55 protein-coding genes and 3 tRNA genes (2 of these 58 cut by a window edge) are annotated in these 55,012 nt (G+C 72.7%); 35 read left to right on the top strand and 23 right to left on the bottom strand.

Annotation, left to right across the window (positions count from 1 at the left end):
- The 4 genes in view from ABFX46_RS31840 to ABFX46_RS31825 are tightly spaced (at most 8 nt apart) and all read right to left on the bottom strand, a layout consistent with a single transcriptional unit that may run on beyond the window.
- On the bottom strand, positions 1-1,478 hold the 5' portion of the coding sequence (locus ABFX46_RS31840) for a VWA domain-containing protein (protein ID WP_346047615.1). Its footprint begins 736 nt before the window's first position; 1,478 of the gene's 2,214 nt are visible here — the first part of the coding sequence; the start codon lies at positions 1,476-1,478; the stop codon falls past the left edge of the window.
- Entirely contained in the window at positions 1,475-2,134 is a 660-nt protein-coding gene (locus ABFX46_RS31835; RefSeq protein ID WP_346047614.1) for a histidine phosphatase family protein, read from the bottom strand. The genes ABFX46_RS31840 and ABFX46_RS31835 overlap by 4 nt, the downstream gene beginning before the upstream one ends.
- Positions 2,020-2,748, bottom strand: a complete 729-nt coding sequence (locus ABFX46_RS31830) for a CbtA family protein (RefSeq protein WP_346047613.1) — start codon at positions 2,746-2,748, stop codon at positions 2,020-2,022. Before ABFX46_RS31830 ends, ABFX46_RS31835 begins: the two co-directional genes overlap by 115 nt.
- Positions 2,749-2,756: 8 nt before the next feature.
- Positions 2,757-2,942 carry a CbtB domain-containing protein gene (locus ABFX46_RS31825; RefSeq protein WP_346047612.1) on the bottom strand — a complete coding sequence of 62 codons (186 nt, stop codon included), beginning with the start codon at positions 2,940-2,942 and terminating at the stop codon, positions 2,757-2,759.
- 266 nt (positions 2,943-3,208) lie between these two features.
- Here ABFX46_RS31825 and ABFX46_RS31820 point away from each other — a divergent pair, with 266 nt between their 5' ends.
- Positions 3,209-4,054, top strand: coding sequence for an LLM class F420-dependent oxidoreductase (locus tag ABFX46_RS31820; RefSeq protein ID WP_346047611.1), 846 nt, complete (start codon positions 3,209-3,211; stop codon positions 4,052-4,054).
- 72 nt (positions 4,055-4,126) lie between these two features.
- Here ABFX46_RS31820 and ABFX46_RS31815 read toward each other — a convergent pair whose 3' ends face one another.
- Positions 4,127-5,377: an extracellular catalytic domain type 1 short-chain-length polyhydroxyalkanoate depolymerase gene (locus tag ABFX46_RS31815; protein WP_346047610.1), complete on the bottom strand. Its 1,251-nt coding sequence runs from the start codon at positions 5,375-5,377 to the stop codon at positions 4,127-4,129.
- 255 nt (positions 5,378-5,632) lie between these two features.
- Between ABFX46_RS31815 and ABFX46_RS31810 the strand changes: the two genes are divergently transcribed.
- From ABFX46_RS31810 to ABFX46_RS31785, 6 genes are all read left to right on the top strand, one after another.
- On the top strand, positions 5,633-6,202 hold the full coding sequence (locus tag ABFX46_RS31810; RefSeq protein WP_131938894.1) for a TerD family protein: 570 nt from the start codon (positions 5,633-5,635) through the stop codon (positions 6,200-6,202).
- Between the two features lie 7 nt (positions 6,203-6,209).
- Positions 6,210-7,838 (top strand): TerD family protein, encoded by a 1,629-nt coding sequence (locus tag ABFX46_RS31805; protein ID WP_346047609.1) that lies wholly within the window; start codon positions 6,210-6,212, stop codon positions 7,836-7,838.
- A 120-nt stretch (positions 7,839-7,958) separates the two neighbouring features.
- Positions 7,959-8,441, top strand: a complete 483-nt coding sequence (locus tag ABFX46_RS31800) for a (2Fe-2S)-binding protein (protein WP_428831330.1) — start codon at positions 7,959-7,961, stop codon at positions 8,439-8,441.
- Positions 8,442-8,443: 2 nt separating this feature from the next.
- Entirely contained in the window at positions 8,444-9,436 is a 993-nt protein-coding gene (locus tag ABFX46_RS31795; protein WP_346047657.1) for an FAD binding domain-containing protein, read from the top strand.
- Entirely contained in the window at positions 9,433-11,655 is a 2,223-nt protein-coding gene (locus ABFX46_RS31790) for a xanthine dehydrogenase family protein molybdopterin-binding subunit (RefSeq protein ID WP_346047608.1), read from the top strand. The genes ABFX46_RS31795 and ABFX46_RS31790 overlap by 4 nt, the downstream gene beginning before the upstream one ends.
- A gap of 102 nt (positions 11,656-11,757) precedes the next feature.
- Positions 11,758-12,387, top strand: coding sequence for a TetR/AcrR family transcriptional regulator (locus ABFX46_RS31785; RefSeq protein WP_346047607.1), 630 nt, complete (start codon positions 11,758-11,760; stop codon positions 12,385-12,387).
- Between the two features lie 175 nt (positions 12,388-12,562).
- Here the strand turns inward: ABFX46_RS31785 and ABFX46_RS31780 are convergent.
- From ABFX46_RS31780 to ABFX46_RS31760, 5 genes are all read right to left on the bottom strand, one after another.
- Positions 12,563-12,634 (bottom strand) — tRNA-Val (locus ABFX46_RS31780).
- A 14-nt stretch (positions 12,635-12,648) separates the two neighbouring features.
- Positions 12,649-12,719, bottom strand: a tRNA-Cys gene (locus ABFX46_RS31775).
- Between the two features lie 27 nt (positions 12,720-12,746).
- Positions 12,747-12,819 (bottom strand) — tRNA-Gly (locus ABFX46_RS31770).
- 44 nt (positions 12,820-12,863) lie between these two features.
- Positions 12,864-13,832 (bottom strand): CHAP domain-containing protein, encoded by a 969-nt coding sequence (locus ABFX46_RS31765; protein ID WP_346047606.1) that lies wholly within the window; start codon positions 13,830-13,832, stop codon positions 12,864-12,866.
- 154 nt (positions 13,833-13,986) lie between these two features.
- Entirely contained in the window at positions 13,987-14,790 is an 804-nt protein-coding gene (locus ABFX46_RS31760) for a universal stress protein (protein ID WP_346047605.1), read from the bottom strand.
- 89 nt (positions 14,791-14,879) lie between these two features.
- Here ABFX46_RS31760 and ABFX46_RS31755 point away from each other — a divergent pair, with 89 nt between their 5' ends.
- Entirely contained in the window at positions 14,880-15,461 is a 582-nt protein-coding gene (locus tag ABFX46_RS31755) for a YceI family protein (RefSeq protein WP_346047604.1), read from the top strand.
- Between the two features lie 4 nt (positions 15,462-15,465).
- On the opposite strand, the gene ABFX46_RS31750 is transcribed toward ABFX46_RS31755, so the two are convergent.
- A complete protein-coding gene (locus ABFX46_RS31750) occupies positions 15,466-16,251 on the bottom strand; it encodes a maleylpyruvate isomerase family mycothiol-dependent enzyme (RefSeq protein ID WP_346047603.1) in 786 nt (261 codons plus the stop codon).
- A gap of 50 nt (positions 16,252-16,301) precedes the next feature.
- Between ABFX46_RS31750 and ABFX46_RS31745 the strand changes: the two genes are divergently transcribed.
- The 7 genes from ABFX46_RS31745 (at position 16,302) to ABFX46_RS31715 (ending at position 21,880) form a co-directional block, all read left to right on the top strand.
- Positions 16,302-17,234, top strand: coding sequence for a MerR family transcriptional regulator (locus ABFX46_RS31745; protein WP_346047602.1), 933 nt, complete (start codon positions 16,302-16,304; stop codon positions 17,232-17,234).
- A 74-nt stretch (positions 17,235-17,308) separates the two neighbouring features.
- A complete protein-coding gene (locus ABFX46_RS31740; protein WP_346047601.1) occupies positions 17,309-18,403 on the top strand; it encodes an LLM class flavin-dependent oxidoreductase in 1,095 nt (364 codons plus the stop codon).
- Positions 18,400-18,993, top strand: coding sequence for a CE1759 family FMN reductase (locus tag ABFX46_RS31735; RefSeq protein WP_346047600.1), 594 nt, complete (start codon positions 18,400-18,402; stop codon positions 18,991-18,993). The genes ABFX46_RS31740 and ABFX46_RS31735 overlap by 4 nt, the downstream gene beginning before the upstream one ends.
- Before the next feature lie 49 nt (positions 18,994-19,042).
- The gene (locus tag ABFX46_RS31730; RefSeq protein ID WP_346047599.1) at positions 19,043-19,390 is read left to right on the top strand and encodes an ArsR/SmtB family transcription factor; all 348 of its coding nucleotides are present in this window, start codon (positions 19,043-19,045) and stop codon (positions 19,388-19,390) included.
- Positions 19,387-20,022 (top strand): SRPBCC family protein, encoded by a 636-nt coding sequence (locus ABFX46_RS31725; protein ID WP_346047598.1) that lies wholly within the window; start codon positions 19,387-19,389, stop codon positions 20,020-20,022. The genes ABFX46_RS31730 and ABFX46_RS31725 overlap by 4 nt, the downstream gene beginning before the upstream one ends.
- Positions 20,023-20,232: 210 nt before the next feature.
- Entirely contained in the window at positions 20,233-21,078 is an 846-nt protein-coding gene (locus ABFX46_RS31720; protein WP_346047597.1) for a HEAT repeat domain-containing protein, read from the top strand.
- Positions 21,079-21,109: 31 nt separating this feature from the next.
- Entirely contained in the window at positions 21,110-21,880 is a 771-nt protein-coding gene (locus tag ABFX46_RS31715) for a hypothetical protein (RefSeq protein WP_346047596.1), read from the top strand.
- A 12-nt stretch (positions 21,881-21,892) separates the two neighbouring features.
- Here ABFX46_RS31715 and ABFX46_RS31710 read toward each other — a convergent pair whose 3' ends face one another.
- Entirely contained in the window at positions 21,893-22,159 is a 267-nt protein-coding gene (locus ABFX46_RS31710) for a hypothetical protein (RefSeq protein ID WP_346047595.1), read from the bottom strand.
- A gap of 116 nt (positions 22,160-22,275) precedes the next feature.
- Between ABFX46_RS31710 and ABFX46_RS31705 the strand changes: the two genes are divergently transcribed.
- The 4 genes from ABFX46_RS31705 to ABFX46_RS31690 all read left to right on the top strand — a co-directional run bounded on the left by ABFX46_RS31705 (position 22,276) and on the right by ABFX46_RS31690 (position 27,033).
- Positions 22,276-23,103, top strand: coding sequence for a helix-turn-helix domain-containing protein (locus tag ABFX46_RS31705; protein ID WP_346047594.1), 828 nt, complete (start codon positions 22,276-22,278; stop codon positions 23,101-23,103).
- Positions 23,100-23,390 (top strand): DUF397 domain-containing protein, encoded by a 291-nt coding sequence (locus ABFX46_RS31700; protein ID WP_346047593.1) that lies wholly within the window; start codon positions 23,100-23,102, stop codon positions 23,388-23,390. The genes ABFX46_RS31705 and ABFX46_RS31700 overlap by 4 nt, the downstream gene beginning before the upstream one ends.
- 445 nt (positions 23,391-23,835) lie before the next feature.
- Positions 23,836-25,155, top strand: a complete 1,320-nt coding sequence (locus tag ABFX46_RS31695; RefSeq protein ID WP_346047592.1) for an HNH endonuclease signature motif containing protein — start codon at positions 23,836-23,838, stop codon at positions 25,153-25,155.
- A gap of 1,305 nt (positions 25,156-26,460) precedes the next feature.
- Positions 26,461-27,033 carry a nitrilase-related carbon-nitrogen hydrolase gene (locus ABFX46_RS31690; RefSeq protein WP_346047591.1) on the top strand — a complete coding sequence of 191 codons (573 nt, stop codon included), beginning with the start codon at positions 26,461-26,463 and terminating at the stop codon, positions 27,031-27,033.
- Here ABFX46_RS31690 and ABFX46_RS31685 read toward each other — a convergent pair.
- A complete protein-coding gene (locus ABFX46_RS31685; RefSeq protein ID WP_346047590.1) occupies positions 27,002-27,403 on the bottom strand; it encodes a PPOX class F420-dependent oxidoreductase in 402 nt (133 codons plus the stop codon). The two genes, ABFX46_RS31690 and ABFX46_RS31685, sit on opposite strands and share 32 nt — an antisense overlap.
- Before the next feature lie 177 nt (positions 27,404-27,580).
- On the opposite strand from ABFX46_RS31685, the gene ABFX46_RS31680 reads away from it, so the two are divergent.
- The 7 genes from ABFX46_RS31680 to ABFX46_RS31650 all read left to right on the top strand — a co-directional run bounded on the left by ABFX46_RS31680 (position 27,581) and on the right by ABFX46_RS31650 (position 35,435).
- Positions 27,581-29,290, top strand: a complete 1,710-nt coding sequence (locus ABFX46_RS31680) for an MFS transporter (protein ID WP_346047589.1) — start codon at positions 27,581-27,583, stop codon at positions 29,288-29,290.
- A 116-nt stretch (positions 29,291-29,406) separates the two neighbouring features.
- Positions 29,407-30,411 (top strand): LacI family DNA-binding transcriptional regulator, encoded by a 1,005-nt coding sequence (locus ABFX46_RS31675; RefSeq protein WP_131937808.1) that lies wholly within the window; start codon positions 29,407-29,409, stop codon positions 30,409-30,411.
- Positions 30,412-30,461: 50 nt separating this feature from the next.
- Positions 30,462-31,682 carry an extracellular solute-binding protein gene (locus ABFX46_RS31670; RefSeq protein ID WP_346047588.1) on the top strand — a complete coding sequence of 407 codons (1,221 nt, stop codon included), beginning with the start codon at positions 30,462-30,464 and terminating at the stop codon, positions 31,680-31,682.
- Entirely contained in the window at positions 31,679-32,839 is a 1,161-nt protein-coding gene (locus ABFX46_RS31665; RefSeq protein WP_346047587.1) for an ABC transporter ATP-binding protein, read from the top strand. Before ABFX46_RS31670 ends, ABFX46_RS31665 begins: the two co-directional genes overlap by 4 nt.
- A complete protein-coding gene (locus ABFX46_RS31660; RefSeq protein ID WP_346047586.1) occupies positions 32,829-33,755 on the top strand; it encodes an ABC transporter permease in 927 nt (308 codons plus the stop codon). Before ABFX46_RS31665 ends, ABFX46_RS31660 begins: the two co-directional genes overlap by 11 nt.
- Complete coding sequence (locus ABFX46_RS31655) at positions 33,752-34,624, top strand: ABC transporter permease (RefSeq protein ID WP_346047585.1); 873 nt, start codon at positions 33,752-33,754, stop codon at positions 34,622-34,624. Before ABFX46_RS31660 ends, ABFX46_RS31655 begins: the two co-directional genes overlap by 4 nt.
- A 55-nt stretch (positions 34,625-34,679) precedes the next feature.
- Positions 34,680-35,435, top strand: coding sequence for an SDR family NAD(P)-dependent oxidoreductase (locus ABFX46_RS31650; protein ID WP_346047584.1), 756 nt, complete (start codon positions 34,680-34,682; stop codon positions 35,433-35,435).
- Here the strand turns inward: ABFX46_RS31650 and ABFX46_RS31645 are convergent.
- The 3 genes from ABFX46_RS31645 to ABFX46_RS31635 all read right to left on the bottom strand — a co-directional run bounded on the left by ABFX46_RS31645 (position 35,432) and on the right by ABFX46_RS31635 (position 38,553).
- Complete coding sequence (locus ABFX46_RS31645; RefSeq protein ID WP_346047583.1) at positions 35,432-36,406, bottom strand: hypothetical protein; 975 nt, start codon at positions 36,404-36,406, stop codon at positions 35,432-35,434. The genes ABFX46_RS31650 and ABFX46_RS31645 overlap by 4 nt on opposite strands.
- Positions 36,407-36,556: 150 nt before the next feature.
- The gene (locus tag ABFX46_RS31640; protein WP_346047582.1) at positions 36,557-37,666 is read right to left on the bottom strand and encodes a DUF2637 domain-containing protein; all 1,110 of its coding nucleotides are present in this window, start codon (positions 37,664-37,666) and stop codon (positions 36,557-36,559) included.
- Positions 37,667-37,899: 233 nt separating this feature from the next.
- On the bottom strand, positions 37,900-38,553 hold the full coding sequence (locus ABFX46_RS31635; protein ID WP_346047581.1) for a dioxygenase family protein: 654 nt from the start codon (positions 38,551-38,553) through the stop codon (positions 37,900-37,902).
- 302 nt (positions 38,554-38,855) lie between these two features.
- On the opposite strand from ABFX46_RS31635, the gene ABFX46_RS31630 reads away from it, so the two are divergent.
- The 6 genes from ABFX46_RS31630 (at position 38,856) to ABFX46_RS31605 (ending at position 43,836) form a co-directional block, all read left to right on the top strand.
- Positions 38,856-39,848, top strand: coding sequence for an AraC-like ligand-binding domain-containing protein (locus ABFX46_RS31630; RefSeq protein WP_346047580.1), 993 nt, complete (start codon positions 38,856-38,858; stop codon positions 39,846-39,848).
- Positions 39,849-39,938: 90 nt separating this feature from the next.
- A complete protein-coding gene (locus ABFX46_RS31625; protein ID WP_346047579.1) occupies positions 39,939-40,136 on the top strand; it encodes a hypothetical protein in 198 nt (65 codons plus the stop codon).
- Positions 40,133-41,461, top strand: a complete 1,329-nt coding sequence (locus ABFX46_RS31620) for an erythromycin esterase family protein (RefSeq protein ID WP_346047578.1) — start codon at positions 40,133-40,135, stop codon at positions 41,459-41,461. The genes ABFX46_RS31625 and ABFX46_RS31620 overlap by 4 nt, the downstream gene beginning before the upstream one ends.
- 38 nt (positions 41,462-41,499) lie before the next feature.
- On the top strand, positions 41,500-42,282 hold the full coding sequence (locus ABFX46_RS31615; protein WP_346047577.1) for a DUF427 domain-containing protein: 783 nt from the start codon (positions 41,500-41,502) through the stop codon (positions 42,280-42,282).
- Positions 42,283-42,532: 250 nt separating this feature from the next.
- On the top strand, positions 42,533-43,237 hold the full coding sequence (locus ABFX46_RS31610) for a Crp/Fnr family transcriptional regulator (protein ID WP_346047576.1): 705 nt from the start codon (positions 42,533-42,535) through the stop codon (positions 43,235-43,237).
- Positions 43,238-43,263: 26 nt separating this feature from the next.
- Entirely contained in the window at positions 43,264-43,836 is a 573-nt protein-coding gene (locus tag ABFX46_RS31605) for a TetR/AcrR family transcriptional regulator (protein ID WP_346047575.1), read from the top strand.
- A gap of 18 nt (positions 43,837-43,854) precedes the next feature.
- Here ABFX46_RS31605 and qcrB read toward each other — a convergent pair whose 3' ends face one another.
- The 3 genes from qcrB to ABFX46_RS31590 all read right to left on the bottom strand — a co-directional run bounded on the left by qcrB (position 43,855) and on the right by ABFX46_RS31590 (position 47,744).
- A complete protein-coding gene (gene qcrB / locus ABFX46_RS31600; protein ID WP_346047574.1) occupies positions 43,855-45,540 on the bottom strand; it encodes a cytochrome bc1 complex cytochrome b subunit in 1,686 nt (561 codons plus the stop codon).
- Between the two features lie 125 nt (positions 45,541-45,665).
- Positions 45,666-46,307 (bottom strand): hypothetical protein, encoded by a 642-nt coding sequence (locus ABFX46_RS31595; protein ID WP_346047573.1) that lies wholly within the window; start codon positions 46,305-46,307, stop codon positions 45,666-45,668.
- A gap of 171 nt (positions 46,308-46,478) precedes the next feature.
- Complete coding sequence (locus tag ABFX46_RS31590; protein WP_346047572.1) at positions 46,479-47,744, bottom strand: hypothetical protein; 1,266 nt, start codon at positions 47,742-47,744, stop codon at positions 46,479-46,481.
- Between the two features lie 193 nt (positions 47,745-47,937).
- On the opposite strand from ABFX46_RS31590, the gene ABFX46_RS31585 reads away from it, so the two are divergent.
- The gene (locus tag ABFX46_RS31585) at positions 47,938-48,468 is read left to right on the top strand and encodes a DoxX family protein (protein WP_346047571.1); all 531 of its coding nucleotides are present in this window, start codon (positions 47,938-47,940) and stop codon (positions 48,466-48,468) included.
- Positions 48,469-48,557: 89 nt separating this feature from the next.
- On the opposite strand, the gene ABFX46_RS31580 is transcribed toward ABFX46_RS31585, so the two are convergent.
- The 3 genes from ABFX46_RS31580 to ABFX46_RS31570 form a co-directional block, all read right to left on the bottom strand.
- Positions 48,558-50,417 (bottom strand): carbohydrate-binding module family 20 domain-containing protein, encoded by a 1,860-nt coding sequence (locus tag ABFX46_RS31580; protein ID WP_346047570.1) that lies wholly within the window; start codon positions 50,415-50,417, stop codon positions 48,558-48,560.
- A 149-nt stretch (positions 50,418-50,566) separates the two neighbouring features.
- On the bottom strand, positions 50,567-51,613 hold the full coding sequence (gene nrfD / locus ABFX46_RS31575; RefSeq protein WP_346047569.1) for an NrfD/PsrC family molybdoenzyme membrane anchor subunit: 1,047 nt from the start codon (positions 51,611-51,613) through the stop codon (positions 50,567-50,569).
- A complete protein-coding gene (locus ABFX46_RS31570) occupies positions 51,610-52,449 on the bottom strand; it encodes a 4Fe-4S dicluster domain-containing protein (RefSeq protein ID WP_346047656.1) in 840 nt (279 codons plus the stop codon). The genes nrfD and ABFX46_RS31570 overlap by 4 nt, the downstream gene beginning before the upstream one ends.
- Positions 52,450-52,678: 229 nt before the next feature.
- Between ABFX46_RS31570 and ABFX46_RS31565 the strand changes: the two genes are divergently transcribed.
- A complete protein-coding gene (locus tag ABFX46_RS31565) occupies positions 52,679-53,077 on the top strand; it encodes a PaaI family thioesterase (protein WP_346047568.1) in 399 nt (132 codons plus the stop codon).
- On the opposite strand, the gene ABFX46_RS31560 is transcribed toward ABFX46_RS31565, so the two are convergent.
- Entirely contained in the window at positions 53,074-53,934 is an 861-nt protein-coding gene (locus ABFX46_RS31560; RefSeq protein ID WP_346047567.1) for a PaaX family transcriptional regulator, read from the bottom strand. The genes ABFX46_RS31565 and ABFX46_RS31560 overlap by 4 nt on opposite strands.
- A gap of 205 nt (positions 53,935-54,139) precedes the next feature.
- On the opposite strand from ABFX46_RS31560, the gene ABFX46_RS31555 reads away from it, so the two are divergent.
- Positions 54,140-55,012: the 5' portion of a benzoate-CoA ligase family protein gene (locus tag ABFX46_RS31555; RefSeq protein ID WP_346047566.1), read on the top strand. The gene runs 768 nt beyond the window's last position; the window shows 873 of its 1,641 coding nt (coding positions 1-873); it begins with the start codon at positions 54,140-54,142; its stop codon lies off the right edge, out of view.

Raw genomic sequence — 55,012 nt, 5'->3', positions numbered from 1 at the left:
CCCGGCACCTCCCAGAACGGCACCGCATGCGGCGCCGCCACCGCCGCGACCCGCTCACCCCCGCCCAGCCGCCCCTCCGCACCCTGCGGAGCACCGCCACCGCGCGAACCGTCCGCACCCGGCGATCGCGCATCCCCCAACGGCCCCGGATCACCCGACGGCCCGCCATCCCCTGAAGACCAGGCATCTCCCGAGGGCCAGGCATCTCCCGGCGGCCAGGCACCTCCCGACGGCCGGGCACCTCCTGGCGGCCAGGCATCTCCCGGCGGTCTCGTATGTCCCGACGGTTCCGTATCACCCGGTGACCTCGTGTCACCCGGCGGACTCGATTCACCTTGTGGGCGGTCAACGCCGGGCGAGTCGCCGTCACCCGGCGCCTTGTCGTCGCTTGCCGCGCCTCCGGCCCCGCGTGGAGTGTCGCCGTCCGAGGGGGCGCCGCCTCCTTCCGGGGGCGGGTCGTCGTCGGGGGCGGTGCTGGCGAGGAGGTCGTCGAGGAGCGACTCGTCCAGGCCCGGGGCGTCGAACGGGTCGCGGCGGCGGCGGTGCGGGAGCGACAGGCGGGCGGCGGCGCGCACGTCCGCCTGCGTCACCTCGTCCCGGCCCTGCCAGGCCGCGTGCGCGAGGGCGGCGTTCGCCGTGACGAGGTCGGCGCGCAGGCCGTCCACCTCGAAGCCGGCGCAGACGGCCGCGATCTGCTCCAGCCGCTCGTCCGGCAGCCGGACGCCGCCGAGGCGCTCGCGCGCGGCCGAGATGCGCTCCGCGAGGCCGGCCTCGGCGCCGGCCCAGCGCACGGCGAACGCCTCCGGGTCCGCCTCGAACGCGAGCCGCCGCCGGACGACCTCCGCCCGCTCCCGCGGCTCCCGCGACGCCCGCACCTCGACCGTCAGCCCGAACCGGTCGAGGAGCTGGGGACGCAGCTCGCCCTCCTCGGGGTTCATCGTCCCGACCAGCAGGAACCGGGCCGCGTGCCGGATCGACAGCGACTCGCGCTCCACGTAGCAGGTGCCGAGCGCGGCGGCGTCGAGCAGCAGGTCCACCAGGTGGTCGTGCAGCAGGTTCACCTCGTCCACGTAGAGGACGCCCCGGTGCGCCGCAGCCAGCAGCCCCGGCTCGAACGCCTTCACGCCCTCGGTCAGGGCCCGCTCGACGTCGAGCGACCCGGCGAGCCGGTCCTCCGACGCGCCGACCGGCAGCTCCACCAGCGCGGACGGCCGCCGCTCCGCCGGGCCGCCCGGGTCGTGCGGCCCGTCCGGGCAGGACGGGTCGGGCGCCGCCGGGTCGCAGGCGAACCGGCAGCCGGGCACGACGTCCACGGCCGGGAGCTGCGCGGCCAGCGCCCGCACGATCGTCGACTTCGCGGTGCCCTTCTCGCCCCGTACCAGCACCCCGCCGACCCGCGGCGAGACGGCGTTGAGGAGCAGCGCCAGCTTCAGATCGTCCAGGCCGACGACGGCGCTGAACGGGTAGAGGGCGTTCAAGGGACCACCTTCCGGTTGATGTGGGCGACCCGCCAGCCGTCCCGGGCGGCGGCCAGTCGCGTGGTGGACAGCGGAGCGAGATCGATGCGGTCGGCCGCCGGGACGCCCAGGCCGAGGGCGTGGCAGAGGACGGCCCGGATGACGCCCGCGTCGCACACCGCGATCCCGGACGGCCGACCGCCGAGCCACTCCGCGACCCGCGCCACGACCTGGTTCCGGGACTCGCCACCGTGGGGCGCGGCGTCCGGATCCGACAGCCACCCGGCCAGCGCATCAGGCTCGACGTCCGCGTACCGGACGCCCGCCCACCGGCCGTAGTCGGCTTCGGCCAGCGCCGCGAGCGGCCGGGCGTCGAGACCGAGCGCGGCGCAGGTCTCCCGGGCGGCACGGGACGGGGACGTCCACGCCGCACCGCCCGGGAACGTTCCGGCCAGGGCCCTCGCCCTCGCCAGACCGCCCGCGTCCGCGGCGGCGCCGGCGGCGGGGAAGCGGGCCTCCCGCATCCCCGCCGACGTCGCGTGCCGGACGAGCAGCAGCCCGTTCAGGCCGGCACTGCCGCGGAGCGCGCCGCCCGGTCGCAGAACCAGCCGAACAGCGTGCCGAACGACGCCCAGAACACCAGCTGCGTCCCGAGCGAGGTCATGCGGAACTGCCACAGCAGCGTGGCGGGGAACCCGTCGGGCACCTCGTCCACCCCCGGCAGCAGCAGCGACGCGACCGCGACGGGGACGACGAAGGCCAGCACGGCGGCGGGCCAGCGGGCCCACGGCCCGCCGGGCACGCTCCGCGCCGTCGTCACCGCGATCGCCGTCGCGAGCAGCCCGACCCCGATCATCGCCAGGTACAGCAGGGTCCGGCTGTTGATCGTCTCGGGATCGCCCACGGCGGGCGGGTTCGCCGGGTACTTCAGGAACGGGACGATGATGACGGCGGCGAAGCCGGTCCCGGCGGCGGCGAGCGCGAGCCCGCCGTCCGACCGGGGGCCGACCCGGCCCCGCAGCCCCGCGTAGACGAGTGCGAACACGCCGCCGACGGCGAGCCCGTAGAGGCCGGTGGCGAGGAACAGCCCGGCCTTCTGCGTGCCGCGGCCCACCTCGCCGCCGTGCTCGTGGGCGGGTGCGCCGGCGCCGTGCTCGTGCGCGGCGGCGGCGTTCTCCAGTGCGATCGCCTCGTCGATGCGCGGCTCTCCGGCCGCGAAGGCGAAGACGCCCGCGACGAGGCCGGCCAGCAGGCCCAGGAGAAGGCCCCTGACCAGCAGGGTGCGTACCATGCGGCGGCCTAGTGGCAGGGCACGCCGAGCAGGTGCCGCCCGTCGTGCATCAGCTCGTGGAGGTGGCCGCCGGTCTGCGACACGGCGCCGTTGTCCATCAGGACGAGGTAGCCGATCAGCAGCAGCGCGGGCACCGCGAGCAGCCAGGGGACCAGGCGGGGAAGGGGGATGGTGCGAGCCGACAGCGTGCTCACGGAGCCTCCGTAGGGAATCGTGCGCGTCCCGGACAATGAGGTCGCGGCCACCCGAGCGACCTGGCTCCCGGGATCGTCGTCCCGGATACAGTGGCGCGTCCGCACCGGCATCTCACCGGATTTCCCTCGGGCAACCGTGAATCACGCGAACCGTACGGGTCTGCCGACAAGAGTGTCAATATCGCCCAGGTGTGCCGCGCCGCCGCCCGCACCTGCCGGCACCCGCCGGCCCCCGCGTTGGTAGAACACGTTCTACTATCGGACGCATGCGCCATGGCATCGTGCTCTTCACCAGTGACCGGGGCATCGCGCCCGCCACCGCCGCGAAGGCCGCCGAGGAGAACGGGTTCCACTCCTTCTACGTCCCCGAGCACACCCACATCCCCGTCAAGCGTGAGGCCGCCCACCCCGGCACGGGCGACGAGACCCTCCCGGACGACCGCTACATGCGCACGCTGGACCCGTGGGTCTCGCTCGCGTCCGCCGTCACCGTCACGTCCGCCATCCGGCTCGGGACGTCGGTGGCCCTGCCGGTCGAGTCCGACCCGATCACCCTGGCCAAGACGATCGCCTCGCTCGACCACCTGTCCGGCGGCCGCGTCACGCTCGGCGCCGGGTTCGGCTGGAACACCGACGAGCTCGCCGACCACCATGTCCCCGCCGGCAAGCGCCGGACCGTGCTGCGCGAGTACGTGGAGGCGATGCGGGCCCTGTGGACGGAGGAGCAGGCGTCCTACGCCGGGGAGTTCGTCTCGTTCGGGCCATCATGGGCGTGGCCGAAGCCCGTCCAGTCCCGCGTCCCGCTGATGATCGGCGCGGGCGGCGGCCCGAAGACCCTCGCCTGGATCGCCGCCCACGCCGACGGCTGGATCACCACCCCGACCGAGCGGGACATCCTCGCCAAGGTCGCGGCCCTGCACGCCGCCTGGTCGGACGCGGGCCGCGCCGGCCGCCCGGAGATCTCCGTCCTGGCGTCCATGCGCCCCTCGGCCGAGGACATCGCGGCCTGGGAGGAGGCCGGCGTCACCGAGATCATGTGGGGCCTGCCCGACAAGCCCGAGGACGAGGTGCTCGCCTTCCTCTCCCGCCACGCCGGGCGCCTCGGCCTGTGAGCCGCCCGGAACCGCCGGAAGGGCCGTTCCCGTGCGGGGCACGCGCCGGGTGCCCCGCACGGGAGCGGGCGATCACCCGGCCGTGCAGGCGGCGCCGTTCAGGGTGAACCCGCCGGGCGCGCCGCTGTTCCCGGTGTGCGTGGCCTGCAGCCCGATGCCGACGGAGCCGCCGGCCGGGATCGCGGCGTTGTAGGACACGTTCGTCGCGCTCACCGCGCCGCTCGTCGGCCGGTAGTCGGCGCCCCACCCGGACGTGATCGTCTGCCCGGCGGGCAGCGTGAAGCCGAGCGTCCAGCCGTTGACCGCGGTGGACCCGGTGTTGGTGATCGTGATGCTCGCGACCAGGCCCGTGTTCCAGGCGTTGACCGCGTAGGCGACGCGGCACGCCGCGGAGCCGTCACCGCCGTCGCCGGGCGGCTCCGTCGTCCCGCCCTGGTCGAGCCCGAAGAACTCGATCGCCCGCCGCGCCATGCCGGACGCCATCAGGTTGTGCCCGACGCCCTGCAGGGAGTACGCCTCGACCTTGTCGCCGTAGCGGGTGCGCGTCCAGCCCTGCTGCGGCTGGTCGGTGGACGTCGGCGCGGCCGGCAGGCCGTGGACGTTCGTCCACTGGTCGATCTCCTCGCCGAAGTTGGGGTAGCGCAGCGTGTCGTCCGCCGTGCCGTGCCACAGCTGCACGCGCGGCCTCGGCCCGGAGTAGCCGGGGTCGGCGGAACGGGCGATGTCGCCCCACTGCTGCGGCGTCTTGAGGACGGTCCCGTTGGCGCACGCGCTGTTCCACCCCGAGCCGTCGGTCGTGGCGAAGCACCCGTCCGGCACCCCGGCGAACGCCGCGCCCGCCGCGAACACGTCCGGATAGTTCGCGAGCATCACGTTCGTCATCATCGCGCCGGACGAGACGCCGGTGACGAACACCCTGGACGCGTCCCCGCCGTACCGCTGCAGCGTGTACCGGACCATCGACATGAGCCCGACCGGGTCGCTGCCGCCGTCGCGCCTCAGCGCCTGCGGCGACGACACGTCGAAGCAGCTGCCGCTACGCGTCGCCGACGGATACACCACGATGAACCCGTACTGGTCGGCGAGCCGCGCGAACTCCGTCCCCGAGTACATCGCCGGCCCCGACCCCGTGCACCAGTGGACCGCCAGCAGCACCGGCGGCCTCTCCTGGACGCGGTCCGGAACGTACAGGTGCATCCGGAGCCCGGTCGGGTTCGTCCCGAAGTCCGTGACCTCCGCCAGCGCCGCCGCCGAGGCGGGCGGCCCGGCCAGGACGGTCATCGCGGCGACCAGCGCCGCCACCAGCACACCCAAGGCCCTCACAAGACCACCTTTTCCCGTTCGCGAGTCGCCCGGCGAAGGTCACTATCCGGCGGCCCGCGCACGGCGGGCAAGGAGCCTTCCATCCGTTTCACGTGCGGCCCGGTCTCGCGCGGAACGGCCGAACGAGATGACAACAGGGTGGACGGCCTGCAAGGCTTTGCTCGCACCTGACCGTTCCGTGGTGACCGGGTGCGTTTGGGGCCGGCGCGCTCTCGGGGTCAGCGCGGCATGGGGACAGCAGGGAGGGCGACGGCTGTGACCGTCTCGATGGTGAAGGGCCAGCGGATCTCGCTGGAGAAGCCCGGCGGTGCGCTGAGCATGGTCCGGATGGGCCTGGGCTGGGACGCGGTGAAGAAGAAGGGCTTCTTCGGCTCCCGCGAACGGGACATCGACCTCGACGCGTCCTGCGTCCTCTTCGCCGACGCGAACCTCGCGGACGTGGTCTACTTCGGCAAGCTCGTCAGCGACGACGGCTCCGTCCGGCACACCGGCGACAACCTGACCGGTGCGGGCGACGGCGACGACGAGTCGGTCATCGTCGACCTGAACCGCCTCCCGGTCCACGTCACCTCGCTGGTGTTCACCGTCAGCTCGTTCAACGGCCAGACCTTCAACGAGGTGGAGAACGCCTTCTGCCGGCTCGTCAACGAGATGGACGGCGGCGAGCTCGCCCGGTACACGCTGACCGGCGGCGGCGCCCACACCGCCATGATCATGGCGCGGCTCTACCGGCACGGCGGCGGCTGGAAGATGAACGCCATCGGGGAGCCCTGCCACGGCCGCACCTTCCAGGACATGCTTCCGGCGATCGCCGCGCACGCCTGACCCGCCGATGACCGAGCTCACCCGGGGCGCCAACGCGGCGCTGCCCGCGCGGCGGGTGACCGCGACCGCGGACTGCGCCGCGCCGGTGGACGTCAGCGCGCTGCTCGTCGGCGCGGACCTGCGCGTCCGCTCCGACGCGGACCTGGTGTTCTTCAACGCGCCGCGGGCACCGGGCGTCCAGTGGTCCGACGGCGGCGGGCAGCGCATCGAGCTGGACCTGGACGCGGTCCCCGGCGATGTCACCGCGGTGCTGATCGCGGTCAGCCTCACCGGCACGGCCGACTTCGGGACGGTGCCGCCGCCGCGCGCCGTCCTCGCGGCCGCCGGCGGCGCCCCGGTCGCCGAGTTCACCGTCCCGGGCCTCGGCCCGGAGCGGGCGATCATCGCCCTGGAGGTCTACCGCCGGGCCGAGCGGTGGAAGGTGCGCGCCGTCGGCCAGGGCTACGCGGGCGGCCTCGCCGAACTGGTCGCGGCGCACGGCATCGAGGTCGACGACCCGGGCGAGCCGCAACCCGCGGCGGGTCCGCCTCCGGCCGCCGCACCGCCGCCCGCGCAGCCCCCGTCCGGGCCGCCGCCGCAGGGGCCGCCGCCGCAGGGGACGGGGGCGCCTCCGCCGCCGCCCGGCACGGAGGTCGACTACCTCGAACGCTGCTGGCTCGTCTGGGAGGACGCGAGCCGCTCGGTGGCCGCGTTCCGCGCCGCGACCGAGCACGCGCTGACCGTCCGCAACGAGGAGATCGCCGGGCGGCGGCCCCGCGGCCGCTTCGACGAGCTCATGGCCGCCGCCGACGAGCGGCTGCGCTCCGACGCCGCCCAGCTCCGCGACGAGCTGGCCCGGGTCGAGCCGCACGTCGAGGCGGAGGTCGCGCCGTTCGACGCGCCGTCCTGGCTGACCTGGCGTCCCCGCACCGACCTCGCGGGCGGCGTGCTGCTCGGCCGGCTGTCCACCGACGAGCTGCCCGACCTGCGGATACCGCTCGTCCTCCGGCTGCCCTGGCGGCGCGCCGTGTGGATCTCGCGGGGCGCGATGCCCGCCGACTCGACCGCCTACGCCTGGTCGCTGGCGACCCGGTTCCTCGCCGCCGCCCCGCCCGGCCTCGTCGGCCTGGAGGTGATCGACGCGGCGGGCCTGTCCGGCGCGGGCTGGCTGCAGGGCTTCGACCCGGCCACGTCCGCCCGGCTGCTCGGCGGCGGTGTGGCGGTCGGCACCGGCGCGGCCGAGCGCGTCCGCCGCCTGCTCGACCTGGTCGACCTGCGCCGGATCGGCGGCGGGGACGAGGACCTGCCCGGCGGCGGCCCGCCCGTCCGGCTGGTGGTCGTCCTCGACGCGGGCGCCGCGCTCGACGGGGAGGACGCCCACCGGCTCCTGCGCCTGGTGGAGGACGGGCCGACGGCCGGTGTCCCGGTGCTGCTCGTGGAGACCGACACCCCGGCCCCCGATTCCGTCCGCACGGTCCGGCTGCGGCAGTCCTGCAACAACCTGCCGTCCAGCGCGGACGGCATCGCCGACAACTGGGTCGGCGCCGACTGGACGCTCACCCCCGACGTCCTCCCCGACGCCGCCGGCGGGCAGGCCCCCGCCCTGCTGGCCCACGTCCTCGCCCTCCACGCCCGCACCCTGGCCTCCTACGACTGACAGGGCCCCAACGACCGACCGACGGGCCCGCACGCGGGCCCGGCAGGCCAATGGCGGATGCGACCGCCTCGGGCCGCCTCCGATCCTGAGCGGACGGACGGCGGCCACGAGGAGGACGAGATGGCCATGAACGCCGGGACGGTCGCGCTCACCGTCAACGGACGGGCCCGCGAACTGCGGCTCGAACCCCGGGTGAGCCTGCTGGACGCGTTACGGGAGCACCTCGGCCTCACCGGCTCGAAGAAGGGCTGCGACCAGGGCACCTGCGGTGCCTGCACGGTGCGGGTGGACGGCCGCCGCGTGCTGGCCTGCCTGACGCTCGCGGTCGCCTGCGAAGGCCGCGAGGTCACCACCATCGAGGGCCTGGCACCGGACGGCGGCCTGCATCCGATGCAGCGGGCGTTCGTCGAACGCGACGCCTTCCAGTGCGGCTACTGCACGCCGGGCCAGATCATGTCCGCGGTCGCGCTCCTGGACGAGGGGCACGCCGCCGACGACGGCGAGATCGCCGAGTGGATGAGCGGCAACCTCTGCCGCTGCGCCGCCTACCCGAACATCAGGGCGGCGATCCGCGACGTCCGCGACGCGGCGGGCGGTGCGTGACGATGCGGCCGTTCGACTACACGCGGGCCGCCGACACCGACACGGCGATCGCGGCCGTCCGGGAGCACCCCGGCGGGGCGTTCCTCGCCGGCGGCACCACCGAGGTCGACCTGGTGCGCCAGAACGTCCTGCGCCCCGACCTGCTGGTGGACATCAGCGACCTGCCCCTGGACCGCGTCGAGGACCTGCCGGACGGCGGCCTCCGCATCGGCGCGCTCGCCCGGATGAGCGACGCGGCCGAGGAGCCCCGGATCGCGACCCGGTTCCCCGTGATCGCGCAGGCGCTGCTGCTGGGCGCGTCCCCGCAACTGCGGAACATGGCCTCGATGGGCGGCAACCTGTGCCAGCGGGTGCGGTGCCCCTACTTCCGGGACGCGACGTCGCCGTGCAACAAGCGCGACCCCGGCAGCGGCTGCGCGGCCATGACCGGATACCACCGCGGCCACGCCGTCCTCGGAACGAGCGACACATGCATCGCCGTCCACCCGTCGGACCTAGCGGTCGCCCTGGTCGCTTTGGACGCCGTGGTACGTACCCGCGGGCCGTCCGGCGAACGGACCGTCCCCGTCGACGACTTCTTCCTCCCGCCCGGCGACACACCGGAACGCGAGCACCCGCTGGAGCACGGGGAGCTGATCACCGCGATGGACGTGCCCGCGACACCGATCGCCGCCCGGTCGCTGTACCTGAAGGTCCGCGACCGCGCGTCCTACGAGTTCGCGCTGGTCTCGGTGGCCGCCGCGCTGGACGTCCGGGACGGCGCGGTCGCCGGCGTCCGGCTCGCGCTCGGGGGAGTGGCGACCAGACCGTGGCGTGCGCGGCTCGCTGAGCAGGCGCTGGCGGGCCGTCCGGCGGCGCCGGAGGTCTTCGCCGAGGCCGCCGGGCGCGAACTGGCCGCCGCCGAACCCCGCCCCCAGAACGCCTTCAAGGTCGAACTCGCGAAGCGGGCGATCGTCCGGGCACTGACGCAGCTCACGAACGGAGAAGCCCCATGAGCCAGGCCATCGGACGGGAGGTGAACCGGGTCGACGGCCCGCAGAAGGTCACCGGCGCGGCACGCTACTCGGGGGAGATCCGGCTGCCGGACCTGGCGCACGCCCAGATCGTCGGCGCCAGCGTGGGCCGCGGCCGCATCACGGCGATCGACACGGCGGCGGCCGAAGGCGCGGGCGGCGTCGTCGGAATCCTCACCCACCACAACGTGCCGAAGGTGAACCGCGTCCCGCTGGTGCCGTCGCTGCTCGGCGCCCCGGCCCCCGGCGAGACGTTCTTCCCGATGCAGGACGACCAGGTCCACTACGCCGGCCAGCCGGTGGCGATCGTCGTGGCAGACACCCTGGAGCAGGCCCAGTACGCCGCCGGCCTGGTGCGGGTCGACTACGACGAGGCCCCGTCCGTCACCACCATCGACCAGGGCCGGGCGGACGCCTACGAACCCGAGAAGATCTTCGGCGGATTCATGCCCGCGCAGCTGCACCGGGGGGACATCGGCGAAGGTCTCGCGGCCGCGGACGTGCGCGTCGACACGACGTTCCATTTCGCCCCCAACCACCACAACGCCCTTGAGGCGCTGACGACCACGGCCGCGTGGGACGGCGGCGATCTGACGCTGTACGACTCCTGCCAGGGCATCAAGGCGGTGCAGCTGACCGTCGCCGCGCTGCTCGGCATGTCGCCGTCGAGGATCAGGGTGCGGACACGGTTCATCGGCGGGGCGTTCGGGTCGAAGGCGATGGTGTGGCCGCACGTGACGCTCACCGCCCTCGCCGCCCGGCACGTCCGGCGGCCCGTCCGGCTCGTGGTGACGCGCGGGCAGATGTTCACCTCCTGCGGCCACCGCGAGGAGCAGGAGCAGCACGTCACGCTCGGCGCGGACCGCGACGGGCGCCTCACCGCGATCCGGCACCACAAGACCTCCGTGACCTCGCCGTTCGACGACTGGGCCGAACCGGCCTTCGGCGCCGCCTCCCAGCTCTACGCGAGCCCCGCCTTCGAGGGCGTCCACCACCTCGTGCGCGGCAACACGATGACGCCCACCTTCACCCGCGGGCCGGGCGAAGCATGCGGGGTGTTCACGCTCGAATGCGCCATGGACGAACTCGCCGGCGAACTCGGCATCGACCCGGTCGAGCTCCGGCTGCGCAACCTCACCAACGTCGACCCCAACACCGGGCATCCGTGGTCCAGCGGCGGCCTGGCCGAATGCCTCCGGCGCGGCGCGGACCGCTTCGGCTGGGACGGGCGCGGGCCCGAGCGCGACGGGAACTGGCTGGTCGGCACCGGGATGGCCGCCTCCGCGTACCCGGTGGCGTTCTTCATGCGCACCCAGCGGGCCCGCGCCCGCCTCTACTCCGACGGCACGGCCGTGGTCGCCACCGCCGCGCAGGAGTTCGGCACCGGCATGACGACCGTCCTCACCCAGGTGGCCGCGGACGGCCTCGGCGTCGACCTGGACGACGTCCGGCTCGACTTCGGCGACACCGACCTGCCGACCGCCGGATCACCCGTCGGCTCCAACGGCGCGATGATGGTCAGCTCCGCCGTGCACAACGCCGCCACCGCCGTCCGCGACCAGATGATCGCCCTCGCCGTCGCCGACCCGGAGTCGCCCCTGCACGGGGCCGACCCGTCCAAGGTCACCGCAGCCGGCGGACGCATGACGCTCGACGGCTCCACCGAGACCTACCGCGACCTGATGGACCGCCACCTCATCAACGACACCGACGCCATCGGCAGCTGGGACCCGCCGCCCCTGGACACCCCGCACGGGCTCCTCACGTTCGGCGCCCAGTTCGCCAGGGTCGCGGTGGACGCCGACCTGGGCCTCATCCGCGTCCGGCACATGGTCGCGGCCTTCGCGCCCGGCCGCGTCCTCAACCCGAAGACGGCCCGCAGCCAGCTCATGGGCGGGATGCTGTGGGGCATGAGCCAGGCGCTCCTGGAGGGCACCTACATGGACACGACCCTCGGCCGCTGGGCCAACACCGGCTTCGGCGACTACCTGGTTCCCGTCAACGCGGACGCGCCCGACATCGACATCGAACTGATCGAGGTCGAGGACACCGTCACCGGCCCCCTCGGCGTCAAGGGCGTCGGCGAGATAGGCCAGGTCGGCTCCGCCGCCGCGATCGCCAACGCCGTCCACAACGCCACCGGCCACCGCCCCCGAGCCCTGCCGATCACCCCCGAAAGCCTCCTACCGACAACCCCATGACGAAGCCCCTGCGGAGCGTCTGCCCGAACGATTGCCATGGCTTGACCGAACGATGACGCGGGGCCGCATTGGGCATCGCCGGAGCATGCATAGCGTGACGGCATGGCGAGTGCCATTTCACGGCAGCAGGTCATCGACGTGGCGACCAGGCTGTTCAGCGAACTCGGCTACGACGGAACGTCCCTGCGCCTCCTGGCGGACGCGACGGGGGTCGACCCGGCGACGATCATCGAGGTCGCCGGGGACAAACGGGAGCTCTACCTGGAGGTCCTGGATCGGGCCTTCGATTCCGAACGCACCATGCTGGAGGCGGTCGTGTCCGAGGCCGAACCGGGCCGGGCCGCCGTCCACCGGATAGTCGACGCCTACTTGGACTTCCACCTGGCGCATCCGCCCAACCGCTCCCTCTGGGCGCACCGCTGGGTCGACGACGCGGCCGACATCTCCGAACTGGAGGACCGCTACGTCCGCCCGCTCCTGAAACTGGCCGCCAACAAGATCCGCGACGAGGTCCCCCCGGACGTGGACCCCTACTACCTCCTGGGCACCATGATCTGGTGCGTCCACGGCTTCCTGGGCTCAGGCGTCCTGAACCGGACCCAGGGCATGCGCAGAGCCGACGACGCGGAAGCCGTAGCCGCCTTCCGCCACCACCTGCACGTCCTCATGGACAAACTCCTAGCCCCACCCACCCACACCGGCGGTGACCACAACTTCGGCTGGGGGGTGTAGGGGCGGAGCCCCACGGGAGGGGGCGGCGACCGTTCAGGCGACCGATGACCTGAGCCGGAAGGGGGCGTGGGGGCGGAGCCCCCACAGCGGGGGTCCGGGGGTCGCCCCCCGGGAAAACAGTGCGGGCCCCGGCGAAGCCGCCCCGAAGGGGCGGCGAGCACCAGAGCCCGACTCGTGGGCGATACTGGGATTGAACCAGTGGCCTCTACCGTGTCAAGGTAGCGCTCTCCCACTGAGCTAATCGCCCTTGTGCGTGCTGCGAGGTGGAGACGGGATTTGAACCCGTGTACACGGCTTTGCAGGCCGTTGCCTCGCCTCTCGGCCACTCCACCAGAGCGAGACCTGATGGGGCCTCTCAGAGCGGACGACGGGATTCGAACCCGCGACCCTCACCTTGGCAAGGTGATGCTCTACCAACTGAGCCACGTCCGCGTGTCGTGCCCGGGGGTCGCCCCCCTGGGCTCGCACGGACAACTCTAGCGGAATCCTGGAGTGCTTGCGTACTGAGCGGGCTCGGAGTCGGTGAGCTCGGCGTGGAGGGTGTTCCAGAAGTCGAGTTCCCTGTCCTCTTCGAGGTGGGCGATGCGGCCCCAGAACTCGCGGTCCTCGGCGGCGTGCGCGGCGGCGAGGGAGACGGCGGGCATGAGGGTGGTGCCGGCCTCGGCCGCGTCGAGGTCGGCGGGGGTGACGTCGGCGGGGAGCGCGACGGGGGTGGACGGGCGGTGGTGCTTGCCGCGCTTGCGGACGCGGATGGGCGGCGAGGTGGGGGCCTTCGCGGCGGCGGCGCGGCCGGCGGCGAGGGCGACGGTGCCGCAGAGGATGAAGGCGAGGATGCCGCCGAGGACGACGTCCTGGGCGGGGAGCTGCTCGGCGGCGCCGTTGTGCTCGGCCTCATGGGTGTGCGTGGCCGTGGCGGGGCCGCCGACCTTGTCGACGGTGGTGGCCGGGGCGGCGTGCTTGGGGGTGTACTTGGCCTCGACCTTGACCTTGGACGGGTACCCGTAGCCCACGACGGTGCCGGTGTCGCGGGTCTTGCGCATGAGCTTGTAGCCCTCGGCGTTGCCCTCGATGGTGTGGAGGGTGTGCCCGTCGACCTTCTCGACGATGCCGACGTGGTCGATCTGGTCCATGTCGCCGGAGCCGTTCCAGTCGTAGAAGACGATGGCTCCGGGTTCGGGGTCGTGGCCCCAGGCGTCGTGCTTCTTGAACCACTTGGCGTGCTCGACGGTGGAGGCGAACTGCCCGGCCTGGTCGGTCACGTCGGCCTTGTCGGCGGCCCAGGCGAGGAACATGTCGCACCAGGGCGCGGTGGAGAAGTACTGGTCGTGGTCGCCGTCGACGTTCTTGCGGTACCACTCGCCGAACTTGGTGTAGCCGTCGCCCTTCTCGGTGTAGCCGAGTTCCGTCTTGGCGATGTCGAGCAGCTTGCTGCCGATCGGGTCCATCTCGCTCCCTGCGCCTCGCTCGTCCGGGCAGGGTGCGCCCGACCGGGGGAGGAACGTGCCCCGTTCCAATGGTCACGTTCCGATCTCGACGGAATGTAGTCCAGGTAAACCGCAGGCGGCAAGCGGTTCCGAGTAAACGGTCAAAACGGGCTACTCAGTAGTAGCCGCGGGGGAGGACGGTGACCGGGCACGGCGCCGCCCGCAGCACCTTGAGGGCCACCTCGCCCAGGAACACGCGGTGGGCGGCGGCGTCCTCGCTGGACGCGCAGACGAGCAGCTCGCCCTCGGGCCAGTCCACGTCGTCCAGGGCGTCGGCGACGTCGTCGCCCTCGGCGAGCTCCGCGGAGACCTCCTCGGGGAGCAGGTCGGCGGAGTCCAGGGCGAGCCGGATGGCGAGCGCGAGGTCGTCGCGGAGCGGGTCCCCGGCCACGTCCCCGACGGCGAGGGTGACCAGCCGCAGCGGGACCTCCAGGCGCTCGGCGGCCTGGGCGGCGCGGATGACGGCCTCGTCGCACTGGGGCCGCCGGACGTACATGACCGTGATCCGGCCCAGCTCGTCCGGCGGGGCGTACCCCGACGGGGTGAGCATCACGGCCTCGGTCGCCGAGTGCAGCAGGTGGTCGGCGGCGGCGCCGACGCCGATGCGCCCGCGGGCGCCGCCCTCGGGGGAGCCGACGACGATCAGGTCGGCGCCGATCCGGCTGGCGAGCACGGTGAGCCCGCGCCCGACGCTGCGCCCCTCCTGGACGAGCAGGTCCGCGGGCTGCTCGTCCAGGAGGTCCGCGAGCTGGTCCAGTGCCGCGCGCGCCTCGCCGGCCGCGGCCGGCAGGTCCGGCGGGTGGACGGTCGCCACGCTCAGCCGGCCGCCGGTCAGCGCGACGATGGCGCGCGCGAGGTCGAGCGCCTCGCGGCCGCCGGCGTCGTGGACGTATCCGGCGAGGACGTGTTCACCGATCATGTCCCCGAGCATTCCCCCGCGGGGGCCCCTCAGACCAGATGGGATTTGAGGTAGTTTTTCCTGGTTGTCACTTGTTTGGGGGGATTTTCATGGGTGTCGAGGTGTCCGACCTCGAAGCCGGCCGCTGGACCATCGACCCGGTCCACTCCGAGATCACGTTCACGGTCCGGCACCTGATGACCACGGTGCGCGGCTCCTTCCCGGACTTCGGCGGCGAGGTCGTGATCGGCGCGGACCCGCTCGACTCCACCGCCCGCGCGGAGGTCAGGATGGAGTCGATCGACACCCGCCACGCCGAGCGGGACGAGCACGTCCGCTCCGCCGACTTCCTGGACGTGGAGCGGCACCCGGTCATGGTGTTCACCGGCACCGGCGTCGAGCCCGCCGCCGTCGGCCGCCGCGCCCGCACCCCCCGCTACCATCTCGCCGGCGACCTGACGATCAAGGACGTGACCCGCCCGGTCCGGCTGCTCACCGAGTTCCACGGCGTCGGCCCCGACCCGTGGGGCGGGACCCGGGCCGGCTTCACCGCGACCGCCGCGATCAGCCGCCGCGACTTCGGCATCGAGTTCAACGTCCCGCTGCAGGGCGACCGGGTGATGCTCGGCGACGAGATCACCATCGCGCTGGAGATCCAGGCCGTCTTCGCCCCCGCCGACGCCCCCGCCTGACCGGCTAGACCGCCGTCCGGGCGAGCCAGTGCTCCAGCAGGGACGCGTCACCCGTCACCTTCACCTCGGCGGCGTCGGACGGGGCGAGCCGCCGGGCGAACACCAGCAGCAGGTCCCGGACGGGCCCGCCGGCGATCATGTCCGCGTCCAGCGCCCCGTGCTCCCAGACCGGCCCCTCCGGCGTGCGGGTGATCAGCCAGCCCTCCAGAGACGCCTCGGCCGGGCGCAGGCACAGCGTCTCGCCGTTCCCGCGCAGTTCGGCCAGCTCGGGCTTCTGCGCCGCCGCCGCCGGCGACGTGAGCAGCCCGAGGAACTCGGTGATCACGTCGGCGGCGAGGTCGGGCGCCACCGCGAACGGCGTCCCCGTCGCGAGCGCCGCGTCGGCGTGGTGCACGACGGTCTCGTTCGCCATCCGGCGCAGGCACATGACGGTCGGCCACGCCCCGAAGAAGGGGTGTTCGACCGACTCGTCCGGCCTCGCGTCGAACGCTGCGATCAGCTCCTCCGCGCCGTCCCTCAGCCAGCCGGGCCAGTCGGCGGGGGAGTCCGGCGGCGTGCGGGGCAGCTCGTCCAGCACCTCGGTGCCGCCGGTCCGGAGCAGTCCGGCCGCCCACCGGTGCGTTTGGCCGACATGCCCGACCAGATCCGGCAGCGTCCAGTCCGGGCAGGTCGGGACCCGCGTCGCCGGGTCGGCCCCCGAGGCGGCGCCGGCGAGCCCGCGGGCGTGCTCGCGCAGGCCCTCCTTCATCCGTGCGGCGTCCAGCACGGTCGTCTCCTTCCTGTGGTCCACTGTCGTGCCCGTAAGGTAGGAGCTCCAGTCGGCTGGAGGTTCAACCGGTTGTGACGGACGACACTTTCCTTGGGGACGCCTCGCTGGGGATCGGCGACCTGGCCGCACTGACCGGCGTGTCCGTGCGCACGATCCGCTTCTACTGCGACGAGGGCGTCCTGGAGCCGGGGCGCAGCGCCGGCGGCCACCGCCGGTTCGACCGCTCGGCCGTGGACCGGCTCCGCCTCGTCCGGCGGTTGCGCGCCCTCGGGCTCGGCCTGCCCGCCATTGCGGCCGTCCTCACCGGGGAGCGCTCGCTGGCCGAGGCCGTCGCCGCCGAGCGCCGCGCCGCCGACGCCGAGCTGGCCGCCCTCGCCTGGCGCCGCGCCTCGCTCCGCGCGGTCGAGGACGCCGGCCCGGCCGACCGCGCCGCCCGCCTCGACCTGCTCGCCGCCGTGCAGGACGGCCCGGCCGCGCGGGACGTCCTGCTGGAGTTCTGGCGCCGCCGCGTCCTCGTCCCGCTGCCGGCCGGGGCGATGCGGGCGTTCCTGGAGATGAGCGTCCCCGAGCCGCCGGCCGATCCGGCGCCGGAGCAGGTCGTCGCGTACGCCGGGATGGTCGCGGTGGCGGCCGACCGGCCGCTCCTGTGCGAGCTGCGCGCCCTCGGCAGGGTGAACGCCGACCGGGTGCGGGACGAGCCGGCACTGATCGCCGGGCTCGGCGACGCCGGGTCGCTGGCCGCGCCGCTGGTGATCGCGGGCCGGGAGCCGGAGCCCGGACCGGCCCTCGACCGCTTCGTCGCCGCCCACGCGGAGGGGCGGGGCGAACGCGACACCCCGCGCTTCCGGCGCGCCCTGCTACCCGCCGTCGCCATGGAGCAGGACCCGCGCCTCCGCCGCTACTGGACCCTGTTCGGCCAGGTCACCGGTGAGCCCGCGCCCGCCGGGACGCTCAACACCTGGCTGGTCGACGCGCTCGAACGGGACGTCCGGAGCGCCGCCTGACACGTCAGGAATACGATCTCGCCCCCCGCGGTTCCCGTAAGATGATTGAACGTTCTACTATTTCGGAGGCCGCCATGCAGTTCGGGATCTTCTCGGTCGGCGACGTCACTCCCGATCCCACCGACGGCCGCGTCCCCACCGAGGCCGAGCGGATCAAGGCGATGGTGACGATCGCGCTCAAGGCCGAGGAGGCCGGGCTGGACGTCTTCGCGACCGGCGAGCACCACAACCCGCCGTTCGTGCCGTCCTCGCCGACCACGATGCTCGGCTACATCGCGGCCCGCACCGAGCGGCTCATCCTGTCCACCGCGACCACGCTGATCACCACCAACGACCCGGTGAAGATCGCCGAGGACTTCGCGATGCTGCAGCACCTGGCCGACGGCCGGGTGGACCTGATGATGGGACGCGGCAACACCGGCCCCGTCTACCCGTGGTTCGGCAAGGACATCCGCGACGGCATCCCGCTCGCGATCGAGAACTACCACCTCCTGCACCGGCTCTGGCGCGAGGACGTCGTCGACTGGGAGGGCAAGTTCCGCACCCCGCTCCAGTCGTTCACCTCGACGCCGCGCCCGCTGGACGGCGTCCCGCCGTTCGTGTGGCACGGCTCGATCCGCAGCCCGGAGATCGCCGAGCAGGCCGCCTACTACGGCGACGGGTTCTTCGCCAACCACATCTTCTGGCCCAAGGAGCACTTCCAGCGCCTCATCGCCCTGTACCGGCAGCGTTTCGAGCACTACGGGCACGGCTCCGCCGACCAGGCGATCGTCGGGCTCGGCGGGCAGGTGTTCATGCGCAAGAACTCCCAGGACGCCGTCCGCGAGTTCCGCCCGTACTTCGACAACGCCCCCGTCTACGGGCACGGGCCGTCGCTGGAGGAGTTCACCGCCGAGACGCCGCTCACGGTCGGCAGCCCGCAGCAGGTCATCGAGAAGACCCTCTCGTTCCGCGACCACTTCGGCGACTACCAGCGCCAGCTGTTCCTGATGGACCACGCGGGGCTGCCGCTGAAGACCGTCCTGGAGCAGATCGACATGCTCGGCGAGGAGGTCGTCCCGGTGCTGCGCAAGGAGTTCGAGGCGCTGCGCCCCGCGCACGTCCCGGCGACCGCGCCGACCCACGCGTCCCGCCTCGCCGGCCTCGCGAAAACGGAGGAGGCCCGATGAGCGCGCTCGCCGTCATCTCCGCCGGTCTCGGGCAGCCGTCGTCCACCCGGCTGCTCGCCGACCGGCTGGCCGCGGCCGTCGCGCGGGCCCTCGGCCCGGACGCCGCCGTCGAGACGATCGACCTGCGCGACCACGCGCACGCCATGGTCGACGCGACGCTGACCGGCTTCCCGTCCGGGCCGTTCCGCGCCGCCGTCGAGACCGTGACGAACGCCGACGGCCTCATCGCCGTGACGCCGGTCTTCAACGCGTCCTACAACGGCCTGTTCAAGACGTTCTTCGACGTCCTCGACCGCGACTCCCTGGAGGGCATGCCCGTCCTGCTCGGCGCGACCGGCGGCACCGCCCGCCACTCGCTGGCGATCGACTTCGCGCTGCGGCCCCTGTTCGCGTACCTGCGCACGACGGTCGCCCCGACCGCCGTCTACGCCGCGTCCGAGGACTGGGGGAGCGGCGAGAGCGCCCTGCCCGACCGCATCGCCCGGGCGGGCGCCGAACTCGCCGCGCTCATGGAGGCCCGTCCCGCCGCGGCGAAGGACGACCCGTACGAGGACCCCGTCCCCTTCGAGCAGCTCCTCGCCGGCCGCTGACCGCTCCTTAAGGCTTGGCTTATATAAGTCGAGCCTGTAGTTTGGGGTCGTGCACGCGTTCGATGTTCTGGGCGACCCGGTGCGGCGCCGGATTCTGGAGCTGCTCGCCGAGGGCGAGCGGTCGTCCGGCGAGGTCACGGCGGTCGTCCGGGAGGAGTTCGGAATCTCCCAGCCCGCGGTATCACAGCATCTGAAGGTGCTGCGCGACAGCGGGTTCGCGGTGGTGCGGGCGGAGGGGACGCGGCGGCTCTACGCCGTCGACCCCGCGCCCCTGCGCGAGGTCGACGCCTGGCTCGACCGCTTCCGCCGGTTCTGGACGCCGCATCTCGACGCCCTGGCGACCGAGATCGCCCGGGGCGGGCGCGCACGCCGCCACGACCCAGGGAGCGAGAGATGATCGAAGTCACGGGGCAGATCAACGCGGTACGCCGCACGGTCGGCGAGCGGGTGCTGGAGGCCGGCACCGCGCGGACGTCGACGATCAGCCAGGTCTACGACACCGACGTCGAGGACCTGTGGGACGCCGTCACCAACCCCGAGCGGATCCCCCGCTGGTTCCTGCCGATCTCCGGCGACCTCCGGCTCGGCGGCCGCTACCAGCTCGAAGGCAACGCCGGCGGGACGATCCAGACCTGCGACCCGCCCAAGGGCTACTCGGCGACCTGGGAGTACGGCGGGCAGACGTCCTGGATCGAGGTCCGGCTGACCCCCGAGCCGGACGGCCGGGCGCGCTTCGAGCTGGAGCACATCGCCCACGTCGACGACGCCATGTGGGACCAGTTCGGCCCCGGCGCCGTCGGCATCGGCTGGGACATGGGCCTGCTCGGCCTGGCCCTGCACCTCGCGACGGGCGAGAGCGCCCCGGAGCAGGTCGGCCCCGACTGGTCCACGACCGGCGAGGGCAAGGAGTTCAGCCGGCAGAGCGGCGAGGCGTGGTTCGCCGCCCACGTCGCCTCCGGCGCCGACGAGGCCGCCGCCCGCGCCTCCGCGGACCGCACCATCGCCGCCTACACCGGAGAGATGGAATGATCTCCGAATTGTGACCCTGCGCGGCTTGGACGACATCGACTGGACGGCACTCAGGCACGCCTACGGCGAGGCGGGGGTGGTCCCGATCTCCTGCGCGGCATCGCTCAGGGCGTCGACCCGGAGAACGCGCTCGACGACCTGGAAGGCAAGATCTACCACCAGGGCGGCATCGTCTTCTCCGCCGCCCGCGCCGCGCTCCCGTACCTGGTCGTGCTGGCGGGCGACCCCGCCGTGCCGGTACGTCCCGGCCTGCTGGAGCTGATCGGCCTGCTCGCCGACGAGGCGAACACCGTGTCCCCGTCCGGGGTGGACGACGGCTGGCCGGACGCCTGGGCCGCCGCCCTGCCCCGCGTCCTGTCACTGCTGGACGATCCGGACGTCGCGGTGCGGCGGGTGCTGGCGAGCACGCTGTCCTCCGCACGCGCCGACGCCGACGCCGTCGTTCCCGCGTTGCGCGCGCGATGGGACACCGAGGACGACGGCGCGGTACGGCTCGGGATCATCATCGCGACCGGTGAGCTCGCCGGAGGCTGCACCGCCGGCGTCCTGCCCGAGGCGCTCGTGTGGCTGCGCGACCTCCGCCGCCACGACGACGCCCAGATCAGGATGGCAGCCGAGATGGCGCTCGCGACGGCCGTCCGCGCGCAGCGCCCCGACCTCGGAGTGCTCGTGGCGGCCGTGCGCGGCGACATCAGTGTGTGGCGGGACACGCCATGGGTCGGGGACATGCCCGCAGACCTGCGGGAGTTCTACGGCGGCCGGGCCGCCCGCCTGCTCGGCTGGCTCGGCCACCGCCTTGAGGACGACACCGCCGCGTGCACCGAACTGGCCGCCGCGTTCATCGGCACGCGCCCACGCGACGCACCTGCTCGCCGCGCTCGACGAGGGAGACGCCGACCTGCTCGCCGCCCGTCTGGACGACGACGCGCCCCTGTCCCGGCACGGGGACGGCCGGATCGCCGACCTCGCCGCCTGGGGCCTGGCCCGCCGGAACGACCCCCGCTGCCTTCCGCGCCTTCTCGATCGCCTTGCCGGAAACCTGCGGTTCGGGGGTGACGGATACGGGCCGTCCGGCCCCTTCACGACCATGCCGCCGGCCCTGCGCACCCTGCTGGCGCCGCTGAGCGGGCACGCCGGCGTCCTGCTGCCCGCGATCCGCGCCCGCCTCGTCGAACCGGACATCGCCCGCGGCCTCGCGGAGGCGCTGGCGGAGTGGGGTGCGGCGGCCGCGCCCGCTGTCCCGGAGCTCATCCGTCTCATCGGAACGGACGCGACGATCGAGGCGGCCCGCGCGCTCGCCGCCATCGGCCCGGCCGCAGCCGATGCCGCATCCGTCCTGGACGCCCCGCTCGGCACGCAGAACCCGTGGGTCGCGCGGCAGACGGCCGCCGTCCTTCCGTGGGCGGTGTGGAAGGTGACCGGCGACCCCGCCCGGCTGCTCGCCGCGCTCGCCGAGGGGCTCGATCCACGTTCCCACCATCAACTGCCCTATATCGCTGACCTCGGACCGCTCGCCGCCGCCCACGCCGACCGGCTGCGGGCCCTCCTCGACGTCCGATCCCACTGGACGAGCGTGGAGGCGGCGCACGCGTACTACCAGGCCACTGGGGACGCCGAGGCCGCCGAACGCGTACTGTCCCCGGAGGCCCACGAACTGGCCGCAGGCAGGTATCTCCCGGTGCGGTGGGCGGCCATGCGGTACCTCGCGCAGATCAGCCCGGCGGCCCCGGACGTCCAGCGGGCGGCCCGTACGATCCTCTCGTCCGACCGTCGCCACCACTACGGCAACGGGTGGTGCGCCTTCACCGAGGACCGCGAACTGCGCGACCTGGCGTCCCGCCTCCTTGACGAGGCATAGGACCCCCTTCCGTCAGTCGAGCCAGACGACCTCAACGCTCCGCGAGCGACCGAACAACCGGCGTGCCTGGTCGGCGGACGAGCACCGCCCGAGGATGCGGCCTCCCGAGCCGCCGCAGGCGATGACGTGCCCTTCGTGGACTGCGAGCCCCCATCCGAGGATGCCGCCGTCGTCGGCCGCGGCGTCGAGCCAGCAGAGGGCGAAGAGGCGTGGCGCGTGCTCGGCGGCCAGTTCGGACACCTCGGCGCGGAGAGCTTCAAGTGCGGAAATGCTGTTCATGCCACACAGAGTGAATCCTTCTGATTACCTTGAGTGCGTGAATCGTCCTCGCGTGGACCGGCCGTGACGAGGAGCCGACCGAGGTGAGGACGCGGTGGCCGAGTGAGGAGGCGGGAATGACGTCGAAGAAGCCCCTGACCCCGGTGGCGGGAACCGCGGCGCTCGCTTACTGGGGCGGTGAACTGCGCTACCACCGCGAGCACGCCGGACTCACCCAGGACCAGTTCGCCCGGACGATCTACGTCTCGTCCTCCTTGATCGCCATGGTCGAGACGGGCAAGCGCACTCCCAAGCCGTCCTTCATCAAGGACTGCGACCAGGCGCTCAACACGGGCGGCGCCCTCGCCCGCCTCTGGAAGCGACTGATCGAAAGCTCCTACCTGGAGTGGTTCCGCCCCGTCGTCGAGATCGAAGCAGACGCCGACTCGATGATCGCGTACGAGGCGCAGGCCGTGCCCGGTCTGCTTCAAACCGAGTACTACGCCCGCGCCCTTCTCCGGACGGGACCGGCGCGTGACTCCGAGCAGAAGATCGAACAGCACGTCGCCGCCAGGATGAACCGACAGCAGATCCTGACTCGCGACGCTCCTCCGCTCTTCTGGGTGATCATGGATGAGAGTGTTCTGCGCCGCCCGGTCGGTGGCGCCGAGATCATGCGCGACCAGTTCGCGTGGCTGGTCGAGACGGCGAAGTCCCCGGACGTCATCCTGCAGGTACTGCCGTTCGCCGCCGGAGCGCATGCCGGGATGAACGGCTCGATGATCCTGTTCTCGCTACCCGATCAGAGCGATGTCATCTACGCTTCTGGCTTTGGAGGTGGACAAATCATCGGATGCCCGGAGGAAGTAGATGAATGCCGTCTAGCGCTAGATGTCCTTCGTGCTTGTGCGCTGCCGCCCGATGATTCCGTCCAGATGATCGCAGGGATGATCGGAGATCCATGATCGGTGGGCTTCAGTGGCGCAAGAGTTCCCGCAGCGATAACCAGGGCGGCCTATGCGTCGAGGTCGCTGGAACCACCGTCGAGCAGTGGCGCAAAGCGACCCGTAGCGACGACCAGGATGGCGACTGCATCGAGATCGCCGAGGCCGGTCGCGTCTGCGAGGCGCATCGGCCGGTCGTAGCGGTGCGTGACTCCACGGATCCGGACGGGCCGATGCTCGTGTTCGGCCCGGCTGACTGGCGGAGGCTTTCATCGCGTATCAAGTCGGGCGCGTTCGACCTTGAATAGCCGAATCCGAGGACTGGAGATCGGCCGGCGTTGCTAGCGGGTGTTCTGTCGTCTTTTCTGGTTGCGGCGGCCTTTTAGCGGATTAGTGTGGTTTCGGTGGGTGCCCGGTTGCGGTGGCCCCTGGCGGGCCGGTGCGCGCAGTTCCGGTTGTTGTCGGCTGGAGTCATTTCGGCTGGGGTCGGTGGTCGGGGATGGGTGTCCAGCTGCGGGTTTGTGCGGGGTTGCTGTTGCTCGTCTGTCGACGGGCGGGGGTCGTCGGGGCCTGCGGCCCCGACTGCGGCAGCGAGGCGGCCGAAGGGGATTCGCGGCTGATGATCCTTTCTCCGCCTTCTGTCTAGGGCGTCTGGAGGTAGAATTTCTGTTTGGTTTGGCGGCTGTCCGGAGCGTCTTATTATTGTCACCTTAATTGGTTGGCGGAGGTGTAGTCATTCGATAGCATTGGGTTATGTGTTCGAGTGAGATCGATGTCGGGTCGATGTCCATCGGGGAGCTGGTGGACGCGGCGGCTTCGATCGCGGCCGAACTCGCTGGATGTGAAATGTCCGCGTCCCCGGCCGTCTGCATGGCACAGGCCGAAACGCTCGCGCGCGCCGGAGACCAGCAGGAAAGCGCGCTGGCCGCCTTGATCGGGCGGGTCGACGCGTCCGCGGAAGTGAGTCGGTGGGGGCTGCCGTCCACACTGGCTTGGCTCCGCACCCGCCTGGGCATGCGCGAAGCCCGCGCCAAAGAACGGCTCCACCTCGCCCGCCAGCGCCACCGCCTCCCCGAGGTCACGCGCCGACTCGCCGCGGGCGACCTGTCCTACGGATACGCCTCCACCATCGGCGCGGCGGTCGCGCGGCTGAACGACGCCGACTGCGCGGCCGCCGAAGAGATCCTCCTCAACCTGGCCGGGCAGGGCTTCTCCGCCGGGAAGGTCGCCGCGTTCGGCAACAAGATCACCGACCTCATCGCCGAACGCGACGGCATCGAGCGGGCACCCGACGCCGACACCCGGCGCGGCTACGAGCGCTCCTGGGTCGACACGACGCGGTCCCTAGACGGCGGCCGCTACGTGAAGGGCTGGCTCAACGCAGAAGACGCCGCGATCTGGGACGGTACTCTCGCACCCCTGGCCAAGCCCGCCGGCACCGACGACCGCCGCGACCTTTCCGAACGCACCGCGGCCGCGTTGACGAACGTCCTGTCGCGCGGGCACACGGCCACTCGCGTCACCGTCATCTGCGACCTGGACACCCTCACCGGAGGCCAGACCCCGGCCCGATTGACCGACGGCACCCCCATCCCCGCCGCCCAGGCCCGCCGCATCGCCTTGGCGGCCGGGGTCTCCGCCCTCATCATGGGCCGCGGGAACATACCGCTCTACCTGGGCCACCGGCAAAGGTTCGCCAGCCCCGCCCAACGGCAGGTCCTCCAGACGCTCTACCCCACCTACGCCGTCCAGGGCTGCGAAGTCCCCGGCGCGTTGTGCGAAGTCGACCACGTCAACGGCTGGGCCCTGGGCCACAGCCCCACCGACATCGACAAACTCGCCCTCTGCTGCGGATGGCACAACAAGTTCAAACACGCCAATCCGCACCAGATGAACATCACCAAGAGCAGGGCCGGACGGTACGTCTACCGCGTTCTACCACCCGACGACCCCGCCCCTGGGACACCGGCGGCCTCCGACCTGTGGACCGCCACATCCCACCGAGTCCGGCCATGGCGCCGCCGCGTCCGGCGGTCCTCGCCCCGGAGCCGACGCCAGGCGGCAGGCCCGTAACCGAGTGGTTCGGCCCGAATGAGTGGCGAGCCGAACCGCCGCAAGAGATCGCCGAGGGACCGCCGAGCATGGCGCGGCCGCCGACCGGTAGCCGCACTTCGCAGCTTGAGCCTGGGCGGATGGCCCGGTTGAAGTGATCGGAACGCCGGACACCGCCGGGCTGATGACACAGGCCCGCCAGTACACGGTCGCCGGGCTGGACCAGGCCGCTGACCAGGCCGGACATGCGCTGATCGGGTAGCGGCCGTGGATTCGCCGAGTACCTGGCCGACCCGCACATCGCCGCACGGAGGAGCCCGCCCGCCGTGCGGCCAAGGGGCACCTGGCCGTGCAACTGCTGGCCGACCATCCTGGGGCGCGATAGATCGTCACGGCTGGGTGCCGCCTGGGCGTGGGTGGCCACTGCCTCACCGGTGCACTGGCTGCTGATCCGCAAGCACCTGCGCACCAGCGAAGTGGCCTAATGCCCTACCTGCGGCCGCGCGACGGCAGCGAACCGCCCGCCTCCCGCGGTACCGCCCTCATGTACGACCTGGCTATGGCCGGCTGATCCGGCCCTGGGCGGACACGTCACCCGCACCACGCTCGGCCGCACTCCTCCATACGGGACGACGTTGAGCGAATCCAAGTGCGTGTTTGAGAAGTTGATTTCGGTCGGTGTGGCTGTGTGATGTCGTGTGCCGGTTTATGCAGGGTGTGGCGATGGCTCGGACGTCGTGCTACCCCTCTGTCCTGACCGATGAGGAGTGGGCCTGGCCGAGCCGCTGCTGTCACCGGCCGGCACCGAGGACCGTCCGGAGAAGCACTCGCGGCGCGAGATCGTGGACGCGGAGCTGTAGGTGGGGCAGCATCTCACCTCGCCCACGTGCCGATACGTGATCGCCGATGCCGGGTTCACCGGACGGCTGGTCGGCTGGGCCGCCCAGACCCTGCGCACCACGATCGGCATCGTCCGCAAACCCGCAGGCCAGAAAGGGTTCACCGCCCTGCCCCGCAGGTGGGCGGTCGGGCGGACGCCGGCCTGGCTCACCGCACCGACGCCTGGCCCGCGACTACGAACACCATCCCGCCGCCAGAGGAGCCATGATTCGGCGGGCCGCCATCGGCCTCATGACCCGCCGCCCGGCCCGCGGCGGCCAGCCCGCCGTCCGCCAAGGCCCATGCCCCCTCACATACCAATAACAAGATGCCTCTCGAACACGCACCAAGATCAGCCCGCCCGGTGGCCCAAGAACCGCGATATTCGAAGGGGAGTGCGAGAGCCGTGGAGATTTCGTAACTACTGCGCGGGTCGCCGCCACCTGGATGTCGAGCAGAATCTGGCGAATATTGCGCGCGTCCTGGACGACGCTCGGCCGGACCTTGGTTGTCGTGTTTTCCGGGGGGCCTTGTCGGAATCTCGATCCTGGCCTTCTGGCCCGTGCGGCCGAGGACGTTGCGAAGCTCGCGCGTGAGCGTGCTGTTCATGTGTTCTGCGGCTCGTTGATTCACGAGGACGGCGCCTTGTGGAACACTGCCCTCTGCTTCTCACCGTCCGGGCGCCGGTGGACGTACAAGAAGATCAACCTGGCGATGAACGAGCGCGGTCTGCTGGCGGCAGGGGACCATCTGCCCACGCTGGAGGTAGGTGGGGGCGACGTGCCGTTCACGGTCGGCGTCCAGATCTGCCGGGAGATCCGGTTCCCGGAGTTGTGGCAGTGCCTCGCCGAGGCTGGCGTGCAGGTGTTCGTCTACCTCACGCACGCCGCTGACCCGGGGAGCCGCCGGGAGTTCGGCGAAGCCACCTCGGGCGGCGGCGGGACGTTGTCGCACTTCAGTGCCGTGCGGCTGAGCCGCTTGCCGGGGGTCAGAGGGTGCCCAGGGCGCGGGTGGCGGTGATTTCGATGACCACTCGGGTCGGGTTGGGGCGCGGGGGCTTGTAGCGGGCCGTGTAGCGGTGTTCGGCGTCGGCCACGGAGGCGGCGTCGGTCTTCAGGACGGCCCGGCCCTCGATGGTGGCCCAGCGGCGGCCGTCCACCTGGGTCACGGCGACCGGGAGGCCCGCCTCGCCGGCCTGGCGGACGTGGCGGGCCTTCGCCGAGCCGGACGAGGTGATCACGCGGACCGTGCCCGCGTCCAGGGTGGCGCCCACCGGGACGGAGTGCGGGGTGCCGTCCGGGCGGACGGTGACCAAGGTGCAGATGCGGCGTTCGCGGAAGAACGCGATGAGGCGCTCGTCATCGAGGGCCAGCCGGTGTTTGCCGTTCACCGGTCGGATCCTAGACGGCCGCCGGTTCCGCGCCGGAGGCGGTCCCGCCCGGGCCGGGCGGGGGAGGGGGGACGCGCCCGGAGGTGACCCGATACGAACCCTTTTTCGGTGTGGCGTTGAACGCCGGGTTTATGCTTAGTTAGCGTAGGAAACTATCCGGCGGGGGGTGAGGTCGGCGTGCCGTCCGGGCATTATCCGTGGGTCGCGCTGAGCAACACGACGCTCGGCATGCTGCTGGCCACGGTCAACTCCTCGATCGTGATCATTTCGCTGCCGGCGATCTTCCGGGGCATCCACCTGAATCCGCTGGAACCGGGCAATGTCAGCTACCTGCTGTGGATCCTGATGGGCTACATGCTCGTCTCCGCGGTGCTGGTGGTCACGCTCGGCCGGCTCGGGGACATGTTCGGACGCGTCCGGATGTACAACGCCGGGTTCGCGGTGTTCACGGTCGGGACGCTCCTGCTGGCGCTCGACCCGTTCCACGAGAGCGCCGGGGCGCTCTGGCTCATCGGCTGGCGGGTCTTCCAGGGGATCGGCGGCGCCATGCTGATGGCGAACTCCGCCGCGATCCTCACCGACGCGTTCCCGGCGCACCGGCGCGGCATGGCGATGGGCGTCAACCAGGTCGCGGGCATCGCCGGGACGTTCATCGGCCTCGTCGCGGGCGGGCTGCTCAGCGAGATCAGCTGGCGGCTGGTGTTCTTCGCGTCCGCGCCGATCGGCATCGTCGGGACGGCCTGGGCCTACCGCAGCCTCATCGAGACCGCCCGGCGGGCGGTCGCCGCGAAGATCGACTGGCTCGGCAACGCGACGTTCGCGGTCGGGCTGACCGCGCTGCTCGCCGCGATCACCTACGGCATCCAGCCCTACGGCGGGCACGACATGGGCTGGACGAACCCGTGGGTGCTCGGCGGCATCATCGGCGGCATCGCGGTGCTGGTCCTGTTCTGCTGGATCGAGACCAAGGTGGAGCAGCCGATGTTCCACCTCTCGCTGTTCCGCATCCGGGCGTTCACCGCCGGGAACGCGGCCGGGCTGCTCGCCGCGGTCTCCCGCGGCGGCATGCAGTTCATGCTGATCATCTGGCTGCAGGGCATCTGGCTGCCGCTGCACGGCTACGACTACGCGGACACGCCGCTGTGGGCCGGCATCTACCTGCTGCCGCTCACCGCCGGGTTCCTGGTGGCCGGGCCGCTGTCGGGGCACCTGTCCGACCGGCACGGCGCCCGCGCGTTCGCCTCGGGCGGGCTGGTGCTGTCGGCGCTGGCGTTCGGCGGGCTGCTGGTGATCCCGACCGACTTCGGCTACACCACGTTCGCGCTGCTGATCTTCCTGAACGGGGTCGGGTCCGGGCTGTTCGCCGCGCCCAACACCACCGCGATCATGAACTCGGTGCCGGCGGACAAGCGCGGCGTCGCGTCCGGCATGCGCGCCACGTTCGCCAACGCCGGGATGGTGCTGTCGATCGGCGTGTTCTTCTCGCTGATGATCGCGGGGCTGTCCGACACGCTGCCGCGGACGCTCACGCAGGGGCTGGCGCAGCACGGCGTCCCGGCCGGTCCCGCGGCGCAGGTCGGCGAGCTGCCGCCGGTCGGCACGCTGTTCGCCGCGTTCCTCGGCTACAACCCGATCCAGAACCTGCTCGCGCCGTTCCACGTGCTCGGGAGCCTCGCGCCGGACGACGTGGCGACCCTCACCGGGCGCTCGTACTTCCCGCACCTGATCTCCGAGCCGTTCCACCACGGGCTCGTCATCGTGTTCGGCCTGGCCATCGCCATGTCGATGGTCGCGGCGCTGGTGTCGCTGATGCGCGGGCGCCGCTATGTGCACGACGACGTCCACGATGAGCCCGCGCTGCAGCGGGCCGGACGGGACGCCGCCTAGACCCCCGGGAGGGGAGCCCCCGGCCGCAACGCCCCAGATCACGGGGACGTTGCGGTCGGGGGCTTTTTCGCGCCCGCTGTTGACACTGTTCCGCAAACGTTTTCATAATCGTCGCCATGAGCGCAGACGGAACCCGGGCCTCGATCCGGGCGGTGGCGAGCCTGGCGGGGGTGTCCCCCTCGACGGTCTCGCGCGCGCTGAACTCCCCGGAGCTCGTGAACGCCGAAACCCGGCGGCGCGTGCTCGAATGCGCCGAGCGGCTCGGCTACCAGCCGAACCGCGCGGCGCAGTCGCTGGTCCTCGGGCGCACCCGCAACGTCGGGCTGATCGTCCCCGACATCGCCAACCCGTTCTTCGCCCCCTTCATCAAGGGCGTCGAGGCCTACTTCCGGGACACCGAGTTCGCGGTGTTCCTGGCCGACACCGACGAGGACACGGCGACCGAGGTCAGGCTGGCCGAGGCCATGGTCGAGCGGGTGGACGGGCTCATCCTGTGCGCCCCCCGCATGTCGGGGACGCGGCTGAGCGCCGTCGCCGCCAAGACCAGCGTGGTCCTCGCCTACCGGACCAGCCGGGCGGCCCCGTCGGTCCTGCTGGACTTCCAGCCCGGCCTGGACCAGGCGGTCGCGCACGTCCACGCGCTCGGCCACCGCAGGTGCGCGTACCTGTCCGGTCCGGCGAACTCGTGGTCGAACCGGCAGCGCCGCAAGTTCCTCGGCGCGGCCTGCGCCGAGCGCGGCATCGAACTCGTGGACCTCGGCCCGTACGAGCCGCGGTTCACCGGCGGGTACCGGGCCGCCGACGAGGTGGTCGCGGCGGGCGTCACCGCGGCGTTCGCCTACAACGACCTCGTCGGGCTCGGTGTGCTGTCGCGGCTCACCGAGCGCGGCGTGAACGTGCCCGGCGACCTCAGCATCGTCGGGTTCGACGACATCCCGATGGCGTCGATGACCAATCCGCCCCTGACGACGGTGGCCATGCCCGTGAACGCGCTGTCCCGGGCGGCCGCCGCCACCATGCACACGAGGCTCGACCCCGGGGTGCCCAAGGCGCCCCCGCTTCCCCCGGCCGCCGAGCTGGCGACCCGACTCCTCATCCGAGGCACCACCGGGCCCGTGTGAGCCCGGCCTTACCACGCGGGACCGCGCGTCCCGCCGGGAGGACCCACCCCATGAGAACTCCTCGATCAGCCCTCCTCACCCTCGCGACCGCCGCCGGACTGCTGCTGACCGCCTGCGGCGCGCCCAGCTCGGACGGCGGCGGCGCGTCCGAGCCGTCCGCCGCGGACGTGAAACTGCCGTCCAAGCCGGTCACCCTCAACGTCATCGACGTCGCCGGGAACCTCCAGCTGACGCAGCAGATCTTCGAGAACTACAAGAAGGAGCACCCGAAGCTCGTCAGCAAGATCACCTACACGAAGGCGACCGCGCCCGAGCTGGCGGGCAAGGTCAAGGCCCAGCAGGACGCCGGGCAGCTCGACATCGACCTCGTGCTGACCGGCACCGACGGCCTGTCCGCCGGCCTGGAGCAGAACCTCTGGGTGGACCTCCTCGGCAAGTACTCCGACAAGCTCCCCGATCTGAAGACGCAGTACCTGGAGCCCGCGTCCAAGATGCAGGACCTCGCGCAGGGCAAGGGCGTCGTCGTGACGTACTACCCGTCCGGGCCGCTGCTGGAGTACAACCCGAAGAAGGTCGCGAACCCGCCGAAGACGGCCGAGGAACTGCTCGCCTGGGCGAAGGCCCACCCGAACAAGCTGGAGTACGCGCGCCCGTCCAACTCCGGCCCCGGACGCACGTGGCTCATGGGCCTGCCCTACATCCTCAAGGACTCCGACCCCAAGGACCCGACGAACGGCTGGTCCAAGACCTGGCAGTACCTCAAGGACCTCGACAAGTACATCGAGTACTACCCGACCGGCACCACGCAGACGATGCAGGAGCTGGGCGAGGGCACCCGCGACATCATCCTCAGCACCACCGGCTGGGACATCAACCCCCGCGTCCTCGGCCAGGTGCCGAAGGACGTCAAGATCCAGGCGCTCGAAGGCTTCACCTGGGTCACCGACGCGCACTACATGGTCGTCCCCAAGGGCGTCTCCGGCGAGAAGCTCGCGGTCCTGCTCGACATGATGAAGGTCGCGCTCCAGCCCAAGCAGCAGGCCATCACCTATGACAAGGGCTACTTCTACCCCGGCCCCGCCGTGAAGGGCGTGACCCTCGACATGGCGCCGGCCGAGAGCCGGCAGGCGATCAAGGAGTACGGCCGCGCCGAGTACGACAAGCTCATCGCCGACAACCCCAAGGCCCCGCCGCTGGACGCCAAGGCCCTCGTCACCGCGTTCGACCGCTGGGACCGCGAGATCGGCGGCCAGAAGGTCAAGAAGTCATGACGGTGGAGACCGCGGTGGAGGAGGAAGCGCGGGCCGCGTTCGCGGAACTGCGGCTGGACGGCGTGACGCGGCGGTTCGGGAAGGCGACCGCGCTCAGCGGGTTCGACCTGCGGATCCGGGGCGGCGAGTTCATCGCGCTGCTCGGCCCGTCCGGCTGCGGCAAGTCGACCGCGCTGAACTGCCTGGCCGGGCTGCTGCCGCTCTCGGACGGCGCCATCTGGCTGGACGAGGAGCGCATCGACACGCTGCCGCCGGAGAAGCGCGGGTTCGGGATGGTGTTCCAGAACTACGCGCTGTTCCCGCACCTGTCGGTCCGCAAGAACGTCGCGTTCGGGCTGTCGGTCCGCCGGACGGCCAAGAGCGAGATCGCCGCCCGGGTGGACGAGGCGCTGCGCACGGTCGAGCTGACCGAGCACGCCGACAAGCTGCCCGGCCAGCTGTCCGGCGGCCAGCAGCAGCGCGTCGCGATCGCCCGCGCGATCGTGCTGCGGCCGAAGCTCGTCCTGATGGACGAGCCGCTGTCCAACCTGGACGCCAAGCTGCGGGTGCAGATGCGCACGGAGATCCGCCGCATCCACCAGACGCTCGGCCTGACGACCGTGTACGTCACGCACGACCAGGAGGAGGCGCTCGCGCTCGCCGACCGCGTCGTCGTGCTGCGGTCCGGGCGGGTCGAGCAGATCGGGACGCCCGAGGAGGTCTACACCTACCCGGCCAGCACCTACATCGCCGGCTTCATGGGCTACCGCAACCTGCTGGAGCTGCCCGTCCTGTCGGTCGACGACGGCACGGTGACGCTCGGGGAGAAGGACGGCCTCACGCTCACCGGCGCCGGGCAGGACCCGATCAGCGACGGCCGCGCGGTCGCCGCCGTCCGGCCCGAGGACTTCCAGGTCGCCGGGGACGGCGGCGCGCAGAACCGCGTGACCGTCCGCGTGGAGGTGTCGGAGTTCCACGGGCGGGAGGTCGCCGCCGAGGGGGTCACCGACGACGGCCGCGTCGTCCACTTCAAGTCACCGGAGCGGATCGCGCCGGGGGAGCGGGTGACGCTGACCGTCCAGCCGGAGCGCGTGCTCGTGTTCGGCGAGAGCGTGCGGGCCGCCGCCGAGGCGGCGGGCGAGGCGGCGGGCGGGACGGGGGCGCCGGATGGCGGTTGAGGCTCCCCCGCGCCCGCAGGCCCCGCCGACCGCGCGCGGCGGCCTGCGGCACCGGCTCGCCGAACGCGGCGTCGACCGGGTGCTGCTCCTGCTGCTGCCCGCCGTGCTCATCATCGGGCTGCTGTTCCTCTACCCGATGATGTACGGGGTGGGGCTGTCGCTGCAGCCGAAGAACGGCGGCGGGCCGTTCGGCAACTACGCCGACTTCTTCAAGGACTCCTACCAGCGCAGCACCGTATGGAAGACCCTGAAGCTGGCACTGCCGGCGGCGCTGATCAACGTCGGTGCGTCGGTGCCGATCGCGTACAGGCTGCGCGGGCGGTTCCGGGGCAGGCGGGTGCTGACGGCGCTGCTGGTCCTGCCGGTGACGCTCGGCACGGTCCTGGTCGCCGACGGCCTGCTGCGCTACCTCGGCCCGAAGGGCTGGTTCAACCGGGTCCTGATCGACCTGAACCTCGTGGACGAGCCCGTCCGGCTGATCTACAACTACTGGGGCGTGCTGTTCTCGCTGATCATCACCGGGTTCCCGTTCGCGTTCCTGCTGGTGCTGTCCTACATGTCGGGGATCGACCCGACGCTGGAGCGGGCCGCGGCCACGCTCGGCGCCGGGCCCTGGCAGCGGATGCGGCGGGTCGTGCTGCCGCTGCTGGCGCCCGGCCTCGCCACCACGTTCGTGCTCGCGTTCGTGCTGGCGTTCTCGGTGTTCCCGTCCGCGAACCTCGTCGGCGAACCGGCCGGGGAGACGCGGGTGATGGCGATCGCGGCGTACCAGGCGGCGTTCGAGAAGTACGACTACTCGATGGCCTCGACCATCGCCGTCCTGATGGGCGTGTTCGAACTGCTCGTCATCTCGGTGACGCTGCTGCTGCGCGGCCGCCTCTACACCGGGCCCGCGATGGGAGGTAAGGGATCATGACCACCGCCGTCTCCCGCCCGGCCGGGCTGCCGCGGCGCGGCCTGCCGAAGGGCCGCCTGAGCGCCTGGCTCGTCTGGGCCTGCGTCGCGTTCTTCCTGGTCAACCTGTTCGCGCTGATCCTGTCCGTGGTCGTCAACTCGTTCGGGACGAAGTGGTTCTCGGGCTGGCTGCCGCAGGGCTTCACCACGACGTGGTACTCCGACGCCTGGTCGGAGTTCGCGCTCGGCGAGGTCCTCACGGTCACGCTGGAGATCACCCTCATCGTGGTCGCGATGGCGCTGCTGATCGGCGTCCCGGCCGGGTACGCGCTGGCGCGGCGCGACTTCCCCGGCAAGCGCGCCGTGATGTTCCTGCTGCTGCTCCCGGTGCTGCTGCCGCCGATCACCTACGGGATCCCGCTCGCGACCGTCCTGTACAAGGTGCACCTGGCGGGGACGATGACGGGCGTCGTCGCGGCGAACCTCGTCCCGGCGCTGCCGTTCGTCATCCTCGTGATGACGCCGTTCGTGGAGCAGATCGACACCAACGTGGAGTCGGCGGCGCGGATGTGCGGCGCCCGCACCCGCCAGGTGTTCACGCGGGTGCTGGTGCCGCTGCTGCTGCCCGGCATCCTCGCCGCCGGAATCCTGGTGCTGGTCCGCACCGTCGCCATGTTCGAGCTGACGTTCCTGGTGGCGGACGCCGACAGCCAGACCCTGATCGTCGCGCTGTACAGCGCCGCGTTCACCCCGGGCATCCGCGCGGCCCAGGCCATCGACGCGATGGCCGTGATCTACATGGCGCTGTCGGCGGTGCTGCTGATCGTCGCGCTGATGTTCGTCAACCCGACACAGATCGTCGCCCAGGTGAGGGAGGCTCCCGCCGAATGAGACCAGTGACCGCAGACCGAGTGTTCGTTCGCCCGCCCGTCGTGAGCACGGTCAAATGAGCGCCGTCACGTTCGACTGCACGGGGGAGCGGGTGCTGGTGACCGGCGCCGCGGGGCTGATCGGCCGCGCGCTGGTGCACCGCTTCGCGGACGCGGGCGCCGACGTGCTCGCCGTGGACGTCGACGCCGACGGGCTCAAGGTCTTCGACGCCGTCCCGCGGGTCGCGACGATGGCCGGCGACCTGGCCCTGGAGGAGGTGGCCGACGCCGTCTTCGCCCGGATCGCGCAGGACGGCGGCCTCGACGTCCTCGTCAACAACGCCGCGATGACGGAGGTCCGCACCCCGCTCATCGACATCGGCGCCGGCCTGTGGGACGCGGTCATGGCCGCCAACCTGCGCTCGGCGTACCTGCTGTCGGTGCGCGCCGCCCGCCTGTGGCGGGACGCCGGCCGGGGCGGCGTGATCGTCAGCCTGTCGTCGCCGGGCGGCTCCCGCGCCCACGAGGACCAGAGCGCCTACGACGTCACCAAGGCGGGCATCGAGGCGCTCAGCCGGGCGATCGCCGTGGAGCTCGGCGGGCTCGGCATCCGCGCGAACTGCATCGCGCCCGCCAGCGTCGTCGGGGAGGTCCGGCCCGCCACCGACATCCCGGCGGGACGCACCACCGCGCCCGGGGAGGTCGCCGACGCGGCGCTGTACCTGGCGTCCCCGGCGGCGGCGCAGCTCAACGGGCACGTCCTGCACCTGGACGGCGGCCTGCACGCCCGCCTGCGCACCGACCCGGCGCAGGAGCAGCAGCGCGAGCCCTAGTCCGAGGACGGGGCGGGGCACGGACCCGCCGACGCCGGCGGTCTCTCGGATACCGCCGGCGCCGGCGCGCGCCCGGGGCCGCTGCGGCGCGTGTTGTGCGCCTTCATGACGGCCTGGAGGTCGGGGAGGCCGCTCCCGCCGTCGGCGTCGGACAGGGCCGGGCACGCCCACGCGTCCTGCCGGCCCCACGAGTAGCTGATGTCGAACGCGGGCCGGGGGACGAGCCGGTCCCACCGCCGCAGCATGGACCGGAGCTGCCCCTCGCCCGGCAGCCGCCAGTTCCGCTCCCCGTCGTTGCAGGACTGCCCGAACGTCTGGAACACCGGGACGATCATGCGGCGCGGGAACCCGGCGCGGGCGGCCTGCCCGACCATGGTGTCGATCGCGCCGAGGTCGCAGGCTGTGTCGTCCGTCCGGCACGGGTACGGGTCGAGGCCGATGAGGTCCAGATGCGTCTCGGACGGCTCGAGCGGCCGCATCGGCCAGTCGGTCAGCGACGCGAACGCCTTCTGGCCGGGCGCGTACCGGTGGACGATGTCGGCGCGCTGCCGGATCTTCCCGGCGATGTCGGGGCATTCGTCCGGGTTCGGCTCGTCCGACAGGTACCACCCGTAGACCCGGTCGTTCCCCGCGAACCGCTTCACCGTGGCGGTGAACGCGGACGTGCTCTCCTGCTGGAAGCCGCCGCAGGTGGTGTTGCCGACCCACAGCAGGGCCCGGCCGCCCGCGGGCAGCGACGCGATGTCGCCGGCGTCCGGGTCGACGTCGAACAGGTTGTAGCCGAGCGCGGCCGCCTTCGCCCGGTCGCCGGCCGGCATGTTCAGCGCGAGGTGGAGCGTTCCGCTCGCGAGGGAGGCCGCGGACGGACGGGCGGCGGCGTCCCCCGGCGAGGGGGCGATCAGGTATCCGGTGACGGCTCCGCCGAGCGCGGCGGCCGCCGCCACGGTGGCGAGATGCGTCCTCGTCTTCATCGGCACTCCCGGCGTCGCTGGTGTGCCCAGCGTCGCACGGACGCAGCGTGATCACATCGATACGGCGCAGAACGGCACGGGAGGGACGGGGACGGCGCAGAACGGCCGCCCGCAATGGATGCGGGCGGCCGGTCCGGAAACGAGCGGGGGTCAGACGCGCCAGGACTGGACGAGCGCGTCCAGCGTGGCCTGGTCGTAGGCGATCCCCTGCGAGGTCAGCTCCTGGGCGACGAGGTCGCCGTCGCCGTGGTGCTTGGCGAGCAGCCGGTACACCGCGTACGGGAACCAGTGGTTGTCGCTGATCCGCTGGATCTCGGCCTCGTCGCAGACGTAGCCCTCGGCCCTGACCTCGGCGAGCGTCCCGGCGACGTCGCCGTGCCGCCGTTCGAGGATGTCGATGACGAGGCTGCGCAGGTTCTCCGGGGACGGCGCCGTCACGGGCGCCGCGGTCGTCGCGCCGTAGGTGCCGTGCCCGTTCATGCTCCCGGCCGCGGCGGCGGCGCTGACGACGGCCAGCTCCGGCTGGGGCTCGGGGGCCGGGGCCTCGGCGGTCGGCGCGGGCGCCGGTGCCGGGGCGGCCTCGGCGGGCGCGCTCGGCGCGGTCTTGGGCGCGGTGTCGGTCTTGGTGCCGGTCTCGGCCGCCGGCTGCGCCGCGGACGTCCCGGACTCGAGCGCCTTGCCGGAGTGGCCGGGGACCTGGATCTGCGGGAGCGGCCCGGTGTTCCGGAACGGCATCAGCGTGATCTGGTTCAGCGTGACGGGCCCGGCGATGGCGCGGGTCTGCGGCTCCGGCGGCTTCTCCTCCTCGTCCGTCTGCTGCGACACGTACCGGTGCAGGGTCCGCAGCAGGACGAACAGGCCGAGCATCGACACGATCGGCGGGACGGCGGCCGTCGCCTGGTAGGAGAACGTCTTGTTGCCGACGTGGCCGACGTTGAAGATCAGGCTGGCCGTCCAGCCGGCGAGGGCGATGGTCAGCGGCAGGCAGAAGTCGAGCCAGCTCATGATGGCGCGGCGCTTTATCACGAAGGCGTCGATGGCCAGCAGGAAGAGCCCGAGCTCCCCGACGATGATGAACAGGTCGACCAGCAGGGGGAACGATTCGGCCTTCCAGCCCCGCAGGCCGTGTTCCAGGGCCCAGTGGTAGAGACCGGCATAGGATTGGGCGAAGCCGCCGGCGGTGGCGGTCAGGACCGCGGCCGCCATGAAGGCGATGGCCCCCCACCGTGTGATGACCTGTGCCCGGTTGGCAGCGCTCATGCGGCGTGTGCTCCCAGATGTCATTACTCGACCAAGAGTGATCGGTGGGAGACTATCCATTTCTTTGGCGTTTCGTGGCCGATTCGCGTTACGTCTCGGTCGCATTCCCGCAGGCTTTCGGGCGAACGCGACAAACGGGCGACCCCGCCGGGGCGCGCCGGCCCCCCGGCGGGGAGTGGATTCCGCGGGAGCGGTGACGGAATCCCGCGTGCGGGCCCGTGCCGGGCGCCGGGCTAGGGCACCCGCAGGACGAAGTCGAACGCCGCCGTGCGCCCGCCCGGCCCGGACTGGACGCTCATCAGCAGTTCGGGGTCGAACAGCATGTCGGAGGAGTTCCGGGGCTCGTTCGGGAAGTAGAGCTGCGTCGTCAGGATCCGCTGGTACGGGGCCTGGACCTTGACGTGGATGTGCCGGGTGCGGCCCGGGTAGAGGCCGGGCACGATCGTCGTCAGGGAGAATCGTCCCATTGTGTCCGTGTATTGATGTCCACGGAGTGTATATCCGTAGTTGTCGTAATTGCCGTAATAGTCGGCTTGCCAGAAGTCGAGCAGCGCGCGGCTCACCGGACGGCACGACAGGGAGTAGACGGTCCCCGTCACGGTGAGCGGCGTGCCCGGCATTCCGGGCGTCACGAGAGACGAGCGCTCCGGCGAGCCGGGCTTGAAGTACGGGCCCTCCATCTGCGCCGGGGTCGGGTCGTCGCCGTCGTCGCAGGTGGGCGTCGGGGTGAGCCGCGGGGGCCCGGTCCGCGCCTGCGCGGGCGCCGCCGCGGCGGACACGGCCGCCGGCAGCGCGATCGCGCCGAGGCCCGCGGCGACGATGAAGTTCTTGCGGCTGATGCCGTCCCTCTCCGGTTCGGCGCCGGGGTGCTGGTGGTCGTCTGGCATGGGGGTTCCTCTCGGGGGTCGTCCGGGATCGTCCGGTTGGCGGGGCTCCCTGGGAGTGCGGACGCGGCGGGTGAGGTGCGTCCGCGACATGTATAGGCCGGTCCGGGCCGGGCGGTCTTGCCACTGCGTGCCGGGCCGTTGGCGCTGCCTGCCGGGCCGTTGGCGGTGCCTGCCGGGCCGTTGGCAGCGAGTGCCGAAGCCCGCGCCGAGCGTCGTGCCGACTCGCTCATTGACCTCGCCGACCGGGCGTAGAAGCCTTGCGGGTGGCGTCCGAGACCCCGTCCGCCGACCGGAGGAGCGCCATGCCCACGCTCGTTGACACCTCGGACCACCCTGCCCGCGACCAGGCCGACTACTGGCGGCACCTGATCAGCTCGGCGTTCGGGCCGTTCCACGTCCGGCCGCGCCGGCCCGGCGCGTTCGCCGCCCGGCTGTCCGGCCGCACGCTCGGCCCGGTCGAGGCCGGCGACGTGCGCGCGCCCGCGCACGCCGTGCGGCGCGGCGCCCGGCAGATCGCCCGCGACACCCGCGAGTGCTACAAGCTCGGCCTCGTCCTGTCCGGCTCGTGCGTGCTGCGGCAGAACGGCCGCCGGACCGAGGCAGGCGTCGGGGACGTGGTGTTCTACGACCTGACCCGCCCGGTCGACATCCGCTTCGACGCCCACCGCATCTTCACGGTCGTGATCCCGCACGGCGCCGTGCCGCTGCCGCCGGAGCGGCTGGCCGCGTTCGGCGGCACGCTGCTGGGCCCGAGCGCCCGCACGGGGCGGCTGGTCGCGTCCTTCCTCGCCGCCCTCGCCGAGAACACGGAGGAGAACCTGGGCGGGGCGGGCGAGCCGTCCGGCGAGCCCTACGCCCGCCACCTCGGCGGCGCGGTCGTCGAGCTGGTGACCGGCGCGGCCGGGGAGTGGCTGGGCGAGCCGCCGTCCGCGTCCGCGCAGCACGCGGAGATGCTGCGCGCCGTCCAGGAGTGGATCGAGGAGCGGCTGCACGACTCGGCGCTCAGCCCGGCCGCGATCGCCGCCGCGCACCACATCTCCGTCCGGCAGCTGTACCGGGTGTTCCAGCCGGCCGGGACGACCGTCGCCCGGTACGTCCGCGCCCGCCGCCTGGAGAACTGCCGCCGCGAGCTGGGCGACCCGTTCCTCGGCACGCAGCGGATCGGCGCGATCGCCGCCCGCTGGGGCCTTCCGGACGCCGCCGCCTTCAGCCGGGCGTTCCGCGCCGCCTACGGGCAGACGCCCACCGCCTACCGCGCCCGCGCCACCGGCCTGCACCGGGACGAGCGGCCGTAGCGGGATCCGTGCGGGGAAATGCCGGATTCGTCTGCATCGATCCCCGGATCGGGGGAACGCGGGGAGGACGACGAGAAGGGGGACGTCGTCATGCCACGACCGGGAAGCAACAAGTACGACGCCGAGCGACGCAGGCTGCGCAAGCAGTTGGAGGACCAGGGGGCCGCCAGCGACCAGAAGGCCGGCGAGCGCGCCAACGCGCTGCTGCAGCTGGACGAGGACCACCGCCCCCGGCGCGCCACCGAGCGGGGCGCCGGGCCGAAGGGGGAGCGGAGGGGATCGCGGTGAGCCCCGCGGTGGGCCATGAGGGGCCCGACTCCGACGACGTGCAGGGGGCGGCGCTGCCGCTGGAGTACGAGGAGGACCTCGATCCGCTCCTCGACCGGATCGGGGACGCCCGTTGCGTGCTGATCGGCGAGGCCAGCCACGGGACGCACGAGTACTACGCCTGGCGGGCCGCGCTGACCCGGCGGCTGATCGCCGAGCGCGGCTTCGCGTTCGTCGCGGTCGAGGGCGACTATCCGGACTGCCGGCGGGTCGGCCGCTCGGTGGCCCTGGCCCCGGGCGCGCCCGCGGACCCGCGCGACGTCCTGGACGCCTACGAGCGCTGGCCGACGTGGATGTGGGCCAACGAGGAGACCGTGAAGTTCTGCCGGTGGCTGCGCGGCCGCAACGCGGGTCTGCCGCCCGACGAGCGCGCCGGCTTCTACGGCCTGGACGTCTACAGCCTGTGGGAGTCGCTCCGGGCGGTCGTCGACCACCTGGCGGAGCACCGTCCCGAGTACCTGGAGACGGCCCTTGAGGCCTACCGCTGCTTCGAGCCGCACGGCGAGGACCCGCAGGCCTACGGGTGGAACGCCGCGCTGGTCCCGGACGGCTGCACCGACGAGGTCCTCGCGCTGCTCACCCGGCTGCGCCGGACCGTCCCGGACGCCGGCTCCGGCGGCCCGGCGGACGCGTTCGACGCCCGGCAGAACGCCGAGGTGGCGGCGAACGCCGAGCGGTACTACCGCGCCATGATCGGCGGCGGGCCGGAGTCGTGGAACGTGCGGGACGTCCACATGGCCGACACCCTCGACCGGCTCATGGGGTTCCACGGGGCCGAGCGCGGCGGGGGCAAGGCCGTGGTCTGGGCGCACAACACCCACGTCGGCGACGCGCGGGCGACCGACATGGCCGCCGCCGGCATGGTCAACCTCGGCCAGCTGGCGCGGGAGCGGCAGGGCCGCGACCAGGTCGTGGCGGTCGGGTTCGCGGGCGGGCCCGGCGAGGTCGTCGCGGCGCCGCGCTGGGGCGGCCCGATGGAGGTCATGCAGGTCCCGCCGCCGGCCGCCGGGTCGCTGGAGGAGGTGCTGGCGGAGTCGGAGCTGCACCGCGGGATGTTCATCGTGCCGCCCGAGCCGGACAAGCCGTCCTTCCTCACCCGGACCCTCGGGCACCGCGCGATCGGCGTCGTGTACGACCCGGACCGCGACCGGCGCCAGTACGTGCCGACGCGGCTCGCCGACCGCTACGACGCGCTCTGCTGGTTCCGGACCACGACGGCGCTCGAGCCGCTCCACCTGGAGGCGGCCCGCCGTGGTGAACTGGAGACCATGCCGTCCGGGGTGTGACGGCACGCGCGTGCCGCCCCGAATGTGAGGAGTCGCCCATGTCCCTGACCATGCCGCCGGGGCCGCTCGCCGGCACGCCCGGCGACCAGGTCAACTTCACGATCGACGGGCCGAAGCACCGGCTGTTCATGCACCGGTTCCCGCGCCGGGTGCACGCCTGGTTCGCCGGGGAGATCGTCCTGGACACCGAGCGCGGGCAGTTCCTGCACGAGACGGGGCTGCTGCCCGTCCTGTACGTCCCGGAGGAGGACGTGCGGACCGACCTGCTGGAGCGGACCGAGCACACCACGTACTGCCCGTTCAAGGGCGACGCGGCGTACTGGACGGTCCGGGCCGGCGGCCGCAGCGCGGAGAACGCGGTGTGGGGGTACCCGGAGCCGAAGCCCGAGGCGGCCTGGCTGCGCGGCCTCATGGCGTTCTACTGGGCCCCGATGGACGCCTGGTACGACGAGGACGAGGAGGTCCACGGCCATCTGCGCGACCCCTTCCACCGCGTCGACGCGCGCCGCGCCCGCCGGCACGTGCGGGTGCTGCGGGACGGCGAGATCGTCGCGGAGACCGAGCGCCCGATCGTGCTGTCGGAGACCGGCCTGCCGAACCGCTACTACATCCCGGCCGAGGACGTCCGCCGCGAGCTGCTGACGCGGAGCCGCAAGCACACCGTCTGCCCCTACAAGGGCGAGGCGACGTACTGGTCGCTCGAAGGAGCCGAGGACGCCGCCTGGTCCTACGAGGAGCCGCTGGAGGACGCCACCAAGATCGCCGGCCATCTGAGCTTCGACCACGAGGCACTGGCGATCGAGTCGCAGCCGCCGCCCTGAGCAGGGGAGACCCGCCCGAACGCGCGGCCCGCCCCGCGGTCGCGGCGGCCGCCGCGACCGTCGGGCACCCCGGCGGGCGGCCCGATCTGGACCCGGCCGGCCTCGCGCGGCGCGCCGGGACGTGACGTGACCTCCGTGTTCTCGCGGTGCACAAGGGGGCGCCCTCCGGTTTACAGTTCGGATGACCGTGGGCAGTAACCGTGGGCGGGAACCATGGGCGGGACCATGGCGGGGCGAAGGAGACGGGCTGGTGGCAGCGTACGCGGCGTCCTCCCCGCGGCCGGGGTTCTGGGCCGCGCTCGACCCCGCGCAGCGGGCCGCGCTGCGCGACGCCGCGCGCCCCCGGCAGTTCCCGGTGAAGGCGCCCCTGGTCTACCAGGGCGACGAGTCAGACCATGTGATCATCATCGAGCGGGGCTGGGCGAAGGTCACCTCGTCCACCGCCGACGGCCACGATGTGGTGCTGGCCGTCCGCGGCCCCGGCGACCTGATCGCCGAGAGCGCCGCGCTCGGCGGGCGGCCGCGCGCCGCGACCGTCACCGCGCTGTCGCCGATCCGCGCGCTGGTCGTGCCCGCCGCCCGCTTCACCGGGTTCCTGGAGGGGCACCCGGACGTGTGGATGCTCGTCACCGGGACCTTCGTCGAGCGCATGGACGAATCGGGCCGCCGGCTCACCGCGCACGTCACCAGCCGCGGCCCGCAGCGCCTCGCCGGGCTGCTGACCCAGCTCGCGGAGCTGTCGGCCCAGCACGCCCCGCCCGCGCCGGACGGCTCGATCGAGATCGGCCCGCCGCTGTCCCAGGAGGAGCTCGGCAGCTGGATGGACGCGTCCCGGGAGACCGTCGCGCGCGCCCTGAACGGCCTGCGGCGCGCGGGCCTGATCCGCACCGGCTGGCGCAAGATCATCATCGTGGACCTGCCCCGCCTCCGCGAGTTCGCGAAGGAGAGCGACTGACGCGACCGGGCCGTAGGATTCCCGGCGTGAGCACTCCGGGGACGGGCCGGGACGGCTACCACCACGGCGACCTGCGGCGGGCCGTCATGCGGGCGGCCGTCGACGCGATCGCCGAGTCGGGCCCGGCCGGGTGGAGCCTGCGCGAGCTGGCGCGCCGCGCCGGGGTGTCGCACGCCGCGCCCGCCCACCACTTCGGCGACAAGGCGGGCCTGCTGACGGCCGTCGCCGCGGAGGGGTACGCGCTGCTCGCCGACGCCCTCGAAGCCGCCGGCGACGACCTGCACGCGGTCGGCCTCGCCTACGTCCGCTTCGCCGTGGAGCACCGGGCGCACTTCGAGGTCATGTTCAGCCCCGGCCTCTACCGGGCCGGCGACCCCGGCGTGAGCGCCGCCCGCGCCCGCGCGGGCGCCGTCCTCGCCGCGGGCGTCCGGCAGGCGTCGCCGGACGGCCCGGACGGCGGCCGGACGGGCCGGCTCGCCGCCTGGTCGATCGTGCACGGCTTCGCCCACCTGTGGCTGAGCGGCGCGCTGCCGGACGGTCTGGGCGACGACCCCGTGGCCGCCGCCGCCCCGGTGATCGAGCACCTCTTCAAGCGCTGACCGGCCGCGCGCCGCGCCTCAGGGCGACGCCTTCTCGCCGAGGGCCCGCTGCTCGCCGGGGGCGGGCCGGTCGCCGCCGGAGTCCAGCGGGGGGCGCTCCGGGACGGTGGCCAGGTCGGCGCGGAACCGGCGGTTGAGCGCGGCGCGGAGCCGCCCGGCGGCCGTCCGGCCGCGCGGGCTGACGACGCCCCCGGCGGGCGGCGGGACGTCCAGGTCGACGGTGGGCGCCGGGCGCGGGTCGGTGATCGCCGCGGTCGCCTCGCCCGGCAGGTGCCGCTCGACCTCGCTGTACCCGCCGTCCGGGGACCGCCGGACGATGCCGGTCTCCAGCCCGTGCGCGACCAGGCCGCGGTCGCGGTGCTGCAGGCCGACGCAGATCCGGTAGGCGACGATGTAGCCGAGCACCGGCCCGAGGACGATCAGGAAGCGGAAGAACCAGGTCGTCCAGAACAGCGGGATGTGGAACTTGTCGGCGAGGACGTCGTTGCCGCCCGCGAGCCACAGCGTCCCGTAGAAGACCACGCCGGCGATGCCGATGCCGGTGCGCGCGGGGACGTCGCGGGGCCGGTCCAGCAGGTGGTGGATCCGGTCGTCGCCGGTCACCCAGCGTTCCAGGAACGGGTAGGCGGCGAGGCCGGTGAACAGGACCCCCGGCACCACCAGCGCCGGGACGAGCACGTTCAGCGGGACGGTGTGGCCCCACGCGGTGATCTCCCAGGCCGGCATGATCCGCAGGGCGCCCTCCAGCCAGCCCATGTACCAGTCGGGCTGCGAGCCGGAGCTGATCGCGCCGGGGTCGTACGGGCCGTACAGCCAGATCGGGTTGATCTGGACGAACGCCGCCAGCAGCGTGGTGATGCCGAGGACCCACAGGAAGAACGCCGTCGTCTTGCCGATGAACACCGGGAAGAACGGGTAGCCGCGGACGGTCGTGTTCGTGCTGCCCTTGCCGGGGAACTGGGTGTGCGTCTGGCGCCAGGTCAGCACGATGGCGTGCAGCGGGATGAGCGCCGCGAGGATGCCCGGGATCAGCAGCACGTGGACGACGTAGAGCCGCGGGATGACGTCGGTCCCCGGGAACTCCCCGCCGAACAGGAACATCACCGCGTACGAGCCGACCAGCGGGATCCCCGCGGTGACCCCCTCCAGGATGCGCAGGCCGGTGCCGGACAGCAGGTCGTCCGGCAGCGAGTACCCGAACAGCCCGTTGAACATGACCAGGACGAGCATGGCGACGCCGATCAGCCAGTTCAGCTCGCGCGGCTTGCGGAACGCCCCCGTGAAGAAGTTCCGCAGCATGTGCACGAGGATCGCCGCCATGAAGACGAGCGTCGACCAGTGGTGGAGCTGCCGGACGAGCAGCCCGCCCCGCACGTCGAAACTGATCTTCAAGGTGGAGGCGTACGCCTCGCTCATCTCGACGCCCTGCAGCCGCGTGTAGGAGCCGTCGTAGACGACCTCGTGCATGCTCGGCTTGAAGAACAGCGTCAGGTACACCCCGGTCAGCAGGATGACCACGAACGAGTACATCGCGATCTCGCCGAGCAGGAAGCTCCAGTGGTCCGGAAAGGCCTTGCGCAGCGCCCGGCGCGCGAAGCCGGTGGTGCCGAGCCGCTCGTCCAGGGCCCGCGCCCCGCTCAGAAGAGGGGCGTCCACCGCCGCCCTGCCCCGCGCCTGGGGCGTCGTCCCCGCCATCGTCAGCATCCCTCCGTCGTGCGTTCTGCGCATAAGACGGATCGAGGACGGACGTTTGTGACACCCCGGGCGATGTGCCCCTGATCACAGGCGGCTGATCACAGGCGGCGCGCGGCGCCGGGAGTACGCGTGGGTCAGCAGGCGGGCATGGCCGGGTGGCCGCGGCGACGGTGGCGCGGGCGCCAGGCGACCTTGTAGAAGAGCCGGATCGGCGGCGGCAGCAGCCGCAGCACCGCGCCGCGGGTGGACTCCGAGGCGTCGTCGAGCAGCCACGGCAGGAACGTCCCGAGCCCCCGCAGCCCCAGCTCGCGGCGGAACTCGACGTCGAACGTCCCCCATTCGAAGGGCGTCAGGGTCTCCTGGATCAGCGGCAGGACGTTCGCCTCCTTGAAGTCCAGGAGGACGTCCAGGGACGTGCGCAATTCGTGCGCGTACCGGGTGAACGTGGGCCGGTCGCGGTGCTCCAGGGCGGCGTCGACGCCGTCGATCAGCGGGACGACCCGCAGTGTCCGCACCGCGAGGGAGTCGAGGACGACGGCGACGCGCCCGCGGCCGTGCTCGCGCTCGTCGGCGTCCTTGGCGTACATGACCGTCCAGAGGGCGCGCTTCTCGGCGTTGTCCTGGAGCCGCCAGTAGTGGGTGAACAGGGGCCAGGCGGCGGCGACGTCCGGTTCGGCGGGCCCGGCCGCGGACTCCAGCCGGGCCGCGTCGCGGCGGAACGCCTCGTACGCGGCGTAGAGCATCGTCAGGTTGTACTTTCTGGTCACGCTATCCATGCCGCCTCCTCGACCTCCGCGCCGGCAGCGCCCCAGAGGTAGACGCTCCGGACACCTCTGGGCGTGACGCGATCTGGAGCCTGACCTCTGTGACCTGCCCCACGTCCGGCGATCTATGCGGTGGGCCGGCCGGACGGCGGGGCGGCGCCGCCGTCCGGCCGGGCCGGTCCGTCAGGTCACCGGGTTGTCGACCAGGTACACCTTCGGGGACGGCGCGCCGCACGCCGCCGGGACGGTGCCGGACCCGCCGCCGAAGGCGAGGTTCGCGGCGGCCGACCCGAGCCGGACCGAGACGCTCTGAGCGCCGGACGCCGGGGTGAAGGGGCCCGCGGTCAGCGTCCCGCCGCTCGGCAGCGGCACGGTGATCTGCCGGTCGCGGACGAGCGGCGTCCGCGGGATGGGCACGCCGCCGGACGGGATGACGTTCTGCGTCGCCGGGGTGCCGCCGTCGATCTCCAGGTTCAGCGCGGTGACCGTCCCGGAGGCCGAGCCGTACCCCTCGTCGATGAGCCGGTTCACGGTATCGGCGGGGATCACCAGCGCGCCGCTCGCCTCGGTGAAGGAGAACGAGCCGCCCTTCCTGACCACGAGCGGGATGTGCGCGCCGACGGCGATGCCGACGTCGAGCGGCTCACCGCCGACCGTGCACGTGTACGGGGCGTTGACGATGCCGACCAGCTCGTTCGAGGCGGGCTCGGGGAAGTTCAGCGGGGCACCGGTGAGCTTGGCCGGGGCCTGGCCGGGCGCGCCGCCCACGCCGATCGTGAGCAGCGCGTTGCCGGCCGACGGCTTGCAGTCGGCCTTGATCGGTAGGCTGAACCCGGCCTGCGACTTCAGGTCGATCTCGGCCACCGCGTGGTCGAAGGCCAGCGTGACCTTGCCCCCGTCCGGCGCCTTGTAGGGGCCGACGTCGAAGGTGCCGGTGAGCGGCAGGCCCACCTTGAGCGGTTTTCCGGCCTCGATCGCGATGTCCTTGATCTCGAACGGCTCGCCCTCCGCGATGTTGATCGCCGCCGGCGTGGAGTCGCTCGCGCCGATCGTGAGGTCGGTGACCCTGGCGTCCGCCTCGGTGATCCCGAGGATGGGGGCGAGCGAGGTCAGCCAGGACGGGAACGTGATGCTGCCCGAGCCCTGGGTCAGCCAGAACTCCTGCCCGGGGCCGAGCTGCACGGGCGCCACGCCCTGCACGTCGACGTCCGTCGGCAGGTAGAACACCGGCAGGCCGGCGAGCGTGATCGTGCAGCCGATCGGCAGCTTGAACCGGCCGGTGTCCACGCCGACCGCCGGGACGTCCTGCGGCGGGAGCGCCCGCGCGGGGGGCGCGTGGACGAGCGCGAGCGCGACGGCGGCGGCGCCCGCGAGGGCCGCGAGCCCGCGCCGCAGTCGGCGGCCGCCGGGTCTGCCGGCTCGCCTGGATCTGGCTTCGCTGATTGTCATGGGGGTCCCTCCAGGAGTACGGAGTCGCTGACGGGTGCCGTCATGGTGGGCCGGAACGGGGAGGCCGAGATACGGACGCTGCGTCGGAAGTGCGTCGTCGCGGTTGGCAACCGCACATAGAAAGCCCAGACCGGCAGGGGGAGCCGCGAGCGCCTTGTACGTTGGCGGGACGTCGGTGAGGAAGGGGCCGTGAATGGCTGTTGAGGCGGTGGGCGCCGATATCGCGTCGCTGGTGCTGCGGCTGTCCGTGGGCGGGACGCTGCTCGCGCACGGGTGGAACCACGCCTGGGGCGGGGGCCGGATCGCGGGGACGGCGGGCTGGTTCGAGTCGATGGGGCTGCGGCCCGGCCGGCTGCACGCGCTGATGGCCACCGGCACCGAACTGGGCGCCGGCGTCCTGCTGCTGCTCGGCCTGCTCACCCCGCTCGCCGCCGCCGGCGCGGTGGGCACGATGGCGGTCGCGTTCGTCACCGCCCACCTGCGCAACGGCTTCTTCATCTTCCGGCCGGGCCAGGGCTACGAGTACGTCCTGATGATCATCATGGTGGCGTGCGGGCTCGGCGCCCTCGGCGGCGGCGCCGTGTCGGTCGACCGCGCGCTCGGGCTCGCCGACGACCTGGCCGGATGGGAGGGCCTCGCCGTCACGGCCCTGGCCGGCGGCATCGGGGCCGCGCTCCTGCTCGCGGTCTTCTGGCGCCCGTCCCGGGAGGCCGCCGGCGAGTGACCGGTGGCTGATCGGCGGCGCGCCGGTGGGTGATGAGCAGGGCCGGCCTCCGCACACGACGAGGCCGGCCCTGGTTCATCCGGGAGAGGTCATCGCCAGGTGTCGTTCGCGGTGTGCGCCGACGTCCCGGTGGTGTAGCTCCGGTTCGCGCCGTTCTCCCACGTTACGGCGCCCGCGTCGGTCTTCTTGATGTACTTGTACTCGATCCTGGTGTCGGCGGGCAGCGTCACGGTTCCGCTCCAGGTCGGGTAGCGGTCGGGGGAGAGCTTGACGGCCTTGGACGTGTCCCAGGAGCCGAGCGCCGGGATGTCGCCGACGATGTAGACGCTCGTCCCCCAGGTGGTCGTGGCGTGGACGTTGAACGCGTCGGAGACGGTCGTGGGTGCGGAGGTCGGCGTCGAGGTGGGCGTCGCGGTCGGTGTCGCGCCCGTTCTGGCGTCCACGTGGATCGCGACCGCGCCGTGCGCGGGGATGGTCACGGTCGCGGTGCCGCCGGACACCGCGACGGACGTGCCCGCGCACCCGTCCTCTCCGAGGCCGCCGGTGATGACGTCGCAGTAGACGCCGTCCGCGAGGCCGGTCCGGTAGGCGGCCGTGGACGCGCCGGCCGAGTCGTTGAGCCCGATCCAGCCCTTCGAGCCCCGGCTGAACCCGATGACGTCGCCCGCGGTCGCGGTGAAGTCGGACACCATCGTGGCGGACGCGGTCGCGTTGTGCCAACCGACCATGCCCTTCATCCCGGTCGACTGCGTGAGGCACTGCCAGCCTCCCGAGCAGTCGGTGCCGGTGACGAAGCCGCCCGAGTCGGCCGGCGGCGACTGCCCGGCGGACGACCAGGCGAACCCGTCGAACACCGACGGCTTCCCGTAGGGGTAGGCCAGCAGGAAGTAGGTGGCCAGCACGTAGTCCGAGCCGTCCTTGTAGCTGAGCGTCGACCCGTTCCGCTCGGTGTCGTGGTTGGTGACCATGGTGAACGTCTGCGCGCCGGCGGCGTCCAGCGACCACGACGGGATGCCCGACAGGTTCGACAGCGTGCCGTTCTGGAACTGGGTCTTCAGCCCCTGCGCGTAGGAGAAGCCGAGCACGTCACCGTTCCCGGTGAACGCGGACGGCTTCAGGTCGGCGGTGCTCGCTCCCGGGACGACCTCCTGCGCGATGTAGGGCGCCCTGCCCTCGGCGGTGGTGGTGCGGAGCGCGCCCTTGATGGCGGCGAAGTCGCTCTGCGCGATGTGCTTGGCGGCGTCGATGCGGAAGCCGTCCACGCCGAGCCCGATGAGGTCGTTCAGGTATCCGGTGATCTTTCCGCGGACGTAGTCCGACTGGGTCTTGAGGTCCGACAGCGACACCAGTTCGCAGTTCTGCACCTCGGACGTGTCGTTCCAGTCGTCGATGCCGCCGTCCTCGTCGTCGCAGTACCCGTCGCCCGGATGGTGGAAGTCGCCGTAGCCGTACGGGACGGCCGGGTAGGAGAACCCGGCGGGGTCGAAGGTCGACCCGCCGTAGGTGGTGCCGACCGTGTTGTTGTGCCCCGCCATGTGGTTGACGACCGCGTCCACATAGACGCGGACGCCCGCGTTGTGGCAGGCCGTGACCATGGCGGTGAACTGGGCGCGGGTCCCGAGCCGGCTGGTGAGGCCGTAGGAGACGGGCTGGTACACCTCCCACCACGGATGCGCGCCGTCGCTGCTGCTCGCGAGGCTGACCGATTCGGCGGGCGGGGCGACCTGGACGGCCCCGTAGCCGGCCGGGCCGAGGTGGTCGGTGCAGGCCGCCGCGACCGACGGCCAGTTCCACTCCCAGAGGTTGGCGGTGACGTCGCCGCCGTTCAGCGGGACGGCGGCGCGGGCGGGGGAGCCGGGGAGCAGGGCGGCGGCGGGCGCGAGCCCGCCGAGGACGAGCGCACCGGCGGCGAGCAGGGACCGGCTGCGGGGGATTCTTGCGCGTTGCATTGCGGCGAACTCCTGACAGCGAGGCGCCTGGCGGGCGCCTGGAGGGGTGGGGGACGGCCGTCCGCGAGCACCGTGAGAATGCTCTCTTCTTGCAGTCCCGTCAAGAGCTTGCGCAAGATTTCAATGGACTTGCAGAAAACCGACAGGCGCTAGCTGGTGGCCTTCGTGCCGCGCTCGTCCACGCGTTCCCGCTGCGGGACGACGGTGTACTTGGGGTCCTCGGCCGACTGGATCCCGGCGTAGAAGATGCCGAAACGCGTGCAGGCGGACCCGGCCAGGAGCGCCGCCCCGCTGAGCGCCGCGCCCGCGCGGCTCCGCCCCGCGAGCAGCACGCCGCCGGCGGTCCCCGCGCCCGACAGGACCTCGCCCGCGCGCATGAACCGTCCGGCCCTGCCCTTCCTGTACGGCTCGGCGGCCAGCCCGGCCCGCCGCTCCAGCAGCTTGGCCGCCGCCAGCTCCACGGCGGCGCCGGACACGGCGGCGGTCCGCATCGGCCCGGTCTCGCGGACGGGCGCGGCGACCAGCGCCATCCCGGCCGCGGCGGTCGTGGCCGAGCCGGCGAAGACGAACGGCAGCTCGCGCTTCCCCTCGTGCCAGGCGGGCACCGCGGTGTCGGCGATCAGCACGGCCGTGTAGACCGTGACGGCCGGGCCGAGCGCGGCGGCCGCGGCGGTGGCGGCCCTGCCGAGATGCGGGAAGCGCCCCGCCACGTCGAGGACGGCGGCGCCGCCCGCGGCCGGCCCGTAGGCGGCGAGGATCCAGGAGCCCATGCTCATCGGCGAGGTCGGCTTCATCACCCGCAGCATGTTGGCGAACCGCGCCGGCCGGCCGAGGTCGTGGATCAGCGCGGCCGTGGACCCGGCGATCGCGGCCAGCGAGGAGATCTTCAGCGCCCGCGCCGCGGTGTGCCGCCCGGTGAGCTGCGCGCCCGCGGCCAGCATCGAGCCGGCGCCGGCCAGGCCGCCGAGGAAGAGGTAGGCGGCGACGTCGGCCGCCTTCCAGACCGGCGGGTTCAGGATGGGCAGGCCGTAGTAGGAGGTGAACTCGGCGTCCGGCACCATCGCCTTCTCGCCGCGGCCCCCGCGCCGCCGGCCGCGCCGCCCGCCGTTCCGCGGCCGCAGGCCCCTGCCGACCAGCGCCTCGCGGTCGGGCCGCGCCCCGGTGATGCCCTCCCTGCGCACCTCCGACTCGCTCATCGCGCTCCTCCCCGGCCGCCGACGCCGCCGTGGGCGGCGAAGACGGCGGCGAGCCCGCCGACCAGCGCGGCGGCGGCGAGCCCGGCGTGCCGCCACATGGACGGCAGGTCGCGCGTGGTGACGACCGGGTCCGGCGGCAGCCCGTAGACCTCCGGTTCGTCCAGGAGCAGGAAGAACGCGCCGTCGCCGCCGACGCCGTCGTCCGGGTCGTGGCCGTAGAGGCGGGCGTCCTCGACGCCGATCCCGTGGAGCTGCTCGACCCGCATCGCCGCGCGCTCGCGCAGCTCGTCCAGCGGCCCGAACTGGATGGAGTCGGTCGGGCACGCCTTGGCGCACGCCGGTTCTTGGCCCGCCCCGAGCCGGTCGTAGCACAGCGTGCACTTCCAGACCCGGCCGTCCTCCTTGCGCTGGTCGATGACCCCGTACGGGCAGGCCGGGACGCAGTAGCCGCAGCCGTTGCAGATGTCCTCCTGGACGACGACCGTGCCGAACTCGGTGCGGAACAGCGAACCGGTCGGGCAGACGTCCAGGCACGCGGCGTGCGTGCAGTGCTTGCAGACGTCCGACGCCATCAGCCAGCGGAAGTCGGTGCCGCTCCCGCCCGAGGCCGCGCCGGGGGAGTCGCCGTGGTCGACGCCGGGCTCGGCGTTCCCCATGGGCTTGTTCTGCTCGATGAACGCGACGTGCCGCCAGGTGTCGGCGCCGAGGCCCTGCGTGTTGTCGTAGGACATGCCGGTGAACTCCAGGCCGTCCTCCGGGATGGCGTTCCACTCCTTGCACGCCACCTCGCACGCCTTGCATCCGATGCACACCGATGTGTCGGTGAAGAACCCCATCCGGGGCGGGTGATCGGTGTAGCCGGAGCTGGCGGCGACATCCGCTTCGGCTCCGGCGAGCAGGTTCCGTCCGACCAAGCTGCCCATCCCAGGACCTCCCTACACGCGGCACCGACCCTTCTCCGACTTCCCGGCAGCGCGCTCTCTACACGCGGGCTCCGCCACCGGACCCTCCCGCACGTGTGACGCACCGTTGACGGAGGATTCGGCGGATGTATAGCTTCCGGGGATGACGGTTGAGTTCTCCGGTTACGCGGGCCCCCTGGACGAGACGCTCGGGCTGGTGGTGACCGAGGCGTCCGACCAGGAGGTCGTGGCCGAACTGGAGGTCACCGACAAGCTCATGCAGGCGTACGGGATCGTCCACGGCGGCGTGTACTGCGCCATCACCGAGACCGTGTGCAGCATGGGCGCGGCCCTCACCGTGGGGCTCGGTGAGCAGGTCGTCGGGATCAGCAACCACACCCGGTTCATCCGCGCCGTGCGCGGCGGCCGGCTGGTGGCCCGCGCCCGCCCGGTCGACCGGGTGGACGACCACGTGACCTGGCAGTCGACGATCACCGACGAGAAGGACCGCGTGGTCGCCGAGGGCACCGTCAACCTGCTGAGGCTGACCCCGCCCGCCTAGTCGCCGCTCATCGCCTTCCACTGGCGGTCGGCGACGGGGCGCCAGGTGTCGTGGCGCTCGTGGAACAGCGTGAACGCCTGGGAGCCGCTCCAGTCGTCCGGGAGCAGCTCCGCCGGCAGGGCCGGGTCGAGGAACGGGAACCGGCGCCATGCCTGGACGAGCCGGGTGTGCGCGGCGAACGTGCCCTGATCGTCGCAGGGGCGCAGCGCATGGACGGCCTCCAGGAAGTCCTCGTAGGACAGCTCGATCTCGTCGAGGTCCCACGCCTGCCGGGCCACCCGGCGCGCCTCGGCGAGGTCGCCGAGCCGCCCGGTGAACAGGGTCGAGGTGTCGGCGACGCCGATCTCGGCCAGGACGCGCCGCACCTCCCGCTCGCGTCCGGGGTGCGGGGTCGCCCACACGCCGGGGGACAGGTTGCCGAGCCCGCTCCAGGCGAGCCGCGTCCGCAGCAGGTGGCGGAGCCTGCGGCTGGTCTCCGGGACGGTCGCGAGGACCAGCAGCCACCGCCCGTCCCAGTCGCCGACCGGGCCGCCGAAGCCGTAGATGCGGTCGGTGCCGTCGGTGAGCAGCCGCTCGCCGGCCGGGGTGAGCCGCCAGGCGGTGCGGCGGCCGTGCCGCTCCCCGGCGAGCCAGCCCTCGGCCGCGCTGCGCGCGAGCGCCTGCCGGACGGCCTTCTCCTCCACGCCGAGCAGCCCGAGCGCCCGCAGGAACGTCGCCGTCCAGACCGGCTCGCCGCCGGGCAGGACGAACTCGCCGAGCACGGTCAGCAGCAGCGACCGGGCGCTCGCCGCGCCCAGCTCGCGCCGGCGCCGGAACTCCGGCCGGGGGTGCGCCGCGTCCTCGCCGGATCGGGCCATGTGCTTCTCCTCCTGAGCCCTTCTGGGGCGCGGCCGTCCATGGAACGCTGTCCAGTATCGCGCGAGTAGTGCGCGGTACCGCGTGCGTACCGCGCGGTACCCCGCGAGCGTTCCTCCCGACCGGCCATCATTCGACAAGTCTATTGACTAGCGTTTCGTCTATGTAGAGCATTGGTGCCACGGTTCCCGGCGACTGGAGACCCCCATGACCGCTGAAACGGCGACTGCTGACACAGCGACCGCACCGGCCGCGCCCGACGCGTTCAACGCCTCCGAATACCTTCTCCGCACGGCCTCCCGGCCCGACACCGCCGGCCGGACGGCGCTCAGCGGGCCCGGTGGGGACCTTGGCTACGGCGAACTGGCCGAGCTCGCCGGGCACATCGCCGCCGGGCTGGAGTCCTGGGGGACGCGGGCCGAGGAGCGCGTGGTCCTGTTCATGGCCGACGGCCCGCTGATGGCCGCGGCGATCCTCGGCGCCATGCGGCTCGGCGCCGTCCCGGTCCCGGTGTCGACGATGCTGACCGGAGCGGAGCTGGCCGCGCTGCTCAACGACGCGCGGGCCAGGGTGCTGCTGGTCAGCGGCCATTTCGCGGTGGCCGCCGAGGCGGCGCTGGCGCACGCGCCGGGCATCCGCGACGTCGCGGTGGAACCGGTGGAAGGGGGCGCGGCCGAGGGGAGCGCGCTCCAGGCGCCGCCCGGTGTGCGGGTGAGCCCGTTCGACGACCTCGTCCAGGCCGGGCGCGAGCGGGGCGGGAGGCTGACCGAGCCCTACCTGACCTCGGACGACTCCAGCGCGCTGTGGCTCTACACGTCCGGGACGACCGGCAAGCCCAAAGGAGCGATGCACCGGCACGCCAACATCCGGCACGTCGTGGAGACCTACGGCCGCCAGGTCCTCGGCATCACCCCGGAGGACCGCTGCTACTCGGTCGCCAAGCTGTTCTTCGCCTACGGGATCGGCAACTCGCTGTTCTTCCCGCTGTCCGCCGGCGCGACCGCGATCCTGGACCCGGACCGGCCGACGCCCGCCTCGGTGGCCGCGCGGCTGGTCGAGTACCGTCCGACGCTGTTCTTC

Origin of the sequence: Actinomadura chokoriensis, assembly GCF_039529475.1 — a bacterium.
In the GTDB taxonomy this organism is placed as follows: Bacteria; Actinomycetota; Actinomycetes; order Streptosporangiales; family Streptosporangiaceae; genus Spirillospora; species Spirillospora bangladeshensis.
The sequence above is the reverse complement of the archived record's forward strand: the minus strand, read 5'-3'. Positions and strand labels throughout refer to the sequence as shown.

Coding starts and splice junctions, on each gene's coding strand:
- ABFX46_RS31830 (WP_346047613.1), bottom strand. CDS start 2,748: ATGGTACGCACCCTGCTGGTCAGGGGCCTTCTCCTGGGCCTGCTGGCC.
- ABFX46_RS31820 (WP_346047611.1), top strand. CDS start 3,209: ATGCGCCATGGCATCGTGCTCTTCACCAGTGACCGGGGCATCGCGCCC.
- ABFX46_RS31805 (WP_346047609.1), top strand. CDS start 6,210: ATGACCGAGCTCACCCGGGGCGCCAACGCGGCGCTGCCCGCGCGGCGG.
- ABFX46_RS31800 (WP_428831330.1), top strand. CDS start 7,959: ATGGCCATGAACGCCGGGACGGTCGCGCTCACCGTCAACGGACGGGCC.
- ABFX46_RS31795 (WP_346047657.1), top strand. CDS start 8,444: ATGCGGCCGTTCGACTACACGCGGGCCGCCGACACCGACACGGCGATC.
- ABFX46_RS31790 (WP_346047608.1), top strand. CDS start 9,433: ATGAGCCAGGCCATCGGACGGGAGGTGAACCGGGTCGACGGCCCGCAG.
- ABFX46_RS31785 (WP_346047607.1), top strand. CDS start 11,758: ATGGCGAGTGCCATTTCACGGCAGCAGGTCATCGACGTGGCGACCAGG.
- ABFX46_RS31765 (WP_346047606.1), bottom strand. CDS start 13,832: ATGGACCCGATCGGCAGCAAGCTGCTCGACATCGCCAAGACGGAACTC.
- ABFX46_RS31760 (WP_346047605.1), bottom strand. CDS start 14,790: ATGATCGGTGAACACGTCCTCGCCGGATACGTCCACGACGCCGGCGGC.
- ABFX46_RS31755 (WP_346047604.1), top strand. CDS start 14,880: ATGGGTGTCGAGGTGTCCGACCTCGAAGCCGGCCGCTGGACCATCGAC.
- ABFX46_RS31740 (WP_346047601.1), top strand. CDS start 17,309: ATGCAGTTCGGGATCTTCTCGGTCGGCGACGTCACTCCCGATCCCACC.
- ABFX46_RS31735 (WP_346047600.1), top strand. CDS start 18,400: ATGAGCGCGCTCGCCGTCATCTCCGCCGGTCTCGGGCAGCCGTCGTCC.
- ABFX46_RS31725 (WP_346047598.1), top strand. CDS start 19,387: ATGATCGAAGTCACGGGGCAGATCAACGCGGTACGCCGCACGGTCGGC.
- ABFX46_RS31715 (WP_346047596.1), top strand. CDS start 21,110: ATGCCGCCGGCCCTGCGCACCCTGCTGGCGCCGCTGAGCGGGCACGCC.
- ABFX46_RS31710 (WP_346047595.1), bottom strand. CDS start 22,159: ATGAACAGCATTTCCGCACTTGAAGCTCTCCGCGCCGAGGTGTCCGAA.
- ABFX46_RS31705 (WP_346047594.1), top strand. CDS start 22,276: ATGACGTCGAAGAAGCCCCTGACCCCGGTGGCGGGAACCGCGGCGCTC.
- ABFX46_RS31700 (WP_346047593.1), top strand. CDS start 23,100: ATGATCGGTGGGCTTCAGTGGCGCAAGAGTTCCCGCAGCGATAACCAG.
- ABFX46_RS31695 (WP_346047592.1), top strand. CDS start 23,836: ATGTGTTCGAGTGAGATCGATGTCGGGTCGATGTCCATCGGGGAGCTG.
- ABFX46_RS31690 (WP_346047591.1), top strand. CDS start 26,461: ATGTCGAGCAGAATCTGGCGAATATTGCGCGCGTCCTGGACGACGCTC.
- ABFX46_RS31675 (WP_131937808.1), top strand. CDS start 29,407: ATGAGCGCAGACGGAACCCGGGCCTCGATCCGGGCGGTGGCGAGCCTG.
- ABFX46_RS31670 (WP_346047588.1), top strand. CDS start 30,462: ATGAGAACTCCTCGATCAGCCCTCCTCACCCTCGCGACCGCCGCCGGA.
- ABFX46_RS31665 (WP_346047587.1), top strand. CDS start 31,679: ATGACGGTGGAGACCGCGGTGGAGGAGGAAGCGCGGGCCGCGTTCGCG.
- ABFX46_RS31660 (WP_346047586.1), top strand. CDS start 32,829: ATGGCGGTTGAGGCTCCCCCGCGCCCGCAGGCCCCGCCGACCGCGCGC.
- ABFX46_RS31655 (WP_346047585.1), top strand. CDS start 33,752: ATGACCACCGCCGTCTCCCGCCCGGCCGGGCTGCCGCGGCGCGGCCTG.
- ABFX46_RS31650 (WP_346047584.1), top strand. CDS start 34,680: ATGAGCGCCGTCACGTTCGACTGCACGGGGGAGCGGGTGCTGGTGACC.
- ABFX46_RS31645 (WP_346047583.1), bottom strand. CDS start 36,406: ATGAAGACGAGGACGCATCTCGCCACCGTGGCGGCGGCCGCCGCGCTC.
- ABFX46_RS31640 (WP_346047582.1), bottom strand. CDS start 37,666: ATGAGCGCTGCCAACCGGGCACAGGTCATCACACGGTGGGGGGCCATC.
- ABFX46_RS31635 (WP_346047581.1), bottom strand. CDS start 38,553: ATGCCAGACGACCACCAGCACCCCGGCGCCGAACCGGAGAGGGACGGC.
- ABFX46_RS31630 (WP_346047580.1), top strand. CDS start 38,856: ATGCCCACGCTCGTTGACACCTCGGACCACCCTGCCCGCGACCAGGCC.
- ABFX46_RS31625 (WP_346047579.1), top strand. CDS start 39,939: ATGCCACGACCGGGAAGCAACAAGTACGACGCCGAGCGACGCAGGCTG.
- ABFX46_RS31615 (WP_346047577.1), top strand. CDS start 41,500: ATGTCCCTGACCATGCCGCCGGGGCCGCTCGCCGGCACGCCCGGCGAC.
- qcrB (WP_346047574.1), bottom strand. CDS start 45,540: ATGCTGACGATGGCGGGGACGACGCCCCAGGCGCGGGGCAGGGCGGCG.
- ABFX46_RS31595 (WP_346047573.1), bottom strand. CDS start 46,307: ATGGATAGCGTGACCAGAAAGTACAACCTGACGATGCTCTACGCCGCG.
- ABFX46_RS31590 (WP_346047572.1), bottom strand. CDS start 47,744: ATGACAATCAGCGAAGCCAGATCCAGGCGAGCCGGCAGACCCGGCGGC.
- ABFX46_RS31585 (WP_346047571.1), top strand. CDS start 47,938: ATGGCTGTTGAGGCGGTGGGCGCCGATATCGCGTCGCTGGTGCTGCGG.
- ABFX46_RS31580 (WP_346047570.1), bottom strand. CDS start 50,417: ATGCAACGCGCAAGAATCCCCCGCAGCCGGTCCCTGCTCGCCGCCGGT.
- nrfD (WP_346047569.1), bottom strand. CDS start 51,613: ATGAGCGAGTCGGAGGTGCGCAGGGAGGGCATCACCGGGGCGCGGCCC.
- ABFX46_RS31570 (WP_346047656.1), bottom strand. CDS start 52,449: ATGGGGTTCTTCACCGACACATCGGTGTGCATCGGATGCAAGGCGTGC.
- ABFX46_RS31565 (WP_346047568.1), top strand. CDS start 52,679: ATGACGGTTGAGTTCTCCGGTTACGCGGGCCCCCTGGACGAGACGCTC.
- ABFX46_RS31560 (WP_346047567.1), bottom strand. CDS start 53,934: ATGGCCCGATCCGGCGAGGACGCGGCGCACCCCCGGCCGGAGTTCCGG.